Source organism: Rhodococcus sp. NPDC057135, from assembly GCF_042670865.1.
Lineage (GTDB): Bacteria > Actinomycetota > Actinomycetes > Mycobacteriales > Mycobacteriaceae > Rhodococcus_F.
The window spans coordinates 1-56,343 of the sequence record NZ_JBHUUU010000004.1 but is presented as its reverse complement, the minus strand read 5'-3'; the positions used below and the strand labels follow the sequence as shown (position 1 = coordinate 56,343).

Genomic DNA, 56,343 nt, shown 5'->3' with positions numbered 1-56,343 from the left:
GCGCAGCAGCTCCCGTTCAGTTCGAGGACGACGAAGACGTCGACTACGACGCGGCCGACGGTTCGGTGGTCTGACATGGGTTGGACCGATTCGCTGCCGGCCGGATCCGCCGAGCAGGTTTCCGCGCTGCTCGATCGCGCGACCGAGTTCGACGGCAAGGCGCCGGTCTCGGAGCAGGGGCGCCATGCCGTTGCCGGACGAGGTGCAGCACGACACTTCCTCGAGTTCGACGGCGATGCCGTCGTCGGTTACGCACAGCTGCAAGCCGGTTCGGACGAGCATCCCGACATGGCGGAGTTGGTGGTCGACCCGCAGGCGCGGCGCCGCGGCATCGGAACCAGGCTTGCCGCAGCGGTATTCGACGAGGGTCGTTCAGGCACACGCGTCTGGGCGCACGGAAACATCGACGCTGCAGTGGAATTCGCCAAGAGTCTCGATCTGGTCAGCGTGCGTGAGCTCCTCCAGTTGCGTCGACCTCTCGATGCTCCGCAGCTTCCGGAAATCGTTGTGCCCGAGGGTATAACGATGCGGACGTATCGCGGACCCGAAGACGATTCCGAGATCCTTCGCGTCAATAATGCGGCGTTCTCCTGGCATCCCGAGCAGGGTGGTTGGACCCAGTCGGAGATCGACGAGAGAACGGCCGAAGGGTGGTTCGACCCCGCCGGTCTGTTCATGGCGTTCGCGGACACCGATCCCGATACTCTTCTCGGCTTTCACTGGACCAAGGTGCACGCGCCTGAAGGTGACGATCCCGAACTGGGTGAGGTGTACGTCGTGGGCATCGATCCTGCGGCGCAGGGACGCGGTCTCGGTCGAGTGCTGACCCTGGCGGGCATGCATTACCTGCGTGATCGCGGTCTCGGAACCGTCCTTCTCTACGTCGAAGGCGACAACACTGCCGCCCTGCACACGTACGAGCGTCTCGGCTTCGATCGGTTTCACGTGGACATGGCTTACGCCCGCGCGCGCTGACGTCACAGTCGAACACGCAGAAATGTCTGGTCTGTTCATTCTCCGTTAACCATGTGTGGTCCAACCGGACACCGCGCCCGCCTACTTTTCTCTGTGGGCAGCGCCGTGTTGCCTGATGCAGATTTCAATCATTCTGCATCTCATGTCGCCGCCCGATCGTGGGCGTGGCGGTAGCGATTTCCGGAGGATCTTGGTGAATCTCAAGCGCAGTGGTGCCCTGCTCGGTGTAGTGGCCGTGGGCGCCATGACCTTGGCCGCATGTGGCAGCGACAACAACTCGTCGTCGACGGGTGTGGACGCGTCCGCATCGAACGCAACGTGCGAAGGCAAGAGCAACCTCTCTGCCGCTGGTTCCTCGGCACAGAAGAACGCCATGGACCAGTTCGTCTCCACCTACATCTCCGTGTGCCAGGAAAAGGGCAAGACGGTCAACGTCGCGTACAACCCCAGCGGTTCGGGTGACGGACGTACGCAGTTCATCGCCAAGCAGATCGACTTCGCGGGCTCCGACTCGGCCATCAAGGACGAGCAGGCGGACAAGGCCAAGGAGCGTTGCGTCGGCGGCGAAGCCTGGAACCTTCCCCTCGTCTTCGGCCCCATCGCAGTTGCATACAACCTCGAGGGCGTCGACAAGCTCGTTCTCAACGCAGAGGTTCTCGCGAAGATCTTCAACGGTGGCATCACCAACTGGAACGATCCGGCAATCGCCGCGCTCAATTCCGGCGCAACGCTTCCCGACGAGAAGATCACCGCCGTGATCCGCTCCGATTCCTCGGGCACCACGGACAACTTCCAGAAGTACCTCGACGCGGCATCGAACGGTGCTTGGACCTCGGGTGCAGGCTCCGACTTCACCGGTGGCGTCGGTGAGGGCGCCAAGGGTTCGGCCGGAGTAGCACAGGCAGTATCCACCGCACCGGGTTCGATCACCTACGTCGAGAAGTCGTTCGCAGATCAGAACAAGCTCTCGGTTGCCGAGATCAACACGGGCTCCGAGGCAGTCGAACTGACCAACGATTCGGCCGCCAAGTCGATCGCCGGTGCCAAGTTCAAGTCCGACGCCACCGGCGACCTGACGCTCGACCTCGCGTCGATCTTCAAGACCAACGAAGCCGGCGCGTACCCGCTCGTTCTCGCCACCTACTCGATCGTCTGCTCCAAGGGGTACGACGCCGACACCTCCGCAGCTGTGAAGTCGTTCCTGACCAGCGCAGCAAACGAGGGACAGGCCAACCTGGCCGAGCAGGGCTACGTTCCGCTGCCCTCGAACGTCCAGGATCGACTCAACGCATCCATCTCGGCAATCAGCTGAGCTGACCTGCGGACTCGTGCGGACAAGCCCATGGATCTACATTCAGACGTGAAGGAACGTGAGCGCACATGAGTGACGCGCCCATCACCTCGACATCTCGTTCTCCCGGCCCCGCAACCAGCGGGGCCGGGGTGGGCGGTCCGAACGGCACCACGGAGGACACGATTACTTCCACCAAGGCCCAGGCCACCGAGCAGTCACCCAAGGGTGACGGCCCGGGTGCCGGCACAGCAAAGACCGTGACCCGTCCGGGCGACCGCATTTTCAGCTCGCTCGCTTCCGGTTCGGCCATCTTCATCACCGTCGTCATCGCGGCGATCGGTGCGTTCCTGATCTGGCGGGCGATCCCCGCGCTGAGCCGGAACCAGGTCAACTTCCTGACCAGCTCCCAGTGGGTGACGCAGAACATCAACGAGATGGCATTCGGTGTCCTCGACCTCTTCCAGGTCACGGTCCTCGTCTCGCTCTTCGCGCTGGTGCTCGCGATGCCGATCGCACTGGGTATCGCGATCTTCCTGACCTCGTACTCACCCAAGTGGCTCACCCGGCCGCTGTCGTACACGATCGATCTCCTCGCGGCAGTGCCGTCCATCGTCTACGGCCTGTGGGGACTTCTCGTGTTCGCACCGGCGATCACCCCGGTCGCAGTGTGGCTCAACAAGACTTTCGGCTGGTTCCCGCTCTTCGCCGACGGCAGCGGATCGATCACCGGCGGCGGCACCATCTTCACCGCAGGCATCGTCCTGGCCGTGATGATCCTTCCGGTCATCACCGCAGTGACCCGCGAGGTGTTCATCCAGACCCCGCGATCACAGATCGAAGCTGCACTCGCCCTCGGCGCCACGCGCTGGGAAGTTGTGCGCACCACGGTCATCCCGTTCGGTAAGTCCGGCTACATCAGCGGATCGATGCTCGGTCTCGGACGCGCACTCGGAGAAACGATGGCGCTGTACCTGATCCTGCGCACCACCTCTCAGGCCTTCGGCTGGTCGCTGTTCGACGGCGGCTCGACCATCGCCTCCAAGATCGCCCTCGGCTACGCGGAGTTCAACAACGACATCCAGGCAGGCGCGTACATCGCGGCCGGACTGGTGCTGTTCGTACTGACCTTCGTCGTCAACGCGGCTGCCCGCGCAGTGATCGCCGGAAAGAAGGACTGACCCATGACCTCCACTCTGGACCGGCCGGTCAAGGCCCCCACTTTCCAAGGCGTCGGCGCCCGTCGTCGCGCCAAGGACGTCATCGCGACCATCCTGGTCAGCCTGGCAGTTGTCATCGCGCTCATCCCGTTGGTCTGGGTGCTCTTCACGGTCATCGCCAAGGGCTTGCCCGCTCTGACATCGCCGACGTGGTTCACCAACTCGCTGAGCGGATTGACGGCGTCGGCCGACGGTGGCGGTATCTATCACGCATTGATCGGCACCCTGCTGCAAGGCATCGTGTGCGCGGTCTTCTCCATCCCGCTCGGTATCTTCGTCGCGATCTACCTGGTGGAGTACGCCGATCGGAAGTCGAAGCTCGGCAAGCTCACCACGTTCATGGTCGACATCCTCAGCGGTGTTCCGTCGATCGTGGCCGCGCTGTTCATCTACGCCCTGTGGATCGCGACCTTCGGCTTCCCCAAGTCCGCGTTCGCCGTGTCACTGGCTCTGGTCCTTCTGATGGTCCCGGTCGTCATCCGCTCCACCGAGGAAATGCTGCGCATCGTCCCGATGGATCTGCGAGAGGCGTCGTACGCGCTCGGTGTGCCGAAGTGGAAGACCATCTCGAAAATCGTCCTGCCGACGGCACTTCCCGGCATCATCACCGGCGTCATGTTGGCCCTGGCCCGCGTGCTCGGTGAGACCGCACCGCTGCTGATCCTCGTCGGCTACGCGCCGTTCATCAACTTCGATCTGTTCAACGGCGAAATGGGTACTCTGCCTTCCGTCATGGTCGCCGAGATGAACAACCCCACCGACGCCGGCACCAACCGCATCTGGGGCGCAGCACTGACTCTGATCCTGCTGATCGCGATCCTCAACATCGTCGCGAAGCTGATCGGTCACTTCTCACAGGTCAGAAGCAAGTGATGCGGCCTCGGAACATGTTCGTACTCAACAGCGTCAACAACTCAGTAGGGAGCCGGTAATGGCCAAGCGTCTGGATCTCAAGGACGTCAACATCTACTACGGCAAGTTCCACGCCGTCGCCGATGTGGGCCTGTCCGTCCCGCCCCGGAGTGTCACCGCCTTCATCGGTCCGTCCGGTTGCGGCAAGTCCACCGTTCTTCGTTCGCTCAACCGCATGCACGAAGTGATTCCCGGTGCGCGCGTCGAGGGTTCGGTCTTGCTCGACGGAGAAGACATCTACGGCTCGAACGTCGATCCCGTCGGTGTTCGCAAGACCATCGGCATGGTCTTCCAGCGGCCCAACCCGTTCCCGACCATGTCCATCCGGGACAACGTCGTCGCGGGCTTGAAGTTGCAGGGCGAGCGCAGCAAGAAGAAGCTCGACGAGGTGGCCGAGCGATCCCTGCGCGGCGCCAACCTGTGGAACGAGGTCAAGGATCGCCTCGACAAGCCCGGTGGTGGCCTCTCAGGCGGTCAGCAGCAGCGTCTGTGCATCGCGCGTGCCATTGCCGTCTCGCCCGACGTCCTGCTCATGGACGAGCCGTGCTCCGCGCTCGACCCGATCTCGACTTTGGCGATCGAGGACCTGATCACCGAACTGAAGAAGGACTTCACCATCGTCATCGTCACGCACAACATGCAGCAGGCTGCGCGTGTGAGTGACCAGACGGCTTTCTTCAACCTCGAGGCAACCGGTAAGCCCGGTCAGCTCGTCGAGATCGACGACACCGAGAAGATCTTCTCGAACCCGACGCAGAAGGCCACCGAGGACTACATCTCCGGCCGCTTCGGATAGGTCCGGGGATTGCACACTGCACGACCATGTTTCACCCCCGTTTCCAACAGGAGACGGGGGTGAAACTTTTTGGTTGTGGTGATAGTTCCCACTCCGGTGCGCACAGCTGAGCGTCGTTGGGCGCCCGAATAATTCGATGAGCAGCGCAAGTGTGCCGAGTGGGTGCTGAAGTAGCCGACGATGTGAATCTCGTGGATACTGACGACGCTTCGGGCAATGCTAATCTCGGCCCGACAGCACGCTGTCGATCGATGTCGTTTCACAACCGGAAGGGCTTGTCAGTGCATCTCACCCCTTCAGATACCGAAAAGCTGCTCCTGAGCGTTGCGGGCATGGTCGCCCGCGACCGCCGCGAGCGCGGGGTACTGCTGAACTACCCCGAAGCGATGGCCCTGATCTCGTGTTGGATTCTCGAGCGCGCGCGTGACGGAATGACGGTTGCGGAACTGATGAACGCCGGTCGGCAAGTGCTCACCCGCGACGACGTGATGGAAGGGGTACCCGAGATGATTGCAAACGTCCAGGTGGAGGCCACTTTCCCGGACGGTCGCAAGCTGGTCACCGTGACGGAGCCCATTCGATGATCCCCGGTGAGGTACGTGTGTCCACCGAACCGCTCGAGTTCGGCACGGACGCGGAAAAGATCACGATGGTCGTCGTCAACGACGGCGATCGTCCCATTCAGATCGGTTCGCATCTCCATCTGCCGGCCGCCAACCCGGCGCTGACCTTCGATCGCGAAGCGGCGGACGGTTTCCGGCTCGACATCCCCTCGGGAACGTCGGTTCGGTTCGAACCGGGGGTCAGCAGGACGGTGACACTGATCGCGCTCGGCGGACTCAAAAGGGTTCCGGGCCTGCAGATCGTGCCGGACGAAGACCTGCCGACGCATGCGCGTGAGCCCAAGACCGTCATGCCGTTCGGCACACCCGGCGTGGAGGTCGAAGAGCCGTTGCGAGCGTCCTCGGTGAACGTTCGCGTGAGTGATGTTCCAGTCGAGGCGGATTCACCGGACGACGCCGCGACGACAGTTGAGAGGACAGCCGAATGAGCAGGATCGATCGACGCGGTTACGCCTCCCTGTACGGCCCGACCGCAGGCGACCAGATCCGTTTGGCCGACACAGATCTGTGGATCGAGATCGAGCACGACTACACCGCGACCGGCGACGAGATGGTCTTCGGCGGCGGTAAGAGCATCCGCGAGTCGATGGGCCAGGGTCTGACCACTCGTGATCAGGGTGCTCTCGACGTCGTCATCACCAACACGGTGATCCTCGATCACTGGGGAATTGTCCGGGCAGACGTCGGAATTCGCGACGGACGCATCGTTGCGATCGGCAAGTCCGGTAACCCAGACATCATGAACGGCGTGCACCCCAAGCTGCTCATCGGGCCGAGCACCGACGTGATCGCCGGAGAGGGAAAGATCCTCACCGCGGGTGCGATCGACACTCACGTGCACTTCCTCAGTGAAGTCGAGATGATGGAAGCACTCGCCACTGGTACGACGACGGTGGCGGGCGGCGGAACGGGGCCCACCGAAGGAAGCAAGGCAACCACCGTCACGCCCGGCGCCTGGTCGCTGACGATGATGCATCGGGCCCTCGACCACATCCCGCTCAACGTTCTTCTTCTCGGCAAGGGCAGCACCGTCAGCCATGAGGCCATGCGCCAGGAAGCTCTCGCGGGCGCAGGCGGATTCAAGGTTCACGAGGACTGGGGTTCCACTCCGGCCGCGATCGACGCCGCTCTGCGAGCAGCCGACGAGTTCGGCCTCCAGGTAGCGCTGCACGCCGACAGTCTCAACGAAACCGGTTACGTACAGCACACTTTGGACGCTATCGCCGGACGCGGAATCCACGTATTCCATGCGGAAGGTGCCGGCGGCGGGCACGCGCCGGACATCATCGTGACCGCGGGTGAGCCGAACGTTCTTCCGGCATCGACCAATCCGACGTTGCCGCATACCGTCAACACGGTTGCCGAGCACCTCGACATGCTCATCGTGTGCCATGCGCTCAATCCCCGGGTTCCGGAGGACCTCGCCTTTGCCGAGTCTCGAATCCGCCCGACAACGATTGCGGCGGAAGACTTTCTGCACGACATCGGAGCCATCTCCATCACCTCGTCCGATGCCCAGGCTATGGGCCGTATCGGCGAGGTGACACTGCGGACGTGGCAGGTGGCCCACGTCATGAAGGCCCAGTACGGAAAGCTGGGCACCAGCATGCCGGCCGACAACGAGCGTGCGCGGCGCTACGTCGCCAAGTACACGATCTGCCCTGCCGTCGCACACGGTATCGATCACGAAATCGGATCGGTCGAGGCCGGGAAGATGGCAGACCTGGTGCTGTGGGACCCCGCTTTCTTCGGTGTCCGTCCTTCTGCCGTGATCAAGGGTGGGGCGATAGTTGCTGCGCCGCTCGGTGATCCGAACGCTGCGATCCCGACCCCGCAGCCGGTGTTCGTTCGCCCGGCCATCGCGGCAACTGCGGGATCGGCGCCGCACCTGTCCACGACGTTCGTCTCGCCGATGGCCATCGAGGACGGTTTGGCCGATCGTCTCGGTCTCACCCGCACCCTCACCGGCGTTCGTCCGACGAGGCACCTCACCAAGGCGGATATGCCGAACAACACGGCACTGCCGTCCATCGACGTCGATCCGGAGACGTTTGCCATCAAGGTCAACGGCGACCTGATCGCGCCCAACCCCGTTGACGTAGTGCCGATGGCTCAGCGCTACATGCTGTTCTGAAACCATGTCAATCGAGATGGCGTCTGCCGAGATAGCGTCGATGCTCTTGGCAGACGGGCGTCTGCCTACGGGCGGCCACGCGCACTCGTCGGGGTTGGAACCGGCACTGGTGGGCGGACTCCTGCAGAGTCAGGTCCCTGACTTCATTCGCGGTCGACTCGAAACAGTAGGGCTGGTCGAGGCCGCTGCAACGGTGGTCACGCGGCGCTGGGCCGCAAGCGCGGGTAGTGCAGGCGAACTCGAGGACATCTCGAGGGAACTGCTCGCTCGGACTCCCAGCGCACCGCTGCGTGAGGCGTCGATTCAACTCGGACGCGGGCTGGCAAGGCTGGCGTCGCGATTGTGGCCGCACCACCCCGCGGTGCAGATCCTCATGGCCCTGCCCGGGCATCCGATGCGTCCGCTCGCACTGGGAGTCTTCACGGCGATCTCCGGGATGGACGACCTGCAGGCAGCTAGATCCTGTCTGTACGACGACGCACAAACGGTGGCGTCGGCAGCATTGAAGCTACTGCCGGTGGATCCGGCAGAACCGGTCGAATGGCTGCTCCGCGCCGCCTCGACCATCGAAACCGTCGCCGCGGCTGCCGTAGCAGTCGACGGCGTCACAGATATACCCGCAACAACAGGACCGTTGGTCGAACAATGGTCACTCGAACACCACGCTCGATCCAGGAGGATTTTCCGTGCTTGACAACCTGAACAACACCGCCACTGCTGCAAGAGGTTTGAGGCTCGGCGTCGCCGGACCGGTTGGCACCGGCAAAAGTACCCTCATCGCCACCATCTGCCGCGAGCTCGCGTCGGAGTACGAGATTGCGGTTGTCACCAACGACATCTACACCGACGAGGACGCGCGACTGTTGCGCGCGGCCAATGTTCTGCCGATCGAGCGCATCGTCGCAGTCGAGACGGGCGCGTGCCCGCACACGGCAATTCGTGACGACGTCACACCGAATCTCATTGCGGTCGAAGACCTCGAGCGTCAGTTCCATCCCCTCGACATGGTGATCGTGGAAAGCGGTGGTGACAACCTGACTGCTACGTTCAGTCCGGCCTTGGTCGACGCCCAGATCTTCTGCATCGACGTCGCCGGCGGCGGAGACGTCGCGCGCAAGGGCGGTCCCGGAATCGAGCGGGCAGATCTGTTGGTGGTCAACAAGATCGACCTCGCCCCGTACGTCGACGTCGACGCGGTCCAGATGGTTGCCGATGCCACGGCCGCACGTGACGGACTTCCCGTTCTCGCACTCAGCCAGAAGGATCACGCCACGATCGACCAGCTCAGCGCGTGGCTTCGCCAGGTCATCGCAGCTCATCGCGCGGGTAGTCACACCCCGCAGGATCCGGGACCGATGGCTCCGCACTTTCATGCCGATGAAGAAGACCACGACCACGGGCACAGTCACTCTCACGCTCACTGATGAGCACTGGAGCTACGCGGGTTGTCGTCGAGCGAGTGGGGGACACCGCTGTTGCGCGAGAGCTGATCTCGGGCGACTTCCTGGCCCCGCGATTCGTCGACGCTCGCGGGCTCACCGTGCGAATTGCCTTGGTAGGGCACAGCGCAACGCTGCTTGCCGGTGACGACCTGCGTATCGAATTCGTGGTCGCGCCGGGTACGTGTCTCGAGGTGATCGAGCCTTCAGGGACCGTCGCGTACAACGCGCGCGGTGGCCGGGCGTCGTGGTCGGCATCAGCGAGCGTCGGCGCGGGTGCGGCGCTGTTCTGGCGTGCGGCACCGTTTGTCGTCGCCGGCGGCGCGGATGTGACCAGGCGCGTGGATATTTCGCTGGAATCCGATGCGGTGGCGCTGCTCGACGAGATGATCGTGTTCGGCCGGACCGGCGAAACCGGCGGTGCGCTTCGCTCGGATCAGCGAATCACCGTCGACGGTGACGCGCTTCTCGTGGAAACACTCGACCTGCGTAGCGTGCCGGGCCGTTCGCTGCCGGGAATTCTTGGTGGTCATCGCGTGCTCGGTACAACCATGCTGTTGGGGATGAAGACGTCCGACGACGTCGAGGGGCACGTGACGCCGCTGGCGGGACCGGGGATGCTGGCCCGGGCTGTGGCCGACCACGCACACGAGGCGAGCGCAGCGTTGGATCCGATCTGGTCGCAGTGGCGGGCACGGGTCTCGGAGAAGTACAGCGACTGATCTGCCCGACCGTCACACTCCGGGCGGCTGCATCGTCCACTATGTGACCAGGCCGAAGAGAGCCGGGCGCACAGGTTTGACGGAGGCATCATGCGAATTGTTGTTCTGGGCGGAACCGGCCAGATGGGAAAACTGGTCGTAGAGCAGGCCAAGGCAAGGGGCCATGACGTGGTCGCTGCCGCTCGATCGACGGGAGTCGACATCTCCACGGGTGCCGGGTTGGACGAAGCGTTTGCCGGCGCCGACGTGGTCGTCGACGTGAGCGATCACGTCACCAACAGTGCCAAGAAGGCGATCGAGTTCTTCGAGACCGCAGCGAGGAATATCGCCGCGGCCGAAACCAGAGCCGGCGTAAAGCACCACGTGTTGCTCTCGATCGTGAACTGCGACGATCCGCAGTTGAAGTCGTTCGGGTACTACCAGGGAAAAGCTGCGCAGGAACGCGCGGTGGAAGCGTCGGGCATTCCCTTCACGATTCTGCGATCCACCCAGTGGTTCGAGTTCGGCGAGAAGACCATCGCCCTCTTCGGACTGGGGCCGGTCGCGATGGTTCCCAGGATGCGGTCACAACCGGTGGCAGCGAGGACCGTCGCCGAGGCGCTTGTGACCTGCGCTCAGAATGGTCCAGCCGGAAGGGTCCCAGACCTGGCCGGGCCCGAGGTCCTCGAGATCCCGGCCATGACGCGCGAGATTTTGAGATACCGCGGGCGACGCAAGTGGCTGATCCCGATCTCGATGCCGGGAGCGGGTAAGGCGATGAAGGGTGGCGCGCTGCTACCCGGGCCTGGGTCGACAACTGCGGGACCCACGTTGGAGACCTGGTTGCACGAGAACTGAATAGGAAAGGCGGCCGCGCAGGTGCGCGGCCGCCTTTTACTCACGTGGACGGTTGGGTTCAGAGATCCGGGTACGAGGTGAGGTTGTCGACCTTCTCGGTGGTTTCCGGCTCTTCGGGCAGCTTGCCGGTCACCAGGAAGATGACGCGTCGGCCGACCTCGACAGCGTGGTCGGCGAACCGCTCGTAGAAGCGGCCGAGCAGAGTGACGTCGACTGCGGCGGCTACGCCGTGCTTCCACTCGCGATCCATGAGGACGGTGAAGAGGTGGCGGTGAAGGTCGTCCATCGCTTCGTCTTCTTCGCGCAGGCGGGCAGCGCGCTCGGGGTCGCGGGTCTCGAGTACGACCTTGGCGGCTGCACCGATGGAGACGGCGATGCGTCCCATCTCGGCGAAGTAGCCGTTGACCTCTTCAGGAAGCACGTGGTTGGGATGTCGGCGGCGCGCGATCTTGGCGACGTGCAGGGCGAGTGCACCCATGCGGTCGATGTCGGCGACGATCTGGATTCCGCTGACCACCGAGCGCAGATCTCCGGCAACGGGAGCCTGCAAGGCGAGCAACGCAAACGCACGCTCCTCGCAAATGGTGCTGAGTTCGGTGATCTTGTCGTGTTCGCCGATTACTTGTTCTGCCAGGGACAGGTCTGCCTGGAGCAGGGACTGGGTGGCGCGCTCCATAGCGGCACCTGCCAGTCCTGCCATCTCGCCGAGCGTGTCTGCAAGCTCGGTCATCTGTTCGTTGTAAGCCACGCGCATGAGGTCAGAGCCTACGTGCCGTGAAAGACCAAGTCACAAGCACCAGGTGAACGCAAGGTGAATGAACAAGTCTCAGTCGCAGGTCGTGTCGCCGGCGTTGACGCTGGCGATGTCGGCGGGCAGAGCCGTCGAGGTGCTGGTGTCGACCGACGTCGGATTTGCCGCCAGCATGGTCCCCGGGTCGGCGGGCGCGACGACGGTGCCGGAGAAATTGCTTCCGACGACAACCTCGATCATGTCTCCCATGCTCGGAGCGAGAACGAGAACCGCGCCGGGAATCGACGACGCGACAGTGACCGCTTCAGCCTCGTAGCCAGCGGCGTAGCGGACGACGGTGGTCGACGCCTGAGCATTCGCCAGGCCGGTGGCCGCGCTGAAATTTCCGACCGTGGAGATCTGGAATCCGTAAGCAGCGAGGCTGTCGGCGATGGTTGCGGCCTGCCCGGAGATTCCGGACGCGTTGGAGACGTCGACCGAGACGTTGTAGGCGCTCATCGCCTCGACGGAAGTGGCCGCCGGCGGCGTGCTGGACGTGGGAGCGGTCGTCGTGGAACTGGTCGACGACGGTGTGGTGTCCTCGCGCTCTTCACCCGGAAGCGGATCGTCGTCGATGATCGCCTGGAAGAGGGACTTGATCTCGTCGGTGCGAGGAATCTCGTTGCCCCAGTCGTTGGTGCCGTCGGTCGGGACCGTCAAGAACGTGACCGCGCCTGCATCGACGTTCTGCAGCGAACGGCCGAGGGTGACCAGTGATTTCGTGTCGATGTTCTCGACGAACGTGTCGCTGGTGAAGGCGTTGATGAATCCGTTGAGCTTGCTCGGATTCAGCAGAACCTGGTTGGACAGGGCCGAGCGGAGCAGCGCCGAGAGGAACTTCTGCTGACGGGTGATGCGTCCGTAGTCACCGTTGCCCTCGGCTTCGACGTGGCGGGCGCGCACGTAGTTGAGTGCGGTACGGCCGTCGAGCATCTGCGTGCCGCCCGACGCGAGAACTGTGCCGAGAATGCCGTCTTCGATCGGTCCGGGGGAGCAGACGTTCACGCCGCCGACGGTGTCGACCATGCGCTCGAAACCGGCGAAGTCCATTCCGACGAAGTGCCCGATCTTCAGGCCGGACATCTTCTGGATGACCTTGACCAGGCACTTGGGGCCGCCGAGTGCGTACGTCGCATTGAGCTTGTCGCCACTGGCCGCTGGGAAGGTTTCGCTGGTGTACTTGCCGGCGTCGTTGTCCCAGCCCTGGCAGATCGGACGTTCGACGTCGAGGTCACGAGGGAAGGAGACTGCGACGACGCGGCTTCGGTCGGCGGGAATGTTCACCAGCATGACCGTGTCGGCTCGGGCGCCTTCGGCGTCTTCGACGGTTCCGGCGCCGATCTCACCACTCGCACCGGCGCGGGTGTCGGTGCCGATGATCAGGTATGTCTCGTCGCCGAGCTGGCCGCCGGCGTCGATGATGTCGTCGGATTCGGTGTCGAGTGCTGCAATCTGATCGAAGCCGCCTTCGACCGATCGCAGATAACCCCAGACGACGCCGGTCAATGCGAGCGACATGACGGCCAGGAACGCTACTGCTGATCGGCCGATCACTTTTGCGCGATTGCGGCGGCGAATCTTGCTTTGCGCCAGGCGGGTGGCGCCGGTGTCACCGACGACCCGCGGCACTGCGGAGGTGACAGGATGTTCTTCGGTTATCCAGTCCGCAGCGGCAGGCGGGACTGTCGGGCGCGCGGGAATCGGCCGGGCCGGGGGCGGTGCCGATGCCGCCCGGGGCGGTGCCGATGCAGCTCGAGATGGAGTCTTGGGTGGTACGGATTTGGTCGGTGCCGGCTTGGGCGGCGCAGCCGGGGTAGATGGCGGCTTTTTGTCGCCTACCCGACGGACCAACTCGGCGACCGACACGGAGTCGTCGGTCGGAGGCGAATCCCGTCGGCCGGTACGTCCACTGCTACGACGCTCCGGGGGACTGGGCGGTTGCGGTGCTGGTCGCTGGGGTGTGGCAGGTCGCTGAGGTGTGGCAGGGCGCTGGGGCGTTGCCGGTTGGTCCGGTCGGGCGCTGCGGAAGCGCTTGTCTGCGAGCGGACGTTCCCAGGGGGCGCGGCTCTCGGGCGGAGGTGGGCCCGAATCGTGATCATCACCCACCGATGCAACCTGTCCCGTCGTCGACTGTCAGTAACTCGTCATTCAGATGCCGGCGTCAACCGAGTTTGTCGACGAAGCTGGAGCCATATTACTGGTGAATCCTGAGTGCTCCACTCAGAAAGTGATGTGAATAATCCGACGGCGTGTTTTCGCTAGCCGCCAGAGTGCATCATGTCAGCTCCCACCGGCACAAGGTCGTCCTCGGGATCGTCGAGCCAACCTTCCGGAAGTGCCACCTGACCGGGTGAGCCTTGGCGTCCGCGCGGGCCTTCGGCGTCCTTGGGGAACGGGACGTCGTGATCGAGCTGTCCGAGCAGGTCGTCCAGTTCGGACAACGTGCTGACCAAAGCCATCGAGACCCGCAGATCCGATCCGACCGGGAACCCACGCATGTACCAGGAGACGTGCTTGCGAAGTTCGCGCAGACCCTTCATTTCGCCGTGATGCGCGGCGAGCAGTTGGGCGTGACGGGCGATGATCTTGGTGACTTCGCCGAGCGTCGGCGGCGTGGCGATCTGTTGTCCGTTGAGAGCTGCGCTGAGTTCCGCGAACAGCCATGGCCGTCCGAGGCAGCCGCGTCCGACGACGACGCCGTCGCAGCCGGTCTCGTTCATCATGCGGGCAGCATCCGAGGCGTCGAAGATGTCGCCGTTGCCGAGGATCGGAACGTCGGTGACGTGTTCCTTGAGGCGCGTGATCTCGTTCCAGTCGGCGGTGCCGGAATAGCGCTGCGACGCGGTTCGTGCGTGAAGCGCGACTGCAGCGGCGCCTTCAGCTGCGGCGATCCGGCCGGCGTCGAGGTGTGTGTGATGTTCAGGGTCGATACCGACGCGCATCTTCACGGTGACCGGAATGTCGGTGCCTTCGGTGGCGCGCACGGCTGCCGCGACGATCTGTCCGAACAGCCGACGCTTGTACGGCAGCGCTGATCCGCCGCCCTTGCGGGTCACCTTCGGTACCGGGCAGCCGAAGTTCATGTCGATGTGATCGGCCATGTTCTCGTCGACGATCATCTTGGCCGCGGCGTACGTCGTATCCGGGTCGACGGTGTACAGCTGCAGCGACCTGGGCGTTTCGGTCGGGCCGAACGTGGTCATGTGCATCGTGGCCGGCTGGCGTTCGACGAGCGCACGTGCGGTGACCATTTCGCAGACGTAGAGCCCGGACGTGCTGCCTGCACGTTCGAGTTCGAGTTCACGACACAGCGTGCGGAAGGCGACGTTGGTGACGCCCGCCATGGGTGCGAGGACCACGGGGCTGTGCAGCTCGAGTGAACCGATACGAAGGGATGACATGACTACCTCTGAACAAATACTTGTGACAATTGGAAGTGCCCGGCACCGAATCCGGTACCGGGCACAGAATAGCTGGTGAAACTAAGAGGCCTGCTGCTCGCGCTTGGCGGCTTCGCGTGCGAGCATGCGATCGCGCTGCTCCTCGAACTTCGTCGCGTTGGCGGCGAGGGTCTCGAGGAAGGCCGCCAACTCCTCGCGCGTGTTCTCGCCTTCGGCACTGAAATCGTTGCGCTCGAAGATGTTCCACTTACGCAGGACCGGCCAGACGACCTCGTCGAGGTGCTGGCGGAGGTCGTAGATGCCGTGCTTGGCCATGAGAGCGCCGTTGCGGCGGAAGTTCGGCATTCCTGCGCCGGGCATCTGGAAGTTCTGGACGATGTTCGCCACAGCCTTGAGAGCCTGATCGGGAGCAAGATCGAGCGCGGCGGCGCAGATGTTGCGGTAGAAGATCATGTGCAGGTTCTCGTCCGCCGCGATGCGCTGAAGCATCTTGTCGGCAACCGGCTCGTCGCAGGCCTTACCGGTATTACGGTGGCTGACGCGTGTCGCGAGTTCCTGGAAGGTCACGTACGCGACCGAGTGCAGCAGGCCGGCGTCGCCCTCGTCGATGGGTGCGCTGTAACCGTTTGTCATGTGTTCCATGCGGAACCGCTCGAGTTCGACGGGGTCGACTGCGCGCGTGACGACGAGGTAGTCACGCATGACGATGCCGTGACGGTTCTCCTCGGCCGTCCACCGGCCGACCCACGTGCCCCAGGCACCGTCCTGCGAAAAGTTCTCGGCGATCTCACGGTGGTACGACGGCAGGTTGTCCTCGGTGAGCAGGTTGGTGATCATCGCGGCTCGGGCTACCTCGCCGAGCTGTGACTGCTCGAGACTCCAGTCTTCGCCGCCCATGGCTGCGAAATTACGACCCTCGTCCCACGGCACGTAATCGTGTGGATGCCATTCCTTGGCCATGGAGATGTGGCGGTTGACGTTCTCCTCGGCAACCGGCTGCAGCTCTTGTAGCAGCTCGAGCTGCGTCAGAATCCTCGTCATTTCTTGCCTCCATGTTGAGTGAATGCGCGACTTCGCCCCAGCCTACGGCACCGTAGGTTTGAAAAGAATGGCATGAAAGTTGCTCCCCTCGGGCGATGTTACCGATCCGTAGTTATCCGGGGGCACTTTCACTACCAAGTCGTTCTTTCGACGTAGTCGCGGAACGTGCGGGCGGGATCGGACAGTTCGCGGCTCTTCGACCAGATCAGTCCTATTTTTCGTTGCGCTCCTTCGATCGGTACGTAGACGACTCCTTCGGCCCAGATCGGTGGATCCTGAACCGGCATGACCGAGACACCGAAGGAAGCGGAGACCAGTCCACCGACCGTTGCCAGCTCGCTGCTCTCGAAAACGAAATTCGGGGTAAATCCCGCGGCCGCGCACAGTTCATCGAGAATTCTTCGCATTCCGAAGTTCGGGTGCATTCCGATGAACGGTTCGTCGGCCGCTTCTGCCAGCTCGACCGAAGGCAATTGTGCGAAGCGGTGATCGGCTGGAACCGCCAATGCCAGTGATTGCCGAGCGATCTGCGTCCACGCCACCTGTGGATCGCGCGGCTGCGGGGAGACGACGGCCAGGTCGGACGTACCGGCGGCAATTCTGTCGACCAGGTACTGCGCACTGTCCTGATGCAGTTCGAATCGAACGCCTGGATGCTCGACGCGATATCCGCGCAGCATGTGCGGTACCAGCCAGGTTCCGAACGAGTGGAGGAAGTCGAGTCGGACTGTGCCGCTCTCGGGGCTCGCCAGCGACTGGATTTCGGTCTGCGCTGCGTCGAGGGCGCGGAGCGCGGTCCGAGCGTGTTCGTAGAGGATCTCGCCGTATCGGTTCAGTTCGAGTCGGCGCCCCTGACGGTCGAAGAGTGTCACGCCGATCTGCCGTTCGAGGCGTGCGAGTTTGCGCGAGAGGGTCGGCTGCGACAGATGGGTCAGGTTCGCAGTCGCGGTGACCTGTTGGGTTTCGGCGAGTACGACGAACCACTCGAGGTCTTCGGTCAGCATCACGAACCAAATATATATGCGTTTCGCGCATATAGAACTCCAAGTTTATGCATTTTCTTTTGTCGAAGCTCGGCGGGAGGATTCTTACCGGAGGTAAGTGATGCCTGGAGGTACGTGGTGACTGTTGAGAACGTGATCGAATCCGAGGTGGCGCCGCTTCGCCGGGGATCTGCCGGGTATCGCACGGTGACCGTTGCGTTGTTCGCGGCCGGACTGTCGACGTTCATCTCGATGTACGCGGCACAGGCATTGCTGCCCGCGTTCGCGGAAGGCTTCGACGTCTCGCCGGCGGTGTCTGCGCTTTCCGTCTCGGCGACGACAGGCATGCTGGCGTTGGCGATCATTCCCGCCAGTGCGCTCTCCGAGCGGTTCGGTCGCACGCGGGTGATGATCGCGTCGGCGTCGGCGTCCTGTGTGATCGGTTTGCTCCTGCCGCTCAGTCCGACGATCGAGGTTCTGCTGATCGGGCGCGCGGCGCAAGGTTTGGCTCTGGCCGGGGTCCCGGCGGTGGCGATGGCCTACCTGGCGGAGGAGGTCGATCGGAAGGACCTCGGTGCCGCGATGGGCAGGTACGTCGCCGGTACGACGATCGGTGGGTTGATCGGACGGCTTGTTCCCTCGGCCGTGGTCGATTTCAGTACCTGGCGTTGGGCACTGCTGACTGCGGCCCTGCTGTCAGCGTTGTTCGCGCTCGACATGATCCGGAAGTTGCCCGCGTCCAAGTTCTTTCGCCCGCAACCGGTATCGGTGCGCACGACAGCGTCGAATCTGCGACGACACCTTGCGAATCCGTCGCTGCGCACGCTGTTCGCCTTGGGTTTCATCCTGATGGGCGGCTTCGTCTCGATCTACAATTTCCTCGGATTTCGGCTCACGGCAGCACCTTTCGGCCTTCCCGAAGCACTTGTCGGCCTGGTGTTTCTTTTCTACCTCGCCGGTACTTTCACCTCGGCGGTTGCCGGCGGGGCCTCGGACCGATTGGGTAGGCGCAGTGTTCTGCTCGGTTCGGTTGTCGTCATCGGTATCGGGCTGGCACTGACCGTTCCGGACAACCTGGCGTTGACACTCGTGGGGATGCTCCTCTTCACCGGAGGATTCTTCGCGGCACACTCGGTGGCCAGCGGGTGGGTGGGGTTGATCGCGACCGACCACCGGGCCGAGGCGTCGGCGTTGTATCTGTTTGCCTACTACGCGGGTTCGTCCGTGGCGGGCGCCCTCGCGGGTCTCGCGTACGCGGGCGGCGGGTGGGCTGGGGTCAGCGCTTTTGTCGGCGCTCTGCTGTTGGCTGCATTCACATTGTCACTGAAGATGTTTCGATCTTCGGCGGTTAACTGACCAGCGCACTGCGGCAACCCGAACAGGGTCGCCGCAGTGCGCTGGGCTTGTCGAGGTTCTTACTTCTTGCCGCCGCCGAGGAGACCGCCGAGGAGGTCACCGAGGCCGCCGCCACCGGATCCACCCAGGATGCCGCCGAGAGCGCCACCGATGCCGCCGCCGGAATTGCCACCGCCGCCGAGAATTCCGCCGAGGAGATCCCCGAGCCCGCCGCCGCCGGAGGCCTGGGTCTGCGCACCTGCGCCGCCGCCGGTGAACTGCTTGGCGAGGTAGGCCAGGACGATGGGAGCGAGGATCGGCAGCAACTGCTTCACCAGATCGTTCCCGCCGCCGCCGACTCCACCGAGTGCGCTGGCGACCTGATCGGTGTTGCCGCCGAAGATGTTCGAGACGATCTTCTGACCGTCAGCGGTGTCGACTTTGCTGATGTCGACGCCGTCGTCGAGAAGGCTGGTGTCGGCATGCGACTGCAACGCACTTTCCAGCGAGGCCGCGCCTGCCGGATCTTGCGCATTGGCGCCGAGGCCACCGACGAGGGTCGGCAGTGCCGTCTTGACCGCCGATTCGGCAGTTGCCTGGTCTACGCCGAGTTGCTGCGCGATCTGGTCGATGGGGATCTGGGATAGAAGGTCGTCAAGCGATGCCATTGATGCCCTACCTCTTCTGGGGTACTACTCGTCAGTACCCGGCTGTTGCAGACACTAGTGAATGTCGGCGTCGACGGTAACCCTCCGGTTGCCGAGCGGTCAGGCTCGGGTCTTCTCGCGGGGGACCAGACACGCTAGGAGCGCGAGAATCAGTCCACCGGCCGTCAAGATGAATCCTGTCTGATTTGTCAGGATTGTGGAGTAGTTTTCCCTGATGACGTTGTCGAATTGGTCGTTCACTCGGTAGTAGAACGTGCCCAGAGTTCCCAATCCCACGATGATTCCGATCCACGCTGCAATGCGAGAACCGAACAATGCGGCAATCAGAATCAAAACGGCGGCGGCGAGCAGAAGTACCGCCATCGAACGGTAGAAGGTCACCGACTGATCGCCGATCTGCTCGATGGCCCAGCCCGCCGGAAAACCGTCCCGCAGGTCCTCGAGACGAACGTTGCCTGGTTTGACGCCGGCCAGAACGTACATGAACGAGCCGACGGCTACGGCGATCCCGCAAATCAACAGAACCAGATGAACTAACGTGCGCATGCCACTCTCCCCTGATTGGAGTTCGGTAACGCGGTCGTCGCCGAGCCTAGCCGTGTCGAGAGTGTGAAGCCCGGTATCGAAGCGTGCACAATCATCTCCATGCCCGACAACATGCGTCGACTCGAAGAGATCTCGCTGTCACTGCCGGAGGCAGAGCGTATCGACATCGAAGCGTGGGATGGTCACCCGACGTTTCGGGTGCGCGGCAAGAACTTCGTGTTCTGCAACCTCGAAGCCACCTCCTTGACCGTCAAGTTGAGCAAGGAGGAAGCCGAAGCGGTAGTGGCCACCGAACCAGGCGCAAGCGCTGCCGGCTACGGACTCGGCCGCCACGGGTGGGTTGCACTCGAGATCGGAACCGACGTTTCCGAGGAGAAATGGTCACAGCTCGAGGAGTGGATCTACACCTCGTTCACCCTCGTTGCGCCGAAGCGGCTTGCCCGGATCGTTCTCGATGCGGATGAGGAACGCCCGTAACGGATAGATTCGTCAGTACAAACGCCGACTAGACGAGGAATTGTCATGACGACACCGGAAACTTCACCGGCCACCGCAAAACCGGGCATGCCGCCGTGGGCGAAGAAGGCCATCGGGATCGCAGTGATGGCGGTGGTCCTGGTCATCGCCTACTTCATCCTTGCCGCCTTCCTGCCGCGCTGGTGGGCGCAGCGCATCGCGTCGCTGGCGAACGGTAGCTTCAGCGCCGGTATCGCGTGGGGACTGCTGTTCGGTCTCGTCTGCACACTGGTCCCGCTGATCTTCTTCCGGGCGGTGTGGCAGGTGCGCAAGCGCAAGCATGCTCGAATCATGCAGATCACGGCTATCGCGTTGGGTGTGATCTTCGCGCTGCCGAATCTGCTTTCTCTGACAGTCGTTCTCGGCAACAACAATGCAGCGCATGCGGGCGAGCGGATCCTCGACGTGGACGGTCCCGGATTCCGTGGAGCCTCCGTTGTCGGTGCAGTCCTCGGCGTCGCGTTGTTCCTGGGCCTCGTTGCGCTCGGCTACCTGTACAAGAAGCGTGGCAAGGATCTCGACAAGATGCGCGGTGAACTCAAGCAGCACGAGCCGCAGAGCAAGGGCGAGGCACCGGCTCCCGAAATCTGAGTCAGCTCTTCGATCGAGTACTCAGGCCGACACCGACTCCGACGGTTCCCGCCGCTACGAGTCCGGCGAGCGGGACCGCCCAGTGTCCGGCAAACGTGCAGGCGAGAACCAGGATTGCGCTTACCGGTAGAACAGCCTGCTCGATCCTGTCGCGTTTGAAGTGTCGTGAGTGCATGAGCCACACGAAGATCAGGAACATCGCGGCCGGGATCGTGACAGCAGCAGATGCTGCGAACGTCGAAATGTGCGCTTCGCCAACTGCTTCCTCGACGGCTACTTCGATGCCGGCGCCGATGGCCGCAGCGGACCCGAATACGAAGTAGTGCCCGTACCCCCACAACAGGACAGCGCGATTGCCCTGGTCTGCGAGGTACTCGTGGATCGGGACGGCGAAGTAGATCCACAACGCGGAGAACACGATCAGAACTCCGCCGACGGCAATGGGGATCAGGAGGTCGGCGGCGTCGAAGTCACGAATGCCGGATTGAACCGCGATCGTGGCGGCAGCAATGGTTTCGCCGAGCATGATGATGGTGAAGAGGCCGTAGCGTTCGGCGATGTGATGCGGGTGCCACGGCGTCTGGTGGTTGCGTTCGGCGATCGCCGGCACCGCCAGCTCGGCAATCATGAGAACGAAGAAGCCAGGGATCCAGGCCGACGCCGGCAGCAGAAGCAGTACGATCCAGCCCGCCTGAACGATCACGAGTCCGGCGGCGTACTGCAGAGCTGTGGTTCGCGCGGCACCGGTTTCACCGCTGGCCGCTCGAAGCCATTGGCAGGTGAGCGCTATCCGCATGATGAGGTAGCCGACGATGGCTGTCGTGCGGTCGGTTCCGTCGAAAGCGTCGGGGATTCCGGCGGCGAAGACGAGAACGCCACAAATCTGTACGAAGGTCGCAATCCGGTAGGGGACGTCGTCCGTGTCGTAGGCGGAGGCGAACCAGGTGAAGTTCACCCACGCCCACCACAGTGCGAAGAAGACGAACATGTAACCGGCGATGCCGTCGGCGTAGTGGCCTTCGGCAACGGCATGCACCAGTTGAACTCCGGCTTGCGCAGCTGCGACCACGAAACACAGGTCGAAGAACAATTCGAGTGGCGTCGACGCTCGATGGTCCTCGTTGCGGCTGCGTGCACGCATCCTGATTATCGGCATCACTGCCCGGCCGTGGCCCGCCCCTGTACTGGTCTGTTCCGTCATCGTCCCCACCTTGCTCCGCCGAGTAGTTCAGGAGCGCAGTCTAGGGCGAATTCCGTTGGGCCGGCGAATGAGACATTTCGGCCTTCACCACACGAGAACGGGCTTGATGACGCGCCCCGACGCCTGATCTTCGACGGCTTTGTCGATGTCGGAGAACGCGTAGCGCGTCACCAAGCGGTCGATCGGAAATCGACCCTCGGTGAAGAGTTCGACGAGTTCGGGGATGAACGTCGTGATCTCCGATTCACCCTCGATACATCCTCGAATTGTCTTTCCGTTCAACATGATGTCGGCCGTGTTCACCTCGACTGTTGACGCTCCGAGCCCGACTACCGCCAGTGTTCCCCGCGCACGAAGTGAGGCGATGCCCTGATTGATCACGGCGCCGATGCCGGTGGTGTCGAGGGAATGCGTCGAGCCACCGTCGCTGGCGGCGCGAACCGCTTCGATCACGTCTTCGGTGGTCGGGTCGACGGTGACGGCGCCGAATTCCTCGGCGAGGCCTCGCCGCTGCGCAACGGGGTCAACGGCAACCAGGGTGGAAACCCCGGCAGCCCGTGCTGCGAGCAGCGCCGCGAATCCGACGCTTCCGGCACCGAAAACGACAAACGTCGAGTCGGGCTCGGGGCGAAGCAGATTCAGTACCGCACCGGCGCCGGTTTGGAACCCGCAGCCGAGCGGAGCCGCGACGGTCAGATCCACCGCAGGATCGACGACAACGGTGTTGTCGGCAGAGGCGATGGCGTATTCCGCGAAGCTGGACTGACCGAAGAATGCGGACCGAATCGGAGTTCCGTTTCGCCGGATCGGCGTCGAGTCGTCGGTGCGTGCGCCAGAGCTGTTGAGCCTGTGTGAACTTTCGCAATATGCCCGATGACCGCTGAGGCACTGCCGGCACGCACCGCAACTGCGGTAGCTCAGCAACACGTGATCACCGGGCACTATGTTGTCGATCGACGAGCCCACAGCCTCGACAACCCCTGCCCCTTCGTGCCCGAACACACAGGGGCCGAGGCTTTCCGGGAGCACCGACTTCGTGAACAAATCTGTGTGGCACAGACCTGTTGCGACGATGCGAACAAGGATCTCGTCTGCACGGGGTTCGTCGATCTCGACGGTGTCGAGTGTGAAGGGGGAGTGCGGTCCGTGCGAGAGCGCCGCTGTCATCTGCATGGAAGACGTCGAATTCTGTTCGGCGCGAATCACGCTCGCTCGAGCAGGAAGTAGTAGTGCTGCCCGCCGTCGAGAACCAATGCCGACTTTCCGTTCATGATGCCCATGAGTGTCGAGTCGTCGACTTTCTTGAAGTGGTCGAAGATCGGCGCGCCGTCGTAGACCATCGTCGCCGTGACTTCGCCGCGAAACTCGATGTTCCACAGGCTTGCTTCGCCATTGCCGCCCTTGACGTCGGAATAGAGGTTTCCGTCCTCGTCGCGACAGATCAACGGCTTTGCGTCCTCGACCGAGTTGAATGTCTTGCCGTACCAGCGGCTCGCGAACAGCTTTTCGTGTAGTCGGTGACCGGTGGCGAAGTCGTCGCCCTTCCATTCGCCGAGGATCTCTGAAGCGGTGACGGTATCCAGTGCCGCCCACACGTCGTCGAGTTCCGCTGGTGATACACCACTTTCCGCTGCACGGAGCCGGGCGAAAGCGGTTCGGGCTTCATCGAGATTCATGTCTCTCCTCGAGTCGACGGGTACGTGACAAGTCAGTTCGCGAACCAAATTGTTCGTCAACTCTGCACGCTACGCCGAACCGGAAGGTTCGGCAACGGTCGATTCGTTCTAGGCTGTGAACATGCGCTCAGCAGGGGAAGCCACGAGGGACCGCATTCTGGCGGCAGCAAAAGACGAATTTGCCATGTACGGTCTGGCCGGCGCGCGGATCAATCGGATCGCCGCGCAAGCGCGCGCCAGCAAGGATCGTCTCTATGCGTACTTCGCAAGCAAAGAAGAGTTGTTCGCTGCCGTCACTGAGCAGTGGACGTCCGAAACCACAGCGGCGACAGCGCTTCGAGGTGATGACCTGCCGGGTTATGTAGGTCGGCTTTTCGACAACTATGTTGCCCATCCCGAGAACGCTCGATTGCAACAGTGGGCGGATCTCGAAGCACCGGACGTCATGAGAGAGGACGACATACGAAGCAAGACCCTTCGGCCGAAAATTGCGGAGATTCGCAAGGGACAGCTCGAGGGCCACATTGATCCGGAGTGGAATCCCGCGGAGTTGATCATGTTGATTACCGACATTGCCCGGATGCTTGCGCTCAAGTCGTCGCGCGAGGTCCCTCTACGTCGGAAGGCTGCGGTCGAGGCAGTTCGTCGATTGATCACGACGTGACGAACGGGATGTGCAACATGGATTTCAGTTCAGAGCGGGTCAGAGCTTGACCGACGGCTGACCGCTCCTGATTCGGCTTACCTCGGATCGGGCGAATTCGACTCGACCGCTTTCAGTTCCGCGACTCTCTGCCAGTGCATCGGCGAGATCCGCGGCGGCCTCGAGCGTGTATCCGTTGCGCTTGCGGTCGGCGTGGTTTCCTGCCGACTTCCGGAACGCTTTGCGTACCTTGCGGTCGCCGCACAGCGCCGTCAGTTCGTCACCGGTGATAACGCCGCGCTCGACCTCCGGCGCGAGGACATCCCGGAGGAACTCACGCTCACGCGGTACCGTCGTGCGGAACACGCGGACCGCGAGAGTCAGTGCGGCGGTGATGATGACGGCGAAGAGCACAAAGAGAAGCGCATTCTTGCCCCGGGACAGCGCACCGGCTGAATCCCACAGGCCGTGGAGAAGCATCGCGGATGCCATCAAGGTGAGTCCGCGCCCAACACGCCGTGGTTCGGCCGGACGCCCCAGTAGGTAGACCAGTCCCGCGCAGAAGATCGCGCTGTACAGAGTGTGTGCTGCCACTCCGAAGACCATGCGGAGGACGATCGTCGACATTGCGGCGCCGACCGGATCGGCTCCGAACTGCGAGGCGGCCGAGTTCAATGCGTAGAGAACGTCTTCGAAGATCTGAAAGCCGAGCCCGATGAAGGCGCCGAGTATGAAGCCGTCGAATGCGGTGCGCACCAGGCGAGATGCCAACGCGACGAGCAGGAGCAACCCGACGCCCTTGGCGACTTCTTCGGTGAACGGCGCTGTCAGTCCTGCGCCCCAATCCGACGCCCATGCCTGTCCGAACGTCTTGGCGTACAGGGCAAGTATCGCGTCGTTGGCGTTCGCTGCCATCACCCAGGTGGCTGCGAAGCTGCCCCAGAAGAAGGCCACCACGATCAGTTTGACCGGCTGGCGTGCGTACCGGTCGATGTGGTGGGTGAACCACCAGAAGACCGCGCCGTACACGCCGAAGAGTACGAAGGAGAGTGCTATTGCGTCGCCGTAGGCGGCCGCGGAGGCAGAGAGCATGGAGATGAGCTTGAAGGCACCGCTCACCACCAACAGCAGGTACACCCAGAAGGCTGCGTTGCGTGGTTGGTAGAATGCGAAAGACCTTCCCCAGCCCGAGTTTTCGATCGCCTCGACTCGAGCGGTGATCAGGTCCTCGGTCGTCTGTACTGCGGGAGCGGTCATCACTTGCCCTCTCCGGCTCGGTGGCCGATGCTTACGATCATGTGAGCGATGTCGTCGGTGATCGTCGGAGCTACGTCACTCGGACCGGTGGATACCACCTCGATGCCCTTGCCGTCGACGACGAATGCGGCAAGCACCCCGTCGGTGGTCGAATTCGAGTAGCTGGTCAGTACTCCGCGGATGCCGCTTTCCGTCGTGATTGCGGAGGAGTCTTCGCTCACCCGTAGTGATTTCTCGGTAGCGAGAGCATCCGAAGTCTTCTTGATCTGTTCGAGGAGGGCGTTCGCGTCACCGGTGAAAGGTGCTGTGTACACGGTGAACATCGCACCGCCGTTCACGAGGGTGGCGCGAGGAGGGAACGAACCGGTCACCGGTGCATCAGCCTCCCGGACGCCGTCGGTGATCCCCCAGCCTGGAGTGGGAACGAAGGTGATGCCGTACTGGAGTTCCATGACGTCGCCCGCGACGACTGGGTCGTCGTAGGAGACCGCGTCGTTGATCTGAGGGATGACGATGCTCATCACGATTGCGACAGCCAGCACGATGGCGGCCGGAAGGATGGTTGTGCGGTCGAGACCGAACCACCTCCGGTCAACCGGGACCCAGCGGTCGTCGGGTTCGTATCGGTCAGGCGTCGGACCTCCCCGTTCCGTGACGGTCGTCTGCGTCATCAATGCCTCGGCTTCTGTGGGTATCTGGGTTGAAGAGTTCGCGCACAACAGTTTCCGATGCCTGTTCGCACGAGAATGCCGGCAGGCCCCGAGAATCCGAGGAGTGAGCTTGTCTGTGAAGAAATTATCAAACCGGATGTTTCGGAGTGCGGACGGAATGCACTTTTCCATCGGGACTTGTATGGGGTGCAGCTCCACCGCCGCGTGAGGTGGTTGCCTGGATTTACGGATTTCTCAGTAACGGTGCGTACGTTGGGCGTCGGCTCGTTGACGCCCCCGGGATGTTGACGTGCCGCCAAAACTTTTGTTGTCGACTGTTCAGATGCTGGTGAGCAGAAGGATCGCGGCCGGCCACCCTGACTGCATATCGTCGACACCCAGCGTGTTCCTTCGGTGCGCGCACCTGTTCAGCATCTGGAGTGGACCCGTGTCGAAGTGGCAGTACGCATGAAGATTTCGAAGAAGATGGCGCTGGTCGTTGTGGCTGCATTCGCCCTGGCGTTGGGGTCGGCGCAAGTCGGAACTGCCCGGGCGGACACGCCCGTCAGGGTGAGCGTGGCCGGCCAGGTAGTGAGCGCTGGGCATTTCGAGCAGGTGCGGCGCCCCAACCGATGTGTGAAGGCCGCGCCGGGCAAGCCGAAACCGAGCGAGCAGAAGTCCACGAATCGCAGTGGGCGTCGAGGTGGTGGGGGATGCTTCTGACCTCGTCGGCCGCATTCGAAGGTTACGTCCCGAAAATCTGAAACACGTTCTAGTGTCGGATCATGGACGTGACTTATGAGGGGACCAAACGGGAAGTAGCTACCGACAAGGGCACCGTGCGCTACCACGAGGCAGGTGACGGCCCGCCGTTGATCCTGTTGCACGGCTCGGGGATCGGCGTGAGTGGTTGGCGGAACTACCGGGGGAACCTCGAGGTGTTCGCGAAGCATTTTCACTGCTACATCCTGGAGTTCCCAGGGTTCGGCGTGAGCGATCCCGTTGACGGTCATCCGGTTCTCACGGCAGCTTCGTCGGTGATCCGGTTCATGGACGCGCTGGGAATCGAGTCGGCCGCGATGATCGGCAATTCGATGGGTGGGGTAGTCGGCGTCAACGTCGCAATGAGGTTTCCCGATCGCGTCCGCAAGTTGGTGACCATCGGTGGCATCGGTCCGAACATCTTCAGTCAGAACCCGAGTGAAGGCACGCGACTCCTGCAGGACTTCGCCGACGGTCCCAGTCGCGAGAAGTTGGTTCGCTGGCTCGAGTGCATGGTCTACGACAAAGCCGTGATCACCGAGGAGCGGATCGAGGAGCGGTGGGAAACGGCCAACGACCCGGCCTCGCACCAGGCATTGTCGGCGATGTACGGGTCCAAAGCCTTTGCCGCTCAGCAGCAGATGATGGCGAACTCGGATGCACCGCCCTACTGGTCGATGATGCACAAGGTGAAGTGCCCGACCTTGTTGACGTGGGGGCTCGATGATCGGCAGTGCCCACCGGACATGCCGATGATTCCGATGCGACTGATGCCGAACGCCGAACTGCACGTCTTCCCGAACTGCGGGCACTGGGTGATGATCGAAGCCAAGCAGGCATTCGAGCGGGTGACTCTCGAGTTCCTTCTTCGATGACCTGTTCAGGTAATCGAGTGGTACGAATGCACAAGACCCGGCGCCTCGGAATGAGGTGCCGGGTCTGCGTTTGTGCCCCCAGTAGGACTCGAACCTACGACCTGCGGATTAAAAGTCCGTAGCTCTACCAACTGAGCTATAGGGGCGCGGCGCAGAGTCTAACGGGACCGCAGGGTTCGTGAAAACACCACCCCCACCAGAAGTGCAATTCCGATGATGGCGATGGTCCCACCAGTGCGATGCAGGCCCGCGTCGTCGACGGTTCCGCGCATGGTCAGCTCGATGACGACGGCAGCAAGATTGGCGCCGATGTACTGGATTGTTCGGTACAGGCCGATCGCCGTCCCGACGTCAGCGGAGGTGGTCACCGAATTGATCAGGTTCTGGTTTCCCATGTTGTTGAAGCCGTTGGGAATGCCCAGGATCGCCGCAATCAGCAGGAGGGCCACCAGTGGAGTCGAGCTCGATTCGACAAAGGCGATCAGAACCCCGCCGACCGCCAAGGCGGCGGTCCCGATCAGCAGGGTGACCCGTGCGCCGAATTTCCCGTACACCCTCGATGCGGACATGGTCGCGAAGATCCCGACCGCAGCGACGGGGAGCATGAAGAGCCCCGCGCTGATCGGTGACATTCCGCGGGCCACCTGCAGCCACTGGGGGAGTCCGAAGAAAATGCAGTAGAACGCCGTGTAGGTCAGCAGGGTCCGGCCGAGAGTCATGCTCAACGCGCGGTTTCGAGCGACAGCTCGGACGTCGATGAACGCCGAGGCGGTTCGACGTTCCCACCAGACGAACAGGAACGCGAAGAGAGCGGTCGATGGGAGGAGGTACCACTTCGTGTGCTCGGCGAGAGATAGGAGAAAGAGCATCGTCGACGTCGTCAGTGCCAGAAACAGGGCGATACCGAATGGGTCGAGAGACTTGAACAACGCAGCGGCACCGGCGCGGTCGGGTAGGGCGGAGTCGCTCGGAGCGGCGACGAGGACCCATATCGCAGTGACGACGACAAGTGGGAGGTTCACCCACATGATCGACTGCCACCCGAGTGTGCCGACCAGCAACCCACCGAGAGTAGGACCCAGCGCGACAACCGATTGTGCGCAAATGGTGAGTGTTGCGATGGCTGAACGGGTTTGAGCCCGGTGGCGATCGGCGTATTCACGGATGACGGTCATTGCATTCGGATACTGTGTCGCCGTGCCGATTCCGAGCAGGATTCGTGCGGCGATCAGCCAACCCAGTGACGGAGCGAGTGAGCCGAGGATCGATCCGGCAGCGATCAGACCCAACCCGGCGAGGTAGACGCGTTTGGCGCCGAGAATCGATCCGAGTCGCCCGGCAGCCGGGGCCGTGACCGCAGTCGCGATGTACAGGGCCGAAATCACCCAGGCCGTGCCGGAACTCGAACCGAAGTAGGTGGCGATCGGGACGATTGCCACCGCAATCATCGACGAGTTCAGTGCCTGAAGAACGGTTCCCGAACCGAGAGCAAGACTCAGCTTCAGTGGAACGGAGGTTTGGGGTGTCGACGTTTCGACGACGGCGGTCACGGGTTCATCAGTGACTCCTCTGACGTGGATACGGATGTTGATGCTGGGGGCGCGTCCTGGCCGAGCTTGCGCAGGATGCGGCCGGCGATCAGCAGCAAGTCACGCTCGGCTTCGGTGCACTCGGCGTCGATGACCTCGGCCAACCACGCTGTGCGTTTCGTTCGGTCTTCGTGGAGGGTTGATGACCCGAGTTCGGTCATCGTGACCAGGACCGCGCGACCGTCCGATGGATCCGAACTGCGTGTCACCATCCCCTGCTCTTCGAGTGCGGTCACCGTCTTTGCGATGGATTGCGGCGTGACTCGCTCGAATTGTGCCAACGCTCTTGCGGTCAACGGGCCTTGTCGATCGAGGTGGCCGAGGGCCTGGATCTGGCTGGGCGTGAGTTTGTGGTCGTTGCGTTTGGTGCGGAGTCGCCGGACGAAGGCGCCCAGATCATCCCAAAGTACGTCGATGTCGTCTCGGGCTTCACGGGGATCCTTACCTACGTTCATTTAGACAGTCTAACTGTGTTGTTTCAATGCTTCCAGTGCTGTTTCGCCGAAAAATAGGGAATAAACAATCGCTTTGGTTGTTTAAAGCAGTGGGACTCCACTGACTTGGCCGGCGAAGTGGTTCCGCCCGAATGGTCGGATTGTCGACGTCGCGGGCAGTAAAAAGCTCGGATGCGCACCCCCTGTGCCGCACCCGAGCGGCCAAAACCATACCACTTGGTGTCCTTTGGGCATAAAGTCGGTTGTTGTCCCCTGAACAGCCGATTGCGTCTAGTACTTTTGGCGGGTATCGCTCTAGTCCTTACGTAGGGTGCGCTGGAGGGGATACTGTGAAGTTTCGGGGGGATGACAGGCGCCGATCACGGCGATTCTGCGTACCAACTCTGCGAGAGGCACAACACCGTAAATGGCACGTCAACAAGAGCGTGCGCGGCGTACCCGCGCCGCCCTGGTCGAAGCGGCTGCAGTCGAATTCGCCAAGCGCGGCTATGCAGCCGCGTCGGTGAACACGATCCTCGAGGGCTCCCGCGCCACCAAAGGCGCCATGTATTTCCATTTCCAGTCCAAGGAGGAGTTGGCGCGAGCAGTTCTGACCTCGGCCATCGAAACCTTCACTGGAATCACTGATCGTTGGGCCAAGAGAACAGACCTCGATCCATTCGTTGCATTGCACGGTCTCGTGCTCGACATTGCCGAAGTCTTTCGTGCCGAGGTAATCGTGCAGGCGGAATTCCGGCTGATCATCGAGCCCGAGTTCTATCAGGATGTGCAATCGGGTGGCGGGCAGGTCTGGGGTAAGACCGCCTACGAGTTGGCGGTGCGTGCCAAGGACGACGGATTGCTGCGAGAAGATGCCGACCCGGTCAAATTCACACGCGTACTGGCGGCGAGCCTTGCGGGTCAGCGGTACATGGCAGACCTGATTGCCTCCAGCGGGGATCTGGGCGAGTGGTTCGAGGAGTCTCTCGAAGTAGTCCTCGAAGCCATGGCTACGCCGCAGTGGTTGGAGACGTTCCATCGTGACGGGTGGCCCCAAGTGGAGTTCCCTGACACTGAATAGTGCACTTTTCTGCCCGTGAACAGGCGATTTGTGATTTCCGAATGCCGTGCCATAAGCTATCCAAGCTCCCAACGGAACGCCGTTGGGGTACTAGTTCGGAGAGATCCGGCGGGCCCCCTTCGTCTAGCGGCCTAGGACGCCGCCCTTTCAAGGCGGTAGCGCGGGTTCGAATCCCGTAGGGGGTACGTTTTGCGAAAGCAAAACGATGCAGTATGGTTTGACCCGCACGACACGCTTTGAGATGCACAAATGCCAGGCCAGGACAGTGGTTTGGGAGCGGCTCGAAGATGTAGTACGGTTTCACAGCAAGGAAAAAGCAAGGCCCTGTGGCGCAGTTGGTTAGCGCGCCGCCCTGTCACGGCGGAGGTCGCGGGTTCGAGTCCCGTCAGGGTCGCAAAGCGTTGTTCTCAGTCACTTGATTGAGAACAACGCAATGCGATAGGCATTCGGTTCGGGTGCCGTCCGGCCAGGTAGCTCAGTTGGTACGAGCGTCCGCCTGAAAAGCGGAAGGTCGCCGGTTCGATCCCGGCCCTGGCCACCATAATTCTTTTCGACAAGCTCCAACTTCGATGTTCTTCGAACATGAGGTTGGAGCTTTTTCGTGTTCGGATATCAGTCGCCGTAAACCGCTCGGCTCGATCATCTGAGTTATACGCATTCTTTGTCTCCGTGAATGATTCCGGTGACCGGGAACGTGCTGCGCGTCACTCCGTCAAGAACCTCACTATTAGCCGGTTGCGGCCGATCCCTGGCCGCGTCTACTGGAAGTGAGGTGGAATCTCCGTGTCGCACTCGAGATCTTGGCCTATCGGGAAAGTCAGCCGTGTCGCCGTGGCACTGATCGGTGCCGGTGTCCTGTTGGTGGGCTGCGCGAGCAGCAATGACGACAGCGGTACCGACACGACGACCGCGTCGGGAGACATCGTGACCGGCATGGTCAACGAGCAGCCTGATCCGGGGAGCGCTGTCGCCGGCGGGACCATGACGTACGGCGTGCAGGTGCTCGTTCCCTCTCTCGACCCGACCAAGACTGCCGCTCGCGGCGGTTCCGGCGGTGAGGCCTTCGCTGCTGTGTACGACGTCTTGATGAGGTACGACACTGCGAGCGGCGAGTTCGAGCCCAAGATGGCTGAATCGCTCGAGACAGCTGACGACGGAGCCACCTGGACGCTGAAACTTCGCGACGGTGTGAAGTTCAGTGACGGCACTGCGCTCGATGCCAACGCGGTGATCGCGAGTATTGATCGGTACAACGCAGGCAAGGGCAATGGCGCCGAGCTCTGGCTGGCTTCGGTGGAATCGGCGCAGGCAAGCGATCCGACGACGGTCCTCTTCAAATTGAAGACGCCGTGGACGCGTTTTCCGTCGATGCTCGCTCTCGGACACGGGATGATCGTCGCCCCGAGTTCGCAGCAGGGCGACAAGTTCACCGCCGTCGGAGCCGGACCCTTCACCGAAGATGTCTTCACACCGAGCGTCGAGCGAATCTTCAAGGCCAACCCGTCCTACTACGGCGGCGCTCCCAAGCTTGACAAGTTGCGGATGGTTGCGCTCAACGGTCCGCAGGCCAATCTCGAATCATTGAACAGCGGTCAGCTCGACGTCGCTTACATTCGCGGCCTCACGTCGGCGATCAATTCCGCCAAGTCCGCTGGCTACCCCGGCTACATCGACGTGCTCAATGCCGGTAGTGCCGAGATTATCAACAACCGTGAGGGCCGGCCGGGCTCGGATGTTCGCGTCCGTCAGGCTATCGGCTACGCGCTCGACACCACGTTGATCGATCAGCGAGTGGAGAACGGTGAAGGACTGCCGGGCTCGGAGTTGTTCGGTCCGACGTCGCAATGGCATGTAGACACCCCAGGTATCGCCTATGACCCGGAAAAAGCGAAGGAACTTCTGAACCAGGCAAAGGCAGACGGATACGACGGCACTCTCGACTACATCGTCCTCAGTGAGCCGAAGGACCACGCGATCGGGCTCGCCGTGCAGTCACTGTTGCAGGCCGTCGGGTTCGAGGTGAACTTGATTCTGGCCAACAACGCCGGCGACATCGTGCAGAACGTCTACGTCAAGCACGATTTCGACCTCGCGCACGCGGGTATCGGAATGTACGAGTCGATTCTCGATCTCGGATTGTTCTCCACGACCAACAGCACCTCGATGGCGAACACGGCTGGATACGCCAACCCTGCCATGGATCAGCTGATCGCAGATCTCCAACAGTCCAAGGACAATTCGTCGACTCTGGCGGTCATCGGCAAGATTCAGACGCTGTGGAACGAGACGGTTCCGTCGGCGCCGATCGGCGGGCTGACGTCGTTCTGGGCTTGGCAGAAGAACGTACACGGCGTCGTTCCCACAGCCACGGGAATCATGCTGTTCGACCAGGCCTGGCTGGGCGCGAAGTAGATCAACTGCTGCCCTCCAGACGAGCCCCGTCCGACGTCAGTCGGGCGGGGCTCTTTCGTTTCGGCGTCAAGCAGCGTTGACGCAACCCTTTCGATCAGTGTGATTGTATTGAAATATGTTGTAGGTCAATATGATTCGTCAAGTGCGATTTGACTTGTCCAGTGTGGCCCGCATAGATTGCATCCACCATCCAGAGTGGCTGAGAGACCTGGCTCGATGATGCCGCAGCAACCCGCTACCTAATCGCAGTGTGGGTGCTACCGCCAGGACCGATGGAGGACACATGACTGTATTTGCCGTGGGTATCGAACTGGACGGCGAGGGTACTCACCCCGCTGCCTGGCGCCGGAGCTCGCACCGCCCGGACCAGCTGCTCACGGGTAAGACCGTGCGCGATCGCGTCGCGGCTGCCGAGAATGCCGGCTTCACGTTCGCGACGTTCGACGATTCCATCCTTCCTCCGAGCGGTGACGTGGTCGGCCGTATCGACGCAGTCTCGAGGGCGTCGTACGTGGCGGCGACGACCAGCACGATCGGGCTGGTCCCCGTCGTCGGGACCACATATGCCGAACCATTCCATACCTCTTCGCAATTGGCGACGCTCGACTACTCCTCCCGCGGCCGCGGCGGCTGGCTTGCCGTTCCGGTCGAGGACGACGCTGCGGCGAGGGCGTGGGGGAGAACTCCGGTGACAACGGAGTCGGCGCGTCAGCAGGAGCAGCGGGATTCGGTCACCGTCGTGACCGATCTCTGGGACTCGTGGGAGGACGACGCCGTCGTCCGTGACTATCTCAGTGGACGGTTCCTCGAGCGTGATCGTCTGCATTACGTCAACTTCGAGGGCGACACGTTCTCGGTGAAGGGGCCGGCAATCGTTCCGCGGCCGCCGCAAGGCCAGTTGGTGGTCTTCGGCCGCTACGGCGCCGTCGAACCACACCAGGCGGATGTTGTTCTCGTGTCCGGTGATTCGGTGGAGACCATCGCACAGTCGGCTGCCAAGGCGCGCGATGAGGGCGCGTCATTGGTGGTCGCCGAGGTCGATGTGGCTTTCGATACGCCGAATCTGTCTGCGGCGCAGCGGCTGACCGAGCTGAACTCGCACGGGGAAGCCGTCGACAGTGGTCGACTGCTCCTGGCTGCAGATCCGGGGGAGGCGGCCGCAGTTCTGAAAGAGTTGGCCGGGCACCTCGACGGTGTTCATTTCCACGCTCTCGTGATCGACGAGGACCTTCCGGTGCTGGCCAAGCTCGTGCTTCCGGGGTTGTCCAAGGCCGGGTTGACGCGGCGCCCCGTTCCGGGCTCGACGCTGAGGGGCAACCTCGGCCTGCAGCGGCCCGCAAATCGATTCGCCCACTCTTCCTGACTTGAATTCGCGCTAAGGATATTTCGGCTATGACTGCATCACGCTCCGCCGTGCCTCGACCCGACGCTCACGTTCACTTCGGCGTCTTCTTCCAAGGGGTCAACCACACCACCATCTGGTCCGATTCCGCCAGCGGATCCCAGATCGACTTCGAGACGTTTCGGCGATTGGTACTCACCGCCGAGCGAGGTCTGTTCGACGCATTCTTCCTCGGTGAGGGCCTTCGCCTTCGCGAGCAGAACGGCAAGATTCTCGATCTGGATATCGCCGGCCGCCCGGACGCAATAGCGCAGTTGGCCGCCCTCGCCGGTATCACCGACAAGATCGGGTTGGTCGCGACACAGAACACCACGTACAACGAACCGGCCGACCTCGCACGTCGACTCTCCGGCCTCGACCTACTTTCCGACGGACGGGCCGGCTGGAATGCGGTGACCACCGACAATGCGTGGACGGGAGAGAACTTCCGTCGCGGTGGTTTCCTCGACCACTCCCTGCGCTACGAGCGTGCCGGGCAGTTCATCGAAACTGCTCGGGCACTGTGGGATTCGTGGGCGGACGACGCGATCTCGGATTCTCGTACGTCCGAGAACTGGTCTACTCCGGGAGCCGTCGGCGACGTGCGCAGGCAGACTTCGCAGTTCGACATCTCCGTGACGCCGACGCTTCCCCGAAGCCGCCAGGGGCATCCGGTCATCTTCCAAGCGGGTGATTCGCCGAGTGGACGCGATTTCGCGGCGACGCATGCCGACGTCATCTTCTCGCGACACGGGACACACTTCGACGGCGCGCTCGACTTCGCCGAAGACATTCGGGCTCGGTTGCGTAGAGTCGGGCGACCGGCGGACGACGTCAAGATCTTGCCCAGCACGCAGATCGTGTTGGCGGAGAACGAGTCCGAGGTCGAGGAGAAGGCCCGGTGGGTCCTCGAAGGTCAGTTCACCGGCCAGACTGCCCTCTCTCTCGTCGGACTGGTGTGGGGTAAGGACCTTTCGGATCGAGACCCGGACGGTCCACTCCCCGAGGAAGATCCGGTTGCCCGCCCGGTTTCGGAGACACGCGGTTCAGCACGAGACGGCAACGACCCCATTGCGATTGCACGTGAATGGCGCGCTCTCGCGGAGGCAAAGAATCTGTCTTTGCGTCAGGTCGCCATAGAGACCTCGCAGCGTTCGGGTTTTGCGGGCACTCCGGGGCAGGTCGCAGATCAGTTGGTCCATTGGGTGCGCAACGGAGCTTCGGACGGCTTCAACATCTCGCCGTATCTGGTGCCGACCGGGCTCGACGAGATCGTCGACTGGTTGATCCCGGAACTGCAGGAGCGTGGGGCGTACCGCACCGAGTACTCCACGTCGACGCTGCGGGAGCACCTTGGGCTGCGACCGCCGCTCACGCGTCGGGCTTCCCACGAAGCTGCGGGGTAGCGGGTCCTGTCCCACACAGTCACAGCGGCGGCCGAATCCACCAAGCTCGATTCGGCCGTGCGCTGGGAGATTGTCGTTTGCGTAGCGGCGGGTTTCACCACTCTTCTCGATTCGGCGGTGCTCGGAATCGGGGTCCCGTCCATCCGGGCGTCGCTGGGCGCGTCGACCTCCGAGGTGCAGTGGATCCTCGCGAGTTATTCGCTGACTTTCGGCTTGGCTCTGGTGCCGGCGGGCCGACTCGGTGACGTCGTCGGGCGTCGACGCTTGTTCTTGGCGGGTCTGAGCATTTTCGCGGTGATGGGAATCCTCGGAGCGTGTGCGTCGGACCCGTCGATGATCGTTTCGGCTCGGCTGGGGCAAGGGATCGGTGCAGGCACCATCAGTTCGCAAGTGCTCGGCATCATCACCGACCGGGTGTCCGGAAAGGCTCGGGCGAAGGCGTTGGGCGCGTACAGCACCGCGGGTGGTCTGGCCGGCGTTTCCGGACCGATCCTCGGTGGCGTACTGCTGAAGTATTCCGACGCCGACTTCGGATGGCGGCTGCTCCTGATTCTCAACGTGCCGTTTGCCGTGGTCACACTGATTCTGGCGTTTCGCTTTCTGCGCCGTGATCGAACCACCCGATCCGGCGCGTCGATAGATCCGGTGGGGTTGTGCCTGCTGGCGGCTACGACCGGGCTCCTGTTGTGGCCCATCGTGACCCGAACGAGTGTCACGGTGGCCGCGGCTTTCCTGATCGGTGCGTTCGGCGCTGCTGTCGCCTTCTGGTTCTGGGAACGTCGGTACGCCGCCCGCGGTGGCACACCCGTGCTACTTCCGTCTTTGATCGCCTCGCGGGGATTTCGACTCGGTACGACCGTTGCACTCTTCTGGTTCGGATCCATACTTGCCGTCAACGCGGTGCTCAGCCTCTATCTGATCGAAGGTTTGGGCTTCGCGCCGCTGAGTGCGGCGTTGATCATGACCGGCAGCTCGCTCGCGATGGCACTGACGTCGGCCTACGGATGGCGGCTGGTTGCCCGGTTCGGCCGTAGTGCGGTCGTTGTTGCGATAGTCGGCGAGATCCTTGTCATCCTCGGCTACATCGCGGCGGTCAATCTGATTCCCCGCGAACACCTCATCCCGGTGCTGGTCGTCCTGGCGGTGTTGTCCGGTGTAGCCAGTGGCTGCGTCGACGCACCCAATCGGGTGCTGACACTCGAATACGCACCGGCGGGCGCGAACGGAGTTGCAGCGGGCTTCCTTCAACTGTCGCAGCGCTTGTCGGCGACCATCTCCCTGGCCGCGGTATCGGGGTTGTATCTCGGTGTGCTCGGGTCATCGACCGAGGGATATGGACGTGCGTTCGGGTTCGCGCTGGCCGTCTGCGTCGTCATGTTGACGCTCTCGTTGGCGGGAGCGGTGGCCGACAGCCGTCGACGAAGGACGTGAACTGGCATTTCGGGGGTCTTCAAGGTTCGTCGGAGGCAGAGCTCGTGTGACTCGTGGGACTTGTGTTACCCGTGGGTTAGGAGTCGTGGGACGATACTTGTGTGGTGACCGGTCGCAGTGAAGACAAGCCCAACGGTCGCGGGAGTGGAGAGCCAGTTAACTCACCCCGCGGATCGTCGGACAAACGCGACCGCACATCGACGCCCTTTCGCGCTCGAACGGCGATGTGGACGAATCGGCCACTGTTCGATTTCCACATGATCGTCGGTCTGGTCGTGCTGATCGTCGCGTTCGGACTACTGATGGTGCTTTCTTCTTCGGGCGTCGAGTCCTACGTTCTGTCCGGGACGTCGTACGCCCGATTCTGGCCGCAGTGCATGTTCGCAGCAATCGGTCTGGTGATGTTCGTGGCGGTCGTGCGCTTACCGACCGAAACGATGCGCAGAGCTTCGCCGTGGCTGCTGATCCTGTGTCTTGTTCTGCTTGTCCTGGTGCTGATTCCAGGTATCGGTTCCGAACAGATGGGTGCTCGCAGCTGGTTCGTGATCGCGGGCATTTCCTTCCAGCCGTCGGAGCTGGCCAAACTTGCCTTGGCGATCTGGTCGGCTGCGACAGTTGCGTCGTTCATGAACGCACGGATGGATGTCAACCGCGCATTGCCGGTGATCGGCGGTACGACGCTGCTCGTTCTGGTTCTGGTGGTGTTGGAGAAGGACCTCGGAACCACCATCACGATCGGCATCATCTTCATGTCGGTGCTGTGGTTCGGACTGTTCCGGATGAAGACGTTCATCAGCCTCACACTCGGTTCCGCCGTCGCGTTTCTGGTGCTCGGGCTTACTGCTGGTTACCGATCGGATCGCATCAAGGCGTTCCTGAATCCCGACCTCGACCCGCAGGGGTTGAACTTCCAGAGCACTCAGGCCAAGTACGCGTTGGCCAACGGCGGCATTTTCGGTCGCGGTCTCGGACAGTCCGACGCCAAGTGGAGCTACCTCCCGCAGGCACACAACGACTTCATTTTCGCCGTGATCGGTGAAGAACTGGGGCTGGTCGGCGCGCTGATTGTCGTAGCTCTCTTTGCCGCGGTACTGATCGTCGGGTTGCGGATCGCGAAGCGGTCCACCGATCCGTTCCTCAAAGTCATGACGGCGACGGCAACGACGTTGATCGTCGTCCAGGCATTCATCAACATCGCTTACGTGGTGGGCCTGATTCCGGTGACCGGTCTGCAATTACCGCTCATCTCGGCGGGCGGAACCTCGATGATCACGACTTTGCTGATGTTCGGGCTGATCGCTCATGCAGCCTTCCGTGAGCCCGAGGCGGTCGCCTCGGCCGAGAGCAGCGGTCGCGGTTGGATCCCGTTGGTCTTCGGCAAGCCTCGGTTCGGAGTTGCGAAGAAACCACAACCCGATCGACGTAGACCGCCTGCTCGTCGCGCCCAGCCTGCCCCTAGTGGTCAGCGCAGCCCGGAACGGCGAGCACCGCAACCCGACAAGCGCCGGACTCGCGCTCCGGGCAGGCGCGCACCGTCGCGTGACTGGTCGGAAGATCCACGCAGACGCGGCCGCTCAGATCGGCCCCGGCGAGCTTCCTGATCTCGGCCAGTTCCACTGGCGGGCAATTCGGAAGCGGGTAGTCATGCACCCGACAATTGCGTTGGGCGGCTACATTGGGAGTCGGCAAAACGACGTCTAATAAGGGTTGTGGACATGGCAGGTGGCGACAAGGCAGACCAGTCGGTGGTCGAACGTAGCTCGGTGACCGGACGTCGTACGACGCCGTCGCAGCGTGCGCGTTTTCGCCGGATTGTCGACGCCGCAATGGAATCCGCCTCCGAAGGCGGCTACGACGCGGTGCAGATGCGGTCGGTGGCAGATCGCGCCGGCGTCGCGATCGGCACTGTTTACCGGTATTTCCCGTCCAAGAACCACATGCTCGTCGTCGCATTGTTGTGGATGTTCGAGGGTTTGCGTGACAGATTCCAAGACTTTGTAATCCCGGGAGAGACTCCGTCGGACCGGATTCTGTTTGTGCTGCGCAAGAATACGGAGGTCCTCGAGACCGATCACCTCCGTTACGAAGCGTTGGTTCGGGCGTACATGTTCGCGGACGCGTCGGCGACTCCGGAACTCAACGCGCTCGGTGGGGTCGTGACCGAGATGTTCGCGAAGGCGATCGGCGTCGAGGAAGTCTCGCAACAGCAGTTGGATGCGGTGAAGGTCATCGACGACGTCTGGATGTCGAGTCTCGTCTCGTGGGTTGCCGGCCGGATGACGACGGACCAAGTGATGGCGCATCTCGAACTTGCAGTGCGACTGGTCTTTCGCAAGTTGGGCGGATAGTCCTCACACGGTGTAGCCGCCGTCGACGTTGAGCTTCTGGCCGCTGATGAATCCGGCGGCATCGCTTGCGAGGAAACATACGGCTTCAGCAATATCGGTTGCCGATCCGAAGCGCTTCAACGGGATTCGGCTCATGGTCACGTCGAGCGCGCTCTGATCGAGTTCGGCCGAGTTGATCAGTCGCTCGGCCATTCCGTCGGTCAACATGCCGGGGCCCACGGAGTTGAACCGGACGCCGTAGCGTCCTTCCTCTGCGGCGAATCCACGAACAAGTTGTTCGACAGCCCCTTTGGTACCTGCGGAGAGTCCGTCGCGCACGGGAAAACGATCCGTTGCCGCGGTCGTCACTGCTACCACCGAACCTGACGATGCACGCAGCGAAGGCAGAGCGGTGTGGACGAGTGTGAAGAACGCTGCGGCTTCCTGGTTCAGTTGTTCGGTGAAGAACGCCGGCGTCACGCGTGAGAGGTGCGTCATCGGGACGTGCGGTCCGGCAGCGTGGACCAGCGTCGTCAACCCGCCCAGATCACTGACCGCATCGCTCACGGCGGCGCTGATCGACAACTCGTCGGTGAGGTCGAGAGGGTACGAGTGGGCGCGCACTCCATGGGTTCGAATCTGCTCGCTCAGTTGCTCGGCGGCGTCCTTGTTGTTTCGGTAGGTGAAGGCGACGTCGTGTCCGCGTTCGGCGAGAGTCAAGGCGATCGCCGACCCGATTCCGCCGGATCCGCCGCTGACAAAAGCGGTGCGTGCTGCGCTCATAGTGCCTCCAGAGGTATGCCGATTCCCAACCTAGCAAATGCTTGGTTGGGGTGCCGTTCGGAATATATCACTGCGCGAAGGACAGGCTCAGATTGCTATCGCAACCGGACTGATCGTCCTAATCTGGGGCCATGTCCGGAGACAGTGTGCAGTTGACCGATGGGGCGCCCGGTGGGGAACCAGAACCCCATAGCTCGGAACCTCACGCACCCAGCTTGAACAATCGCCTGAACTGGCTACGTGCCGGTGTTCTGGGCGCAAACGACGGAATCGTCTCGACGGCAGGTCTCGTGGTCGGTGTTGCAGCAGCGACAACCGAGCGCTCCGCGATCTTCACGGCCGGCTTTGCAGGTCTGGTTGCCGGCGCTGTATCGATGGCGTTGGGCGAGTACGTCTCGGTCAGCGCTCAGCGGGATACCGAACGCGCACTCCTGCAGAAGGAGAAGAAGGAACTCCTCGAGACCCCGGAGGCTGAACTTCAGGAACTGACCGAGATCTACGAGAACAAGGGATTGAGTCCGGAGACGGCCCGCCGCGTCGCCGAAGAATTAACCGAGCACGACGCCTTCGCGGCGCACGTAGAAGTCGAATTGGGTATCGATCCAGACGATCTCACCAATCCGTGGCATGCAGCGATTTCGTCGGCAATCTCGTTCACGATCGGCGCGGCGATCCCGTTGGTTGCAATTCTGGTGCCGCCGACAGGCATCCGCGTCCCGATCGCATTTTTCGCGGTGCTGATCGCACTTGCACTGACGGGAACGATCAGCGCGGCGCTCGGCGGAGCCCGCAAGACCAGAGCGGTGCTACGAGTGGTGATCGGCGGCGCGCTCGCGATGGCAGTGACGTACGGGGTAGGTCAGTTGGTGGGTACGGGTCTCGCCTGACCCCTGCTGTGCGCCTTTATTAACCGCGGGGGGTTAATAAAGGCGCACAGCAGATTCAGGCACGGCAGATCATGACCGGTCCCGGCGCGTGGTGCAGTAGATTCTGGCTGGTCGATCCCATGACGGTGCCCGCCATCGCACTGCGCCCGTGACTTCCGACAACTATCAACTGCGCGTCGTCTGCGTATTTGAGCATGACCGGGGCAGCGGCGCCGGGTTCACTGATGCGGGTGACCGGCACGTCCGGGTACTGGTCGGCCATGCCCGCGAGATTCTCTGCCAGCAGCGCCGATTCCTCCTGTTCGACGGCCTCCCAGTCGATCAGAATTCCCGCTCCGCCTTCGCGGAAGGTGGACGAACCCTGCCAGGTGTGGACTGCGATGAGCGGCGCGTCGAACTGATCGGCATAACGAAACGCGTACTCGACGGCCTTCTTGCTCAACGCGCTTCCGTCGACTCCGACGATGACGGGACGCTGATCCGGACCGGGATTCTGTGCCGAACCACGCCACACGGTGACTGGACAGGTTGCATGATTGGCCACCTTCAGTGCGGTCGATCCGAGCAGCCGTGAGCGCAGTGCACCCGATCCGGTCGACCCCATCACGATCAGGCGTGCGGTACCCGAGGATTCGAGGATATGCGTCGACGCCGGCCCTGGCGCGATCTCGGATTCGATGGTCAGTTCCGGGAATTCGGCCGAAATCACTGTGGCGGCGGCCTCGACGATCGCTTCGCCGTCTTCGCGGATCTGGCTGAGGAACTGCGACTGCAACATCACTGCAGCGGGACTGTAGATCGGACCCTCTTGCGGCAGGGCGTGCGCCAGAATCAGTCGTGAATTCACCGCGTTGGCGATCGAGGCTGCCCACCGGGCCGCGGCCGTGGAGGCCTCGGATCCGTCGATGCCGGCGACGACATCCTGGTGTCCTGCAAGTGTGTTCATGTCTACTCCCTCTGAAATGATCGAGATCGGTCGACTGGTTACAGCGAAGTCACCAGAGTGACGACGCCGACTTCACGGCTTCCTTCCACGTCTTGCGCAGCAGGGTTGATTGCCCGTCGGCGATTTCCAATTCCCGCCGATAGGCCATGCCCAATCCAAAGCTGGTCAAAGAAGTGTGTTCCTGCTCTGCGGCAATTTCGAGCAGATGATGTTGGGCGACAACGGAATCCTGATGCTCGCCGAGAACGTCCTGGAAGTGGCTGAAATGCTTCAGGGCGCGCTTGGCTCGACTCTTCGACACGGGTTCCATGACCTCGATCGCGTACTTCATCCGCTTGGCTCCCTTGCGTGCGCGGTGCATGCGCTCGTCACGATCGGTGCGGGTATCGGCGTCGAAGACGTGATCGACTCGCTTACCCACCTTGTGTGCCAGGTGGCGCAGGGTATGAGCCAATTCTCGTGCCGACGCCTTCTTTCCCACGCGGTGCGCGACTGTGTCGAACTCGAGATCGCCGACGTACTCGTCGAGACGATCGAGCAGCGTGGTGTATCGCTCGGAATCGAGCGCCTCGAGGGCAGTTTCCTGTGCGGTTTCACCGCGTGCCGAGAAGAACTCGTCGACTCGAGCTCGCACAGCTTCTCGTTCGGGCATCTCGTCGATTTCGCCGAGGCGTTCCACAAGACGCTCCCACTGGACCTCGACGTCGCGGGCGTCGCCGAACTTTCCACCGATCCATCGCAGATCCGTGATGAGATCGTCGGTCTTGGGGGAGTGTCCGGCGTACGACTGGAGAGCGCTTCGGATGCGACGTGCTGCGACCCGGAAATCGTGAACGGCTTCGTCGTCGGCCCGACGCGTCCCCAGATCCGCTGCGACCAGTGCGCGCTGTTGTTCGATGAGGTAATTGCGCAACAGAATCCGCGGGTTCGACGCTTTGCCCGTGGTGACCTCGTGGCCGACGTACGGCGTGACCGAAGTGCCCAGTGCTCGTTTGAGTTTGGACGGACTCGCAGAACGCTCGAGTCCGGCGTCCAGTAGAACCGACTCGATGGCGTCGGCGAGGTCTTGTCCGCCTGCACCTTGTTCGACCTCGACTTCTTGCCACGTCGACTCACCGGAACCGTCTGCCTTGCAGGCGATGACGGTGTCGGAGACGACTTCGGCAAGCAGCACACCGTTTTCGCCGTTGAGCCTGGTGCGCTCCCGATCGGTGATGATCAGGGCGACCGGCACCAGATCGTGACCGCGGATGATCGCCCGGATCAGACTCGACAGCGGCGAGGGCACATCGGTGCTCTCGTCGGGAGGAAGCTGGATTTCGGTTCGAGTGTCCTGGCCTGCGGGAAGTTTCATGTGCCATCCCGCGTCATCGCCGCCTTCGCGCTTGCGCAGCGTGATCTTCTCGGCGAGCAACCGGTAGTCGGCGGTGTCGAAGTAGGTGGCAGAGAGCTGTATCGAGTCGTGGACCGGTTCGCCGACAACACCGGGAAGCCCGCCCAGTGCGGGAACTTCCTGTTCGGCGGGCGCCTCGTACTTACGCTCGATCTCCCGTACGGCTTCGGGTACGTCAGCGGTCTTGCTCATCTGGTCTCCTCTTGCGGTGCGGTCTGCGCTTCCATCCTCCCGGTATCGGACGCACAGTGGAAGGGTCCGGGGTTCCTACGGCGAGTCGCCACGGGCTGATTCGTCCGGCCAGGACAGGGTCCGCCTACTTTCGAACCGTTGCAGACGGCCGGTAGTCGGATCCTCGAACTCGAGTACCTTCGACAGCAGGCGCAGAGGATTCGAATAATCCTCTGCGGCAACGTCGTAGAAGTCGGGATAGAAGTTGTCGCCGTGGATCGGTAGCCCGAGCGAGGTCATGTGCAGGCGAAGTTGATGAGTCTTGCCGGTATGGGGGATCAACCGGTACCGCGCGAAGCCGTCCCGCGTCTCGATCAGTTCGATTCGCGACTCGCTGTTGGGCTCGCCCTCGATCTCCTCGGCCTTGAGTACCCCGCGTTCTTTCACGATGCGACTGCGCACGACTGCGGGGGTGCTCACCTGAGCGTCGTAACGCGCGATGGCCTCGTACTCCTTGGCGACGCGGCGCTCGGCGAACATGGTCTGGTAGTCGCGCCGGGCCGCCTGATGCACGGTGAACAGCAACAGTCCCGCCGTAACGCGGTCGAGGCGATGAGCTGGACTCAGCTCCGGTAGATCGAGGTCCCGACGCAAGCGGACCAACGCCGATTCGGCGATGTATCGGCCGCGCGGGGTGCTCGCGAGAAAGTGCGGCTTGTCCACGACAAGGATGTTCTCGTCCCGATAGAGGATGTCGATCTCGAACGGCACCCGCGTTTCGACGGGAGGGTCGCGGTACAGGTAGACGAACCGCCGGGGAGCGTAAGCGCTCGTCTCGGTGATTCCGACGCCCTTCTCGTCGACGACCTCCCCGGCTGCGACTTTCTCCCGCAGGCGGACGGCATCCTGGGGAAACCGTTCGAGCAGGTAGTCGAGCGTCGTCGCCCACATGCCGTCGTCGGGCTGACGGATGCGACTGGGGTTCAGGCCGTCGCGGACGGGAAGGGGTGATCGTGACACATCTTCAAAGCTAGCCGTCCGGTCGGCATTCAGACCTATTGACGACATATGGGACGGAAGTTACTATCCGGTAAGTTCGTGACACCGGTCACTGTCGTGGGGGCAGGGCTGGGTCATCACAACAGAAAATTGGGGTTTTCGTGAGGACACGACTTCTACGTCGAAGGTCGACAACGATTGCGGTGGGGCTGTGCGTCGTGGGGTTGACGGTGCCGAGCGCCGTCGCTTCTGCGGATCCGACGGGAGGGTCGGACGGGCAGGCCTGGCTCGCGGCAACGGAGGCGACTCCGCAGTATCCGGGGGTCTCCATCGAGTGGGACGTGCCCATCACGATGAGTGACGGCACAGTTCTGCAAGCGAATGTGTACCGACCGGCGGATGCATCCGGGCGGGCCGTGGAATCGAGGACGCCTTCGGTCCTCAACATCACGCCGTACACGAAACTGCTGGACACGCTGGTGGATTCAGCTCTCTCGATCCCGCAGGTCGGAGAGACGTTGATGGACGTGGCGAACTCGCTCGACCTTGCGGCGCCGTTCGACGGTGTGTCGGAGTTGACGGGGGTCATTGCCGGCGGAGGTGCCAGGGTGCTCGGCGTCAACCGTGATCTGGTCCAGAACGGGTATACACAGGTTGTGGTCGACGCACGTGGAACCGGCTTCTCCCAGGGTAATTGGGACGTGCTCGGCAAGCGTGAGCAACAGGATTCGGTCGAGGTCATCGACTGGATGAGCAAGCAGGGGTGGTCCGACGGGAAAGTAGGGATGGCGGGCATCTCCTACTCCGCGATCAACTCGGTGCAGGCGGCGAGCAACAATCCACCTGCACTGAAGGCGATCTTCCCGGTCGAACCGGGCAACGATCTGCTGCGCGACATCGTCGGGACCGGTGGCGGCCTCGGAGTCGGGTTCATGCCGTTGTGGTTGACCGCGGTCAACGGGCTCAAACTCGTCCCGAACGTTCAGGACATCCTGCAAGGAAACTTCGATCCCCTGTGGTTGGCGAGCCGCCTCGAGGATCCGGGAACGCTGATTCCCGAACTGGTGCAAGCGATGACGGCTCAGCGAATCGAGGACGTGTCACCGTCGACTCTGCAAGTCGCGCAAGACGGTCAGTTCTATCAGGACCGGTCCGCAGACGTCGGAAACATCACTGTTCCGACGATGGTCTACGGCGGGTGGCACGACATTTTCGCCAACAGTGAGCCGCGGATCTACAACGGAATAGATCTGCCGCCCGGACAGAAGCAGTTGATCATGGGGAACGGCTATCACGTCACTCCCGGTGGTGGGTTCGGCAAGGACGGTGCGCCGCCGCGCCTCGACGTGCTCGAACGTGCGTGGTTCGACAAGTGGCTCAAGGGCATCGACAACGGAATCGATCGATACGGTCCGGTGACGATGTTCCAGCAAGGTGGCGGATGGATCACGGACGATCAGTTCCCGCGAGCGGGTGCGCGCTACGAACGTATGTATCTGAACTCCGCGCCCAGCGGTACTGCCGCCCACGCGGCGTACGACGGTTCCCTGACCGACGACCTCCCCAGTGCCGCAGCACGATTGACAGTTGCACCCGGACTGCGAGGCTTCTGCTCCGGTGACGGAACCCAAGGAACGGCCGGTATCTCCGTGGTGCTCGGTGCGTCGTGTTCCAAGGATTCCCGATTCCAGGAAGCGGAGGGTCTCACGTTCACCGGTGAGGCAGTGACCGAGCCGACCACACTCTCGGGCCCGATCAACGTCCATCTCGAGACGGTCCTGGACGCGGCGGACGGATTCTGGGCAGCGACGGTCAACGACGTAGCGCCGGACGGAACCTCGACGCCGATCACGAACGGCGCACTGACCGCGTCGCTCCGGGCGGTCGACGATTCCAAGAGCACCCGCTCGGCCAACGGTGACTACAGTGAACCGCACCACTTTCTGACGATCGACACGCGTCAGCCGGTTGTTCCCGGAGAGGTCACCACCGTCGACATCAACATGCTCCCGACTGACGCAGTGCTGCAACCGGGGCACCGACTTCGCGTCGACGTCTACGCTGCCAGCGTGCCGCGTTACCTGGCCCTCGGGCCGATGCTCGCCGACAGCCAACTCAAGCCGCAGCACATCGAGTTGGCTGCAGACCGGCCGAGCTTCGTCAACGTTCCCTTCGTCGGGGGTCGCTGACCCGGACTGCGACGGCGGCGTGAGAACCTGCGGGTTCGCGGAGGTTCTGAGAAGATCGTCCGATGACAGAATCCCGACTCTCCGCCGCCGTCCATGATCGTCTGGACGAACTTCTGGACCCGGTGGACGAGCGGCTCGCGGCGCAGTACCCGGGAAACCGTGACGGGATCCAGCCGGTGCACACGATTTACGTCAGTGCCGCTGATGCAACCGTCGACACCCCTCGTCTCTGGGGCGAGCAGGCGATTGCGCTTCTCGATTCTCACGCGCATGTGTTCGCCGATCTCGATACCGAGAATGCACTCGCCGATGTGCGAGTTCAACTCGGCCGCAAGCCGGTCCAAGACTTTCGAATAGATTTCGAGGACGGATACGGACGCCGCAGCGACGAGGAAGAAGACGCTGCAGCGACGTCGGCCGGGCGGACACTTGCGGCGCTCAGCGCTGATCCTGCCGGGCCGAACTGGGGTGGCATCAGGTTCAAGGGGCTGCCGGCCAGTGAACGTCGGCGCTCGATCAGGACGCTCGAGTTGGTGCTCGACGCAGCCGGCGGAGTGCCGGACGGATTTGTATTCACCGTCCCCAAACTGCGCGCGGTGGAGCAGGTCACGGCGACGGTGTTGCTCTGTGAAGAACTGGAGAAGGCTCACGGACTCGAGCCGGGTTCGCTTCGGTTCGAGTTGCAGATCGAGAGCCCGCAGGCAGTCATCGCTGCCGACGGAACGGTGGCTGTTGCTCCGGCCATCCACCGCGGTGCCGGTCGTCTGACCGGTTTGCATTACGGCACTTACGATTACAGTGCGGCGTGCGGAATTGCATCGCGCCATCAGTCGCTCGAACATCCGGTGGCAGATCACGCAAAGGCTGTCATGTTGGCTGCTGCCGCGCAGACCGGCGTGTGGGTGTGCGACGGGTCCACTCAGGTCGCGCCAGTCGGGAGTGCCACGGCAATCCGCGACGCGATCACTCGGCACCATGGGCTCGTCACACGATCCCTGGAACGCGGTTACTACCAGGGCTGGGACATGCACCCCGGCCACCTGGTCACCCGCTGGCTCGCCACCTTCGGTTTCTACCGCAACGCGCTCGGCGCCGCCGCCCCGCGCATCCAGTCGTACCTGGGGCGCCAAGGTGGCGATGTGATGGACGAACCCGCAACCGCACAGGCTCTGGCGGCGGTGGTTCTGCGCGGGCTCGACGCGGGGGCCTATCCGGAATCCGAGGTTCTCCGGCTCGCGCCGAGCGCCGACACCGACGCACTCCGCCATCTCGTAGGACGCACCGCACCGATCACAGGAGAACACTGACCGATGAGCACCACCGAATTCACCTTGCTGCCCGACCTGGCACTGCGCACCCTCGGCGGAGCCGTCATCTGGGCCAACGACGAGGCATTCGCCGAGCGTGAGGCCCTGATCCGGCCAGGCAAGGCCGGCTACCAGCCGGCGACGTTCGGGCACAAGGGGCAGGTGTACGACGGTTGGGAGACACGTCGTCGCCGCGCGGCAGGTCATGACGAGGCTATCGTGCGCCTCGGTGTTCCCGGAGTGGTGCGAGGCGTCGTCGTCGACACTGCTTGGTTCAAGGGCAATTACCCTCCCGAGATCTCGGTGGAGGCAATTTCCGTCGACGGGTATCCGGATCCCCTCGACCTCGCCGGCTCCGGCGAGTGGACAACCATCGTCGAGCGCTCGACCGTGCAGGGCGACTCGGAGAATCCGTTCTCGGTGGCGTCGGAGGAGCGGTGGACACATGTCAAGCTGACCATCTACCCGGACGGCGGCGTGGCGAGATTTCGTGTTCACGGTGAAGCGCGGCCGGACCCACGTTTCCTCGACGCCGGGCCGTTGGACCTCGCAGCACTCGAAAACGGTGGCCGCGTGACCGATTGCTCCAACATGTTCTACAGCTCACCGCAGAACATCCTGTTTCCCGGACGCGCTGCTTCGATGGGTGACGGGTGGGAGACCGCCAGGCGCCGCGATGACGGAAACGACTGGGTACAAGTACAACTCGCGGGTGAAGGCGTGTTGAGCTTCGTCGAGATCGACACCTCGTATTTCCTCGGAAACAGTCCGGGTGAGGGCGCTTTGGCCGGCCGAACGACGGAAGGGGAGTGGATCGAACTGTTGCCGCGCACGACGCTGCGTCCGGATACGCGTCATCGCTTTCCGATCGAATCCGAAGTCCCGGTCACCGATGTCCGTCTGGACATCTTCCCGGATGGTGGCCTCGCGCGACTGAGAGTCTTCGGCGTATTGACCGACGCTGCTCGCGCTGTGATTTCCGGGCGCTGACGGTAAAGTTGTTGGCATGAGCGACTATCCGCGTGAGAACTATCCCCGGGACGCCTATCCCCGGGACATGGTGGGATATGGGCCTCATCCGCCGCACCCGCACTGGCCCGGCGACGCGCGGATAGCTGTTCAGTTCGTCCTCAATTACGAAGAGGGGGCCGAGAACAACGTCCTGGACGGGGACGCGGCTTCGGAGACATTTCTATCGGAAATGACTCCGGCAGAAGCATTTCCGAATCGCCACATGAGTATGGAATCGCTGTACGAGTACGGCTCTCGGGCCGGGCTGTGGCGTGTTCTCCGGACCTTCGAGCGACGGAACCTGCCTCTCACAGTTTTTGCGGTGGCGCGTGCGATGCAGCGTAATCCGGAAGCTGTCAGTGCTTTTCAGGAATTGGGTCACGAGATCGCGTGCCACGGGCTGCGGTGGAAGTCTTACCAATCCGTGGACATCGAACGCGAACGCGCAGACATGGCCGAGGCAGTCCAGATCCTGCGAGATCTGACGGGTTCGACGCCCCTCGGTTGGTACACCGGACGCGATTCACCGAACACTCGCGAACTGGTGGTCGAGCACGGCGGCTTCGTCTACGACTCCGATTCTTACGCAGATGATCTGCCGTACTGGGTCGACGTGCCGCGTGGCGCAGAGTCGGTGAAGCACCTGGTCGTTCCGTACACGCTCGATACCAACGACATGCGTTTCGCCTCTCCCGCAGGATTTCCCAGCGGCGATCAGTTCTTTGCGCACCTTCGTGACGCCTTCGACGTGCTGTATGCGGAGGGGACGGCCGGATCGCCGAAGATGCTCTCGGTCGGGTTGCACTGCCGCATAGTCGGCCGCCCCGCCCGTGCTGCCGCTCTCGAACGATTCTTGGACCATGTGCAGTCGCACGAGAAGGTCTGGGTCGCGCGGCGCATCGACATCGCCGAGCACTGGAAGTCCGCGCACCCCGCTTAGGGGTCACGGTCGGTCGACAAAAGACTTCATTCGAGCAGGTGGGGGTACTCGTTCGACCGCCGCGCATCGCGCCATCGAATTCTAGGCCATTGACAACTGGCACGGTTGTGGATGACTCTTTGTAGATGGAGAAACACACAGCAGTCGAAGCGTCTTCACGGTGAGCCGACCAGTGTCAACCAAGAAGCCGACCAAGAACCGCGGATCGACGTTGTCCCACAATGCCCGCGCGGTGGTGACCGGCGCCGGCAGCGGAATCGGCCGTGCCTTTTCGTTGGAGTTGGCGCGTCGAGGCGGTGAGGTGATCTGCGCGGATATCTCGCTGGAGCGGGCCAAGGAAACAGTGGCACTCATCGATGAGATCGGTGGTACCGCACATGCCGTCCAATGCGATGTGTCGATTCGGGATCAGGTTCAGGACCTGGCGTTGTTCGCGGAACTCGAACTTGCGGGACCGCTTTCGCTGGTGATCAACAATGCCGGGGTCGGTATCGGTGGAAAACCGGTGGGTGAGATCGGTTTCGACGATTGGGAGTGGGCACTCGGGATCAATCTGTGGGGTGTCGTGCACGGCTGTGAGATATTCGCTCCACAACTGCGTGCCAGCGGCGCCGGGGGATTCATCAACGTGGCCTCGGCCGCCGGGTTTGCGGCTGCGCCGCTGATGGCGCCCTACAACGTCGGCAAAGCGGCCGTGATGTCGCTCTCGGAGACCTTGTCTGCTGAACTTGCCGGTACGGGAGTGCGGGTGACGGTGCTGTGTCCGACCTTCGTCAAGACAAATGTTGCTCGCGACGGTCGAATCACCGCGGAAGCAACACAATTGGCGCAGGCGTTGATGCGGCGAACCGGCTTTTCGCCGGAGCGGATCGCCGTCACCACTCTCGACGCCCACGACAAGGGGCGACTCTACGTGGTGCCGCAGTTCGACGCGAAGGTGATCTGGCGACTCAAGCGGTACCTACCCGTTGCATACACGTGGGGCTGTGGAGTTCTCAATCGCTTTGCACCGAAACAGAAGTCGGGATCATCTGGAACCTCGGCGGTGCCGGATACGAACCCGCTGAGCACGAAAGGAGCGTGACATGTCTTTCGATTTCGACGGAATGCTGCAGAAGATCAAGGACCGCCAATGGGCTCTGGTGGACATCGACTGGGATGCTCCCGGTGCCGAGACGATCAGCCCAGAGCTTCATGCGAAGCTGAAACCGTTCATGTCGGACCTGATGTGGATCGAGAACGTCGGTGCCCGCGGCTTCGCTGCGATGGCTCTCAAGGCGCCGACTGAAACTCTCCGAGACATCTATCGGCATTTCCACGCCGAGGAACAGAAGCACGCCAACGCCGAACTCGCGCTGATGCGTAGGTGGGGAATGCTCGACGGCGACGAGATGCCCGAGCCCAACATCAACGTCAAGCTCGTCATCGACTGGCTGGACAAGCATTCCGACGGTTTGTCTCTCTCGATTCTCGGGACCGTCATACCGATGCTCGAGGTGGCGCTCGACGGAGCCCTGGTCAAGTTCATCATGGACGAGATCGAGGATCCGGTCTGTCAGGCCGTGTTCAAGAAGATCAACGCAGACGAGTCCAGGCATCTGGCGGTGGATTTTGCGGTCATCGAGATGCTCGGGCACTCGACGACGCGCAAGCTCGTTGTCGAAACCGTCGGTGCCTGGATGAATCCGGCGTTGATCATCGGGACACTTCGTTACATCCCGTTGCTGAACAAGATGCGCGACAACATCGTCGACATGGGAGTGAACGAGGAACGGCTCTACACCGCGATGAAGCGGTTCAGGAACGTAGGCGAACGGAGTCCGGCCGCGCTCCGCGTCCCGATGTATCGGGTGGTGAAGTGGCACGGCAACATGGTCATCAATCGCAACCATCCCTACCATCTGCTTGCCGATCGGATGGTCAAGGCCACGGGCCGACTTTCCGGCAGCAGACTCAATTCCGAGCCGACCTGGGCCAAGGAACTGACGTACGAGCCACTCGCATGAGTACTGCCGAGCCGCTGTCAGTGGCGATCATCGGTGGAGGTTTCGCAGGAATCGGAGCGGCGATTCGGTTGAAGCAGAACGGTATCGAGGACTTCGTCATTCTCGAACGGGGCACGGAAGTCGGCGGGACGTGGCGTGACAACACGTATCCGGGCGCTGCGTGCGACATTCCGTCCCGTCTGTACTCGTACAGTTTCGCCCCGAATCCGGACTGGTCGCACACCTACTCGGCGAGCGCGGAGATCCTCGGCTACATCCGAACGATGGTGAAAGAGTTCGGCCTCGATTCGAGAATTCGGTTTCGGTGCAACGTCACGGGCGTCGAGTGGGACGAGCAGACCGGCGCCTGGACGATCGCGCTCGAGGGCCGTGAAGCGGTCGTTGCCCGGACCGTCGTCATGGCGTCGGGTCCGCTCGCGAACGTCAGCTTTCCTGCTGTTCCGGGTTTGGAGAGCTACGAAGGACACAAGATTCACAGTGCTCGCTGGGACCATGACTACGACTTCACCGACAAGCGAGTCGCAGTGATCGGAACCGGCGCCAGTGGCGTCCAGATCGTCCCGGAACTCGTCAAAACTGCACGATCTGTGAAGGTTTTCCAACGAACCCCCGGATGGGCATTGCCGCGAGCAAACCTACGCACCCGATCGCGGACCAAGGAGTTGTACCGTCGTCATCCGGGCGTCCAGACTCTGGCGCGTCGGGCTTGGTACTGGGGACACGAATCGGTAGCGCTCGGGGTGGTCTGGGAATCCCCGTTGACGAGGGTGGTGGAAACAGTCGGGCGTCTTCATCTGCGTATGCAGGTGAAGGATCCGTGGTTGCGGCGACAACTCACTCCCGACTTTCGGGCAGGGTGCAAGCGGTTGCTGATGACCAGCGAGTATTACCCGGCTCTCCAGCAGGACAATTGCACACTCGTGACCTGGCCGATTGCGAGATTGGCCCCACATGGCATTCGCACGGTCGAAGGGATCGAGCATCAATTCGACTGCATTGTGTTCGCCACCGGCTTCGACGTTTGCAAGACCGGAACACCGGTCCCGATCATCGGAAGGGGCGGACGTGTGCTCGCAGAGGAGTGGAAATCGGGGGCGCGTGCGTACAAGAGCATCGCGGTATCCGGTTACCCCAACCTGTATTTCACCTTCGGACCCAACTCGGGTCCGGGGCACAGCTCCGCCCTCGTGTACATGGAAGCGCAACTCGACTATCTCGCCCAAGCGATCAAAATCGTCCTCGAGCGCGACCTCAAGGCACTCGATGTTCGTCAAGATGTCGAAGATGCGTACAACGTCGAGTTGCAACGGCGGCTGTCGAAGACCACGTGGAACTCTGGATGTTCGAGTTGGTATCTCACCGACGAAGGTTTCAATGCCACGATGTTTCCCGGTTTCGCGACCCAGTACGTGAACCAATTGAAATCGGTGGATCTTCGGGACTACACGAGCACAGTGCGCGAGAAAGACACTGCGCAGACCTGATCCCGGGTTCTGACAGGCCTGGTGTTGCCACTAAGTTGGAATCGTGACGACCGACGCGGCAGAGGAGACGAGGCGGTGACCGAGTACCGCATCGACGATCTCGCGCGGGCTGCGGGCACCACCTCGCGGAACGTACGGGCATATCAGGAACGCGGATTGCTTCCTCCGCCGGAGAAGCGGGGGCGGGTAGGCATCTACGGCGACGCGCACCTCGAACGCCTCAAACTGATCGACACACTTCTTCAACGAGGTTTCACCACTGCGCATATCGACGACTTCATCACCGGGTGGGAAACCGGGAAAGACCTGACAGAGGTGCTGGGTCTGCAGCACGCGGTCACCGAACCATGGTCCCGCAGTGACACCGTGAGTATCGAGATGACAGTCGTACGCGAATTTCTCGGGGGCGATGCGGATGGTCAACTGGATCGTCTCGTAGATCTCGGACTGGTACAGATAGAAGGAGAGAACTGCGTTTTCACCGATCCTGCTTTGCTCAGCGGGTTTTCGAGTCTCCTCGAATACGGTTTTACTCTCGATCAACTTGTCGATGTGCATGAAAAGCTCCACAACGCCGTGGACGGGATCGCCAAAGACTTGATTCAGGCGGCGAAGGATCGCATCGTCGATCAGCACGGGGTCGGTTGGCTCCCGGAGGGCGACGAGGTTGCCGGAACAGCCGAGATGCTCCAGACGATGCGTGAACTCGGTGTGGCGTCGGTACATTCGGCACTGGCCCGGGCGCTCGACGCGAACCTGCAGCGTGAACTCGGCGACTACCTTGCCGCTGCGATCGGCTCGCGGAGCGACGCCGACGAGTCGAACTAGCAGATTCGATCAGGTTCGGGACGCGCTGCCGCGTCGCGGTGCTCTCAGCTCTTGCGTGCCTCGATCAGGAATCGACTCGAGTACGCGACAAACGATCCGTCGCGACGGATCTGCGTGTCGAGTTCGCGGAGTCGGTCTCGGTACAGCGCCACGGTGAATCCCGGAACCATCCAGATCACCTTGCGTAAGAAGTAGACAACGGCGCCGATGTCGAAGAATTCCATGCGCAGACGCTCGAAACGAAGGTCGACGATGGTGAGCCCGGCCGCAATCGCGTCAGCACTTTCATCCTCGTAGTGCCGTCCGCGACGAGCCTTCGGCTGGGGTCCGAGAAAGTACTCGACGAGTTCGAACACGCTGGCGTGACCCACATGTTGGGCGAAGTACGTTCCCCCGGCTTCGAGCACGCGCGCGATCTCGGACCACCACACTGTCGCGGGGTGCCGGCTGGTCACCAGATCGAATGCCGAATCGGCAAACGGTAGCGGTGGCTCGTCTGCGTCCGCGACGACCACCACACCTCGGGGACGCAGAAGGGCGGTGGCCTTGGCGACATTCGGTGGCCAGGATTCGGTAGCTGCCATCACGGACGGGAGTGATGGTGCGGCGGCAAGGACTTCGCCGCCGCCGGTCTGGATGTCCAGCGCAGCGCCGGCACGGCCGAGACGTTCACTCATCAGTCTCTGGTACCCCCACGAGGGACGCTGCTCGGTAGCGCGCCCGTCGAGCCACGAGAAATCCCACCCGTCGACTGAGGCGGATTCGGCTTCGGCTACGAGTTCGTCGAAACTTCGTGACATCCCCTGTGGCTTGCCCTCAGGCGTTCCTTCTGACATCACATCATCATCGTCGGCGAGCACTGACGGTGCCAGTCGTTTACGGCTACTTCGGGGTGGCGCCGAGCATCGGTGCAAGTTGGGTGGCGATCGGATTGAGATCGAGCTTGTCCGGGTCCACCTTGGGCTTGCCGTCCCACGGCTGCGAGGTGTTCGGATCGGCGAAGGCGATGCGATTGGCGCTGCGGACACCCGTTTCACTGCCCTGAGGTGCCTGGCAGTTGGCAGCGGTGTTCAGTGGGAAGTCCTGTGTGGTGTCGTCGAAGTTCGGGTCTTTGCGCTTCATCTCGTCGAGGATCGCCATGGTCCCTTCGTATCCGACGGTGCACGAGAGCGGGTTGTTGGTCTCGAGCACCAAGCCGAGGTGCACGGTTCCATCTGCTGGTGCCACGGTGGGCGCTGCCCCGGCGAGCGCAGGGAGAAAAAGCAAGAAGGGCTGCAGGGTAGGCACTGTCGGTGCGGCCGCCGATGCAACGGCGGCGAGGTTGGAGAGGTTGGTCGTGAGCGCGGGGCCGGCTTCGGTGACGAGTGCGCCGACTTGGTCGCTGGCCGGTATGCCGTTGTCGATCACGCGTCGGATGTCGGGGTCGCTGGTGCGCAACTGCGCGGTCAGTGCGT

At 62.5% G+C, this 56,343-nt stretch carries 54 protein-coding genes, 4 tRNA genes, 1 pseudogene and 1 riboswitch (1 of these 60 only partly in view); of the genes and pseudogenes, 38 read left to right on the top strand and 21 right to left on the bottom strand.

Features of this window, described 5'->3' with window-relative positions; genetic code table 11:
- The 13 genes from ACFT1A_RS08340 to ACFT1A_RS08280 form a co-directional block, all read left to right on the top strand.
- Positions 1-74, top strand: partial view of a response regulator transcription factor gene (locus tag ACFT1A_RS08340; RefSeq protein ID WP_003939728.1) — the 3' end only. Its footprint begins 679 nt before the window's first position; 74 of the gene's 753 nt are visible here — the last part of the coding sequence; its start codon lies off the left edge, out of view; the stop codon is at positions 72-74.
- Between the two features lies 1 nt (position 75).
- Positions 76-975: a mycothiol synthase gene (gene mshD / locus ACFT1A_RS08335; protein ID WP_378446588.1), complete on the top strand. Its 900-nt coding sequence runs from the start codon at positions 76-78 to the stop codon at positions 973-975.
- Between the two features lie 193 nt (positions 976-1,168).
- The gene (gene pstS, locus ACFT1A_RS08330; RefSeq protein ID WP_378446956.1) at positions 1,169-2,287 is read left to right on the top strand and encodes a phosphate ABC transporter substrate-binding protein PstS; all 1,119 of its coding nucleotides are present in this window, start codon (positions 1,169-1,171) and stop codon (positions 2,285-2,287) included.
- Between the two features lie 68 nt (positions 2,288-2,355).
- The gene (gene pstC / locus ACFT1A_RS08325) at positions 2,356-3,447 is read left to right on the top strand and encodes a phosphate ABC transporter permease subunit PstC (RefSeq protein WP_378446587.1); all 1,092 of its coding nucleotides are present in this window, start codon (positions 2,356-2,358) and stop codon (positions 3,445-3,447) included.
- Positions 3,448-3,450: 3 nt separating this feature from the next.
- Positions 3,451-4,359 carry a phosphate ABC transporter permease PstA gene (pstA, locus tag ACFT1A_RS08320; protein ID WP_003940100.1) on the top strand — a complete coding sequence of 303 codons (909 nt, stop codon included), beginning with the start codon at positions 3,451-3,453 and terminating at the stop codon, positions 4,357-4,359.
- Between the two features lie 58 nt (positions 4,360-4,417).
- Entirely contained in the window at positions 4,418-5,194 is a 777-nt protein-coding gene (gene pstB / locus ACFT1A_RS08315) for a phosphate ABC transporter ATP-binding protein PstB (protein ID WP_230814665.1), read from the top strand.
- Between the two features lie 281 nt (positions 5,195-5,475).
- On the top strand, positions 5,476-5,778 hold the full coding sequence (ureA, locus tag ACFT1A_RS08310) for an urease subunit gamma (RefSeq protein ID WP_003939800.1): 303 nt from the start codon (positions 5,476-5,478) through the stop codon (positions 5,776-5,778).
- The gene (gene ureB / locus ACFT1A_RS08305) at positions 5,775-6,245 is read left to right on the top strand and encodes an urease subunit beta (protein ID WP_007733849.1); all 471 of its coding nucleotides are present in this window, start codon (positions 5,775-5,777) and stop codon (positions 6,243-6,245) included. The genes ureA and ureB overlap by 4 nt, the downstream gene beginning before the upstream one ends.
- Complete coding sequence (locus ACFT1A_RS08300; RefSeq protein WP_378446586.1) at positions 6,242-7,951, top strand: urease subunit alpha; 1,710 nt, start codon at positions 6,242-6,244, stop codon at positions 7,949-7,951. Before ureB ends, ACFT1A_RS08300 begins: the two co-directional genes overlap by 4 nt.
- 4 nt (positions 7,952-7,955) lie before the next feature.
- Positions 7,956-8,645, top strand: a complete 690-nt coding sequence (locus ACFT1A_RS08295) for an urease accessory protein UreF (protein ID WP_378446585.1) — start codon at positions 7,956-7,958, stop codon at positions 8,643-8,645.
- On the top strand, positions 8,638-9,375 hold the full coding sequence (gene ureG, locus ACFT1A_RS08290; RefSeq protein ID WP_378446584.1) for an urease accessory protein UreG: 738 nt from the start codon (positions 8,638-8,640) through the stop codon (positions 9,373-9,375). The genes ACFT1A_RS08295 and ureG overlap by 8 nt, the downstream gene beginning before the upstream one ends.
- Positions 9,375-10,112 (top strand): urease accessory protein UreD, encoded by a 738-nt coding sequence (locus ACFT1A_RS08285; RefSeq protein WP_378446583.1) that lies wholly within the window; start codon positions 9,375-9,377, stop codon positions 10,110-10,112. The genes ureG and ACFT1A_RS08285 overlap by 1 nt, the downstream gene beginning before the upstream one ends.
- 90 nt (positions 10,113-10,202) lie before the next feature.
- Positions 10,203-10,949: an SDR family oxidoreductase gene (locus ACFT1A_RS08280; RefSeq protein WP_378446582.1), complete on the top strand. Its 747-nt coding sequence runs from the start codon at positions 10,203-10,205 to the stop codon at positions 10,947-10,949.
- A gap of 58 nt (positions 10,950-11,007) precedes the next feature.
- On the opposite strand, the gene phoU is transcribed toward ACFT1A_RS08280, so the two are convergent.
- The 5 genes from phoU to ACFT1A_RS08255 all read right to left on the bottom strand — a co-directional run bounded on the left by phoU (position 11,008) and on the right by ACFT1A_RS08255 (position 17,185).
- The gene (phoU, locus tag ACFT1A_RS08275; RefSeq protein ID WP_003940130.1) at positions 11,008-11,703 is read right to left on the bottom strand and encodes a phosphate signaling complex protein PhoU; all 696 of its coding nucleotides are present in this window, start codon (positions 11,701-11,703) and stop codon (positions 11,008-11,010) included.
- 72 nt (positions 11,704-11,775) lie between these two features.
- On the bottom strand, positions 11,776-13,845 hold the full coding sequence (locus tag ACFT1A_RS08270) for an LCP family protein (RefSeq protein ID WP_378446581.1): 2,070 nt from the start codon (positions 13,843-13,845) through the stop codon (positions 11,776-11,778).
- Between the two features lie 152 nt (positions 13,846-13,997).
- A complete protein-coding gene (gene dusB, locus ACFT1A_RS08265) occupies positions 13,998-15,140 on the bottom strand; it encodes a tRNA dihydrouridine synthase DusB (RefSeq protein ID WP_003939756.1) in 1,143 nt (380 codons plus the stop codon).
- 81 nt (positions 15,141-15,221) lie between these two features.
- Positions 15,222-16,181: an acyl-ACP desaturase gene (locus ACFT1A_RS08260; protein ID WP_378446580.1), complete on the bottom strand. Its 960-nt coding sequence runs from the start codon at positions 16,179-16,181 to the stop codon at positions 15,222-15,224.
- 131 nt (positions 16,182-16,312) lie between these two features.
- Positions 16,313-17,185, bottom strand: coding sequence for a LysR family transcriptional regulator (locus ACFT1A_RS08255; RefSeq protein WP_378446955.1), 873 nt, complete (start codon positions 17,183-17,185; stop codon positions 16,313-16,315).
- A gap of 117 nt (positions 17,186-17,302) precedes the next feature.
- Between ACFT1A_RS08255 and ACFT1A_RS08250 the strand changes: the two genes are divergently transcribed.
- Positions 17,303-18,520, top strand: coding sequence for an MFS transporter (locus ACFT1A_RS08250; RefSeq protein ID WP_378446579.1), 1,218 nt, complete (start codon positions 17,303-17,305; stop codon positions 18,518-18,520).
- 59 nt (positions 18,521-18,579) lie between these two features.
- On the opposite strand, the gene ACFT1A_RS08245 is transcribed toward ACFT1A_RS08250, so the two are convergent.
- Together ACFT1A_RS08245 and ACFT1A_RS08240 are read right to left on the bottom strand one after the other, a co-directional pair.
- Positions 18,580-19,167 (bottom strand): DUF937 domain-containing protein, encoded by a 588-nt coding sequence (locus ACFT1A_RS08245; protein WP_378446578.1) that lies wholly within the window; start codon positions 19,165-19,167, stop codon positions 18,580-18,582.
- Between the two features lie 99 nt (positions 19,168-19,266).
- Positions 19,267-19,713 (bottom strand): hypothetical protein, encoded by a 447-nt coding sequence (locus tag ACFT1A_RS08240; RefSeq protein WP_378446577.1) that lies wholly within the window; start codon positions 19,711-19,713, stop codon positions 19,267-19,269.
- A gap of 99 nt (positions 19,714-19,812) precedes the next feature.
- On the opposite strand from ACFT1A_RS08240, the gene ACFT1A_RS08235 reads away from it, so the two are divergent.
- Both ACFT1A_RS08235 and ACFT1A_RS08230 read left to right on the top strand, forming a co-directional pair.
- Positions 19,813-20,190: an MmcQ/YjbR family DNA-binding protein gene (locus ACFT1A_RS08235; RefSeq protein ID WP_378446576.1), complete on the top strand. Its 378-nt coding sequence runs from the start codon at positions 19,813-19,815 to the stop codon at positions 20,188-20,190.
- Between the two features lie 45 nt (positions 20,191-20,235).
- Positions 20,236-20,820, top strand: a complete 585-nt coding sequence (locus ACFT1A_RS08230) for a hypothetical protein (protein WP_378446575.1) — start codon at positions 20,236-20,238, stop codon at positions 20,818-20,820.
- Position 20,821: 1 nt separating this feature from the next.
- Here the strand turns inward: ACFT1A_RS08230 and ACFT1A_RS08225 are convergent, their stop codons facing one another.
- The 3 genes from ACFT1A_RS08225 to ACFT1A_RS08215 form a co-directional block, all read right to left on the bottom strand.
- On the bottom strand, positions 20,822-22,021 hold the full coding sequence (locus ACFT1A_RS08225; protein ID WP_378446574.1) for a low temperature requirement protein A: 1,200 nt from the start codon (positions 22,019-22,021) through the stop codon (positions 20,822-20,824).
- Positions 22,022-22,105: 84 nt separating this feature from the next.
- On the bottom strand, positions 22,106-23,194 hold the full coding sequence (locus tag ACFT1A_RS08220) for an NAD(P)-dependent alcohol dehydrogenase (protein WP_378446954.1): 1,089 nt from the start codon (positions 23,192-23,194) through the stop codon (positions 22,106-22,108).
- Positions 23,195-23,223: 29 nt separating this feature from the next.
- On the bottom strand, positions 23,224-23,697 hold the full coding sequence (locus tag ACFT1A_RS08215; RefSeq protein ID WP_378446573.1) for a DUF4334 domain-containing protein: 474 nt from the start codon (positions 23,695-23,697) through the stop codon (positions 23,224-23,226).
- A 121-nt stretch (positions 23,698-23,818) separates the two neighbouring features.
- Between ACFT1A_RS08215 and ACFT1A_RS08210 the strand changes: the two genes are divergently transcribed.
- Complete coding sequence (locus tag ACFT1A_RS08210) at positions 23,819-24,361, top strand: TetR family transcriptional regulator (RefSeq protein ID WP_378446572.1); 543 nt, start codon at positions 23,819-23,821, stop codon at positions 24,359-24,361.
- Between the two features lie 39 nt (positions 24,362-24,400).
- Here the strand turns inward: ACFT1A_RS08210 and ACFT1A_RS08205 are convergent, their stop codons facing one another.
- Together ACFT1A_RS08205 and ACFT1A_RS08200 are read right to left on the bottom strand one after the other, a co-directional pair.
- A complete protein-coding gene (locus tag ACFT1A_RS08205) occupies positions 24,401-25,597 on the bottom strand; it encodes a PrsW family intramembrane metalloprotease (RefSeq protein ID WP_378446571.1) in 1,197 nt (398 codons plus the stop codon).
- On the bottom strand, positions 25,597-26,268 hold the full coding sequence (locus ACFT1A_RS08200; protein WP_378446570.1) for a hypothetical protein: 672 nt from the start codon (positions 26,266-26,268) through the stop codon (positions 25,597-25,599). The genes ACFT1A_RS08205 and ACFT1A_RS08200 overlap by 1 nt, the downstream gene beginning before the upstream one ends.
- Before the next feature lie 447 nt (positions 26,269-26,715).
- Here ACFT1A_RS08200 and ACFT1A_RS08195 point away from each other — a divergent pair, with 447 nt between their 5' ends.
- Both ACFT1A_RS08195 and ACFT1A_RS08190 read left to right on the top strand, forming a co-directional pair.
- Complete coding sequence (locus ACFT1A_RS08195) at positions 26,716-26,970, top strand: hypothetical protein (RefSeq protein ID WP_378446569.1); 255 nt, start codon at positions 26,716-26,718, stop codon at positions 26,968-26,970.
- A gap of 62 nt (positions 26,971-27,032) precedes the next feature.
- Positions 27,033-27,884: an alpha/beta fold hydrolase gene (locus ACFT1A_RS08190; RefSeq protein WP_378446568.1), complete on the top strand. Its 852-nt coding sequence runs from the start codon at positions 27,033-27,035 to the stop codon at positions 27,882-27,884.
- A 73-nt stretch (positions 27,885-27,957) separates the two neighbouring features.
- Here the strand turns inward: ACFT1A_RS08190 and ACFT1A_RS08185 are convergent.
- From ACFT1A_RS08185 to ACFT1A_RS08175, 3 genes are all read right to left on the bottom strand, one after another.
- Positions 27,958-28,030, bottom strand: a tRNA-Lys gene (locus ACFT1A_RS08185).
- A gap of 12 nt (positions 28,031-28,042) precedes the next feature.
- On the bottom strand, positions 28,043-29,434 hold the full coding sequence (locus ACFT1A_RS08180; protein WP_378446567.1) for an MFS transporter: 1,392 nt from the start codon (positions 29,432-29,434) through the stop codon (positions 28,043-28,045).
- Positions 29,431-29,928, bottom strand: coding sequence for a MarR family winged helix-turn-helix transcriptional regulator (locus ACFT1A_RS08175; protein ID WP_378446566.1), 498 nt, complete (start codon positions 29,926-29,928; stop codon positions 29,431-29,433). Before ACFT1A_RS08175 ends, ACFT1A_RS08180 begins: the two co-directional genes overlap by 4 nt.
- Positions 29,929-30,334: 406 nt before the next feature.
- Here ACFT1A_RS08175 and ACFT1A_RS08170 point away from each other — a divergent pair, with 406 nt between their 5' ends.
- From ACFT1A_RS08170 to ACFT1A_RS08125, 10 genes are all read left to right on the top strand, one after another.
- Positions 30,335-30,988, top strand: a complete 654-nt coding sequence (locus tag ACFT1A_RS08170) for a TetR family transcriptional regulator (protein WP_378446565.1) — start codon at positions 30,335-30,337, stop codon at positions 30,986-30,988.
- A 112-nt stretch (positions 30,989-31,100) separates the two neighbouring features.
- Positions 31,101-31,173: transfer RNA gene (locus ACFT1A_RS08165), tRNA-Glu, on the top strand.
- 135 nt (positions 31,174-31,308) lie between these two features.
- Positions 31,309-31,382, top strand: a tRNA-Asp gene (locus ACFT1A_RS08160).
- Between the two features lie 70 nt (positions 31,383-31,452).
- Positions 31,453-31,529, top strand: a tRNA-Phe gene (locus tag ACFT1A_RS08155).
- Between the two features lie 242 nt (positions 31,530-31,771).
- Positions 31,772-33,400, top strand: coding sequence for an ABC transporter substrate-binding protein (locus ACFT1A_RS08150; RefSeq protein WP_378446564.1), 1,629 nt, complete (start codon positions 31,772-31,774; stop codon positions 33,398-33,400).
- Positions 33,401-33,583: 183 nt separating this feature from the next.
- A riboswitch (SAM riboswitch) is annotated at positions 33,584-33,679 on the top strand.
- A 4-nt stretch (positions 33,680-33,683) separates the two neighbouring features.
- Positions 33,684-34,763, top strand: a complete 1,080-nt coding sequence (locus ACFT1A_RS08145; protein WP_378446563.1) for an LLM class flavin-dependent oxidoreductase — start codon at positions 33,684-33,686, stop codon at positions 34,761-34,763.
- A 29-nt stretch (positions 34,764-34,792) separates the two neighbouring features.
- Positions 34,793-36,187 (top strand): NtaA/DmoA family FMN-dependent monooxygenase, encoded by a 1,395-nt coding sequence (locus ACFT1A_RS08140; RefSeq protein WP_378446562.1) that lies wholly within the window; start codon positions 34,793-34,795, stop codon positions 36,185-36,187.
- 57 nt (positions 36,188-36,244) lie between these two features.
- A complete protein-coding gene (locus ACFT1A_RS08135) occupies positions 36,245-37,618 on the top strand; it encodes an MFS transporter (protein ID WP_378446561.1) in 1,374 nt (457 codons plus the stop codon).
- Positions 37,619-37,842: 224 nt separating this feature from the next.
- A complete protein-coding gene (ftsW, locus tag ACFT1A_RS08130) occupies positions 37,843-39,219 on the top strand; it encodes a putative lipid II flippase FtsW (protein WP_378446953.1) in 1,377 nt (458 codons plus the stop codon).
- Between the two features lie 114 nt (positions 39,220-39,333).
- On the top strand, positions 39,334-39,966 hold the full coding sequence (locus ACFT1A_RS08125) for a TetR family transcriptional regulator (protein WP_378446560.1): 633 nt from the start codon (positions 39,334-39,336) through the stop codon (positions 39,964-39,966).
- Positions 39,967-39,969: 3 nt separating this feature from the next.
- On the opposite strand, the gene ACFT1A_RS08120 is transcribed toward ACFT1A_RS08125, so the two are convergent.
- Positions 39,970-40,728, bottom strand: coding sequence for an SDR family NAD(P)-dependent oxidoreductase (locus tag ACFT1A_RS08120; RefSeq protein WP_378446559.1), 759 nt, complete (start codon positions 40,726-40,728; stop codon positions 39,970-39,972).
- Between the two features lie 131 nt (positions 40,729-40,859).
- Between ACFT1A_RS08120 and ACFT1A_RS08115 the strand changes: the two genes are divergently transcribed.
- Positions 40,860-41,615, top strand: coding sequence for a VIT family protein (locus ACFT1A_RS08115; protein ID WP_378446558.1), 756 nt, complete (start codon positions 40,860-40,862; stop codon positions 41,613-41,615).
- Positions 41,616-41,670: 55 nt separating this feature from the next.
- Here the strand turns inward: ACFT1A_RS08115 and ACFT1A_RS08110 are convergent, their stop codons facing one another.
- The 3 genes from ACFT1A_RS08110 to ACFT1A_RS08100 form a co-directional block, all read right to left on the bottom strand.
- Positions 41,671-42,561: a universal stress protein gene (locus ACFT1A_RS08110; protein ID WP_378446557.1), complete on the bottom strand. Its 891-nt coding sequence runs from the start codon at positions 42,559-42,561 to the stop codon at positions 41,671-41,673.
- A 49-nt stretch (positions 42,562-42,610) separates the two neighbouring features.
- Positions 42,611-44,146 carry a CYTH and CHAD domain-containing protein gene (locus ACFT1A_RS08105; protein WP_378446556.1) on the bottom strand — a complete coding sequence of 512 codons (1,536 nt, stop codon included), beginning with the start codon at positions 44,144-44,146 and terminating at the stop codon, positions 42,611-42,613.
- Between the two features lie 75 nt (positions 44,147-44,221).
- Complete coding sequence (locus ACFT1A_RS08100) at positions 44,222-45,145, bottom strand: pseudouridine synthase (protein ID WP_378446555.1); 924 nt, start codon at positions 45,143-45,145, stop codon at positions 44,222-44,224.
- A gap of 140 nt (positions 45,146-45,285) precedes the next feature.
- Between ACFT1A_RS08100 and ACFT1A_RS08095 the strand changes: the two genes are divergently transcribed.
- From ACFT1A_RS08095 to ACFT1A_RS08060, 8 genes are all read left to right on the top strand, one after another.
- Positions 45,286-47,313, top strand: coding sequence for a CocE/NonD family hydrolase (locus ACFT1A_RS08095; protein WP_378446554.1), 2,028 nt, complete (start codon positions 45,286-45,288; stop codon positions 47,311-47,313).
- A 62-nt stretch (positions 47,314-47,375) separates the two neighbouring features.
- Entirely contained in the window at positions 47,376-48,620 is a 1,245-nt protein-coding gene (locus ACFT1A_RS08090) for a DUF6986 family protein (protein WP_378446553.1), read from the top strand.
- Positions 48,621-48,623: 3 nt separating this feature from the next.
- Positions 48,624-49,610, top strand: a complete 987-nt coding sequence (gene alc / locus ACFT1A_RS08085) for an allantoicase (protein ID WP_378446552.1) — start codon at positions 48,624-48,626, stop codon at positions 49,608-49,610.
- A 16-nt stretch (positions 49,611-49,626) separates the two neighbouring features.
- Positions 49,627-50,571 carry an allantoinase PuuE gene (gene puuE / locus ACFT1A_RS08080; protein ID WP_378446551.1) on the top strand — a complete coding sequence of 315 codons (945 nt, stop codon included), beginning with the start codon at positions 49,627-49,629 and terminating at the stop codon, positions 50,569-50,571.
- Positions 50,572-50,743: 172 nt separating this feature from the next.
- Positions 50,744-51,655: an SDR family NAD(P)-dependent oxidoreductase gene (locus ACFT1A_RS08075; protein ID WP_378446952.1), complete on the top strand. Its 912-nt coding sequence runs from the start codon at positions 50,744-50,746 to the stop codon at positions 51,653-51,655.
- Position 51,656: 1 nt separating this feature from the next.
- On the top strand, positions 51,657-52,577 hold the full coding sequence (locus ACFT1A_RS08070; protein WP_378446550.1) for a ferritin-like domain-containing protein: 921 nt from the start codon (positions 51,657-51,659) through the stop codon (positions 52,575-52,577).
- Positions 52,574-54,061, top strand: a complete 1,488-nt coding sequence (locus ACFT1A_RS08065; protein ID WP_378446549.1) for a flavin-containing monooxygenase — start codon at positions 52,574-52,576, stop codon at positions 54,059-54,061. The genes ACFT1A_RS08070 and ACFT1A_RS08065 overlap by 4 nt, the downstream gene beginning before the upstream one ends.
- Before the next feature lie 75 nt (positions 54,062-54,136).
- Positions 54,137-54,889, top strand: a complete 753-nt coding sequence (locus tag ACFT1A_RS08060; RefSeq protein WP_378446548.1) for a MerR family transcriptional regulator — start codon at positions 54,137-54,139, stop codon at positions 54,887-54,889.
- Between the two features lie 44 nt (positions 54,890-54,933).
- On the opposite strand, the gene ACFT1A_RS08055 is transcribed toward ACFT1A_RS08060, so the two are convergent.
- Complete coding sequence (locus tag ACFT1A_RS08055) at positions 54,934-55,689, bottom strand: methyltransferase domain-containing protein (RefSeq protein WP_378446951.1); 756 nt, start codon at positions 55,687-55,689, stop codon at positions 54,934-54,936.
- 82 nt (positions 55,690-55,771) lie between these two features.
- A pseudogene (locus ACFT1A_RS08050) lies at positions 55,772-56,343 on the bottom strand (mammalian cell entry protein); the annotation flags it as partial.

Excerpts from the sequence above, each read along its gene's own strand:
- ACFT1A_RS08245 (WP_378446578.1), bottom strand. The coding sequence starts at position 19,167 with ATGGCATCGCTTGACGACCTTCTATCCCAGATCCCCATCGACCAGATC.
- pstA (WP_003940100.1), top strand. The coding sequence starts at position 3,451 with ATGACCTCCACTCTGGACCGGCCGGTCAAGGCCCCCACTTTCCAAGGC.
- ACFT1A_RS08220 (WP_378446954.1), bottom strand. The coding sequence starts at position 23,194 with ATGCAGATGACAGCGGCGCTCTCGCACGGACCGCACTCCCCCTTCACA.
- pstB (WP_230814665.1), top strand. The coding sequence starts at position 4,418 with ATGGCCAAGCGTCTGGATCTCAAGGACGTCAACATCTACTACGGCAAG.
- ACFT1A_RS08140 (WP_378446562.1), top strand. The coding sequence starts at position 34,793 with ATGACTGCATCACGCTCCGCCGTGCCTCGACCCGACGCTCACGTTCAC.
- ACFT1A_RS08225 (WP_378446574.1), bottom strand. The coding sequence starts at position 22,021 with ATGACGGAACAGACCAGTACAGGGGCGGGCCACGGCCGGGCAGTGATG.
- ACFT1A_RS08110 (WP_378446557.1), bottom strand. The coding sequence starts at position 42,561 with ATGAACACACTTGCAGGACACCAGGATGTCGTCGCCGGCATCGACGGA.
- ACFT1A_RS08200 (WP_378446570.1), bottom strand. The coding sequence starts at position 26,268 with ATGACGCAGACGACCGTCACGGAACGGGGAGGTCCGACGCCTGACCGA.
- ACFT1A_RS08170 (WP_378446565.1), top strand. The coding sequence starts at position 30,335 with ATGGCACGTCAACAAGAGCGTGCGCGGCGTACCCGCGCCGCCCTGGTC.
- ACFT1A_RS08145 (WP_378446563.1), top strand. The coding sequence starts at position 33,684 with ATGACTGTATTTGCCGTGGGTATCGAACTGGACGGCGAGGGTACTCAC.
- ureB (WP_007733849.1), top strand. The coding sequence starts at position 5,775 with ATGATCCCCGGTGAGGTACGTGTGTCCACCGAACCGCTCGAGTTCGGC.
- ACFT1A_RS08230 (WP_378446575.1), top strand. The coding sequence starts at position 20,236 with ATGACGACACCGGAAACTTCACCGGCCACCGCAAAACCGGGCATGCCG.
- ACFT1A_RS08205 (WP_378446571.1), bottom strand. The coding sequence starts at position 25,597 with ATGACCGCTCCCGCAGTACAGACGACCGAGGACCTGATCACCGCTCGA.
- alc (WP_378446552.1), top strand. The coding sequence starts at position 48,624 with ATGAGCACCACCGAATTCACCTTGCTGCCCGACCTGGCACTGCGCACC.
- dusB (WP_003939756.1), bottom strand. The coding sequence starts at position 15,140 with ATGTCATCCCTTCGTATCGGTTCACTCGAGCTGCACAGCCCCGTGGTC.
- ACFT1A_RS08280 (WP_378446582.1), top strand. The coding sequence starts at position 10,203 with ATGCGAATTGTTGTTCTGGGCGGAACCGGCCAGATGGGAAAACTGGTC.
- ACFT1A_RS08285 (WP_378446583.1), top strand. The coding sequence starts at position 9,375 with ATGAGCACTGGAGCTACGCGGGTTGTCGTCGAGCGAGTGGGGGACACC.
- ACFT1A_RS08055 (WP_378446951.1), bottom strand. The coding sequence starts at position 55,689 with ATGTCACGAAGTTTCGACGAACTCGTAGCCGAAGCCGAATCCGCCTCA.
- puuE (WP_378446551.1), top strand. The coding sequence starts at position 49,627 with ATGAGCGACTATCCGCGTGAGAACTATCCCCGGGACGCCTATCCCCGG.
- ACFT1A_RS08210 (WP_378446572.1), top strand. The coding sequence starts at position 23,819 with ATGCGCTCAGCAGGGGAAGCCACGAGGGACCGCATTCTGGCGGCAGCA.
- mshD (WP_378446588.1), top strand. The coding sequence starts at position 76 with ATGGGTTGGACCGATTCGCTGCCGGCCGGATCCGCCGAGCAGGTTTCC.
- phoU (WP_003940130.1), bottom strand. The coding sequence starts at position 11,703 with ATGCGCGTGGCTTACAACGAACAGATGACCGAGCTTGCAGACACGCTC.
- ACFT1A_RS08115 (WP_378446558.1), top strand. The coding sequence starts at position 40,860 with ATGTCCGGAGACAGTGTGCAGTTGACCGATGGGGCGCCCGGTGGGGAA.
- ACFT1A_RS08090 (WP_378446553.1), top strand. The coding sequence starts at position 47,376 with ATGACAGAATCCCGACTCTCCGCCGCCGTCCATGATCGTCTGGACGAA.
- pstC (WP_378446587.1), top strand. The coding sequence starts at position 2,356 with ATGAGTGACGCGCCCATCACCTCGACATCTCGTTCTCCCGGCCCCGCA.
- ACFT1A_RS08105 (WP_378446556.1), bottom strand. The coding sequence starts at position 44,146 with ATGAGCAAGACCGCTGACGTACCCGAAGCCGTACGGGAGATCGAGCGT.
- ACFT1A_RS08065 (WP_378446549.1), top strand. The coding sequence starts at position 52,574 with ATGAGTACTGCCGAGCCGCTGTCAGTGGCGATCATCGGTGGAGGTTTC.
- ACFT1A_RS08215 (WP_378446573.1), bottom strand. The coding sequence starts at position 23,697 with ATGAATCTCGATGAAGCCCGAACCGCTTTCGCCCGGCTCCGTGCAGCG.
- ACFT1A_RS08240 (WP_378446577.1), bottom strand. The coding sequence starts at position 19,713 with ATGCGCACGTTAGTTCATCTGGTTCTGTTGATTTGCGGGATCGCCGTA.
- ACFT1A_RS08120 (WP_378446559.1), bottom strand. The coding sequence starts at position 40,728 with ATGAGCGCAGCACGCACCGCTTTTGTCAGCGGCGGATCCGGCGGAATC.
- ACFT1A_RS08300 (WP_378446586.1), top strand. The coding sequence starts at position 6,242 with ATGAGCAGGATCGATCGACGCGGTTACGCCTCCCTGTACGGCCCGACC.
- ACFT1A_RS08255 (WP_378446955.1), bottom strand. The coding sequence starts at position 17,185 with ATGCTGACCGAAGACCTCGAGTGGTTCGTCGTACTCGCCGAAACCCAA.
- ACFT1A_RS08195 (WP_378446569.1), top strand. The coding sequence starts at position 26,716 with ATGAAGATTTCGAAGAAGATGGCGCTGGTCGTTGTGGCTGCATTCGCC.
- ACFT1A_RS08125 (WP_378446560.1), top strand. The coding sequence starts at position 39,334 with ATGGCAGGTGGCGACAAGGCAGACCAGTCGGTGGTCGAACGTAGCTCG.
- ACFT1A_RS08235 (WP_378446576.1), top strand. The coding sequence starts at position 19,813 with ATGCCCGACAACATGCGTCGACTCGAAGAGATCTCGCTGTCACTGCCG.
- ACFT1A_RS08260 (WP_378446580.1), bottom strand. The coding sequence starts at position 16,181 with ATGACGAGGATTCTGACGCAGCTCGAGCTGCTACAAGAGCTGCAGCCG.
- ACFT1A_RS08295 (WP_378446585.1), top strand. The coding sequence starts at position 7,956 with ATGTCAATCGAGATGGCGTCTGCCGAGATAGCGTCGATGCTCTTGGCA.
- ACFT1A_RS08175 (WP_378446566.1), bottom strand. The coding sequence starts at position 29,928 with ATGAACGTAGGTAAGGATCCCCGTGAAGCCCGAGACGACATCGACGTA.
- ACFT1A_RS08190 (WP_378446568.1), top strand. The coding sequence starts at position 27,033 with ATGGACGTGACTTATGAGGGGACCAAACGGGAAGTAGCTACCGACAAG.
- ftsW (WP_378446953.1), top strand. The coding sequence starts at position 37,843 with ATGTGGACGAATCGGCCACTGTTCGATTTCCACATGATCGTCGGTCTG.
- ACFT1A_RS08070 (WP_378446550.1), top strand. The coding sequence starts at position 51,657 with ATGTCTTTCGATTTCGACGGAATGCTGCAGAAGATCAAGGACCGCCAA.